Annotated in this window: 56 protein-coding genes (2 of these 56 only partly in view); 28 read left to right on the forward strand and 28 right to left on the reverse strand. The window is 72.3% G+C overall.

What is annotated here, in order from left to right; genetic code table 11:
* Positions 1-343: the beginning of a CPBP family intramembrane glutamic endopeptidase gene (locus tag ABTZ99_RS04580; protein ID WP_498771168.1), read on the reverse strand. Its footprint begins 422 nt before the window's first position; 343 of the gene's 765 nt are visible here — the first part of the coding sequence; the start codon lies at positions 341-343; its stop codon lies beyond the left edge, outside the window.
* Positions 344-367: 24 nt separating this feature from the next.
* On the reverse strand, positions 368-1,126 hold the full coding sequence (locus tag ABTZ99_RS04585; RefSeq protein WP_498771166.1) for a DUF2470 domain-containing protein: 759 nt from the start codon (positions 1,124-1,126) through the stop codon (positions 368-370).
* Positions 1,127-1,417: 291 nt separating this feature from the next.
* Between ABTZ99_RS04585 and ABTZ99_RS04590 the strand changes: the two genes are divergently transcribed.
* Entirely contained in the window at positions 1,418-1,891 is a 474-nt protein-coding gene (locus ABTZ99_RS04590; protein WP_498771164.1) for a hypothetical protein, read from the forward strand.
* Positions 1,892-1,951: 60 nt separating this feature from the next.
* Positions 1,952-2,416, forward strand: a complete 465-nt coding sequence (locus ABTZ99_RS04595) for a hypothetical protein (protein ID WP_498771162.1) — start codon at positions 1,952-1,954, stop codon at positions 2,414-2,416.
* 3 nt (positions 2,417-2,419) lie between these two features.
* Here the strand turns inward: ABTZ99_RS04595 and ABTZ99_RS04600 are convergent, their stop codons facing one another.
* The 6 genes from ABTZ99_RS04600 to ABTZ99_RS04625 form a co-directional block, all read right to left on the reverse strand.
* Entirely contained in the window at positions 2,420-3,610 is a 1,191-nt protein-coding gene (locus ABTZ99_RS04600) for a VWA domain-containing protein (protein ID WP_499608105.1), read from the reverse strand.
* 274 nt (positions 3,611-3,884) lie between these two features.
* Positions 3,885-6,131 carry a DUF5682 family protein gene (locus ABTZ99_RS04605; RefSeq protein ID WP_499608109.1) on the reverse strand — a complete coding sequence of 749 codons (2,247 nt, stop codon included), beginning with the start codon at positions 6,129-6,131 and terminating at the stop codon, positions 3,885-3,887.
* Positions 6,131-7,219 (reverse strand): ATP-binding protein, encoded by a 1,089-nt coding sequence (locus tag ABTZ99_RS04610; protein WP_498771156.1) that lies wholly within the window; start codon positions 7,217-7,219, stop codon positions 6,131-6,133. The genes ABTZ99_RS04605 and ABTZ99_RS04610 overlap by 1 nt, the downstream gene beginning before the upstream one ends.
* On the reverse strand, positions 7,216-8,643 hold the full coding sequence (locus ABTZ99_RS04615) for a DUF5691 domain-containing protein (protein WP_499608113.1): 1,428 nt from the start codon (positions 8,641-8,643) through the stop codon (positions 7,216-7,218). Before ABTZ99_RS04615 ends, ABTZ99_RS04610 begins: the two co-directional genes overlap by 4 nt.
* 286 nt (positions 8,644-8,929) lie before the next feature.
* A complete protein-coding gene (locus tag ABTZ99_RS04620) occupies positions 8,930-10,228 on the reverse strand; it encodes an SWIM zinc finger family protein (protein ID WP_499608115.1) in 1,299 nt (432 codons plus the stop codon).
* Positions 10,229-10,288: 60 nt separating this feature from the next.
* A complete protein-coding gene (locus ABTZ99_RS04625; RefSeq protein ID WP_499608117.1) occupies positions 10,289-11,467 on the reverse strand; it encodes a homogentisate 1,2-dioxygenase in 1,179 nt (392 codons plus the stop codon).
* Positions 11,468-11,536: 69 nt separating this feature from the next.
* Here ABTZ99_RS04625 and ABTZ99_RS04630 point away from each other — a divergent pair, with 69 nt between their 5' ends.
* From ABTZ99_RS04630 to ABTZ99_RS04645, 4 genes are read left to right on the forward strand one after another with little or no spacing between them, the layout of a single operon-like run.
* Entirely contained in the window at positions 11,537-12,403 is an 867-nt protein-coding gene (locus ABTZ99_RS04630; RefSeq protein WP_498771148.1) for a hypothetical protein, read from the forward strand.
* Positions 12,400-13,572 (forward strand): fumarylacetoacetate hydrolase family protein, encoded by a 1,173-nt coding sequence (locus ABTZ99_RS04635; RefSeq protein ID WP_498771146.1) that lies wholly within the window; start codon positions 12,400-12,402, stop codon positions 13,570-13,572. The genes ABTZ99_RS04630 and ABTZ99_RS04635 overlap by 4 nt, the downstream gene beginning before the upstream one ends.
* A gap of 3 nt (positions 13,573-13,575) precedes the next feature.
* On the forward strand, positions 13,576-14,244 hold the full coding sequence (locus tag ABTZ99_RS04640) for an IclR family transcriptional regulator (RefSeq protein WP_498771144.1): 669 nt from the start codon (positions 13,576-13,578) through the stop codon (positions 14,242-14,244).
* Positions 14,245-14,291: 47 nt separating this feature from the next.
* Positions 14,292-14,888: a Uma2 family endonuclease gene (locus tag ABTZ99_RS04645; RefSeq protein ID WP_499608121.1), complete on the forward strand. Its 597-nt coding sequence runs from the start codon at positions 14,292-14,294 to the stop codon at positions 14,886-14,888.
* Positions 14,889-15,253: 365 nt separating this feature from the next.
* Here ABTZ99_RS04645 and ABTZ99_RS04650 read toward each other — a convergent pair whose 3' ends face one another.
* Complete coding sequence (locus ABTZ99_RS04650) at positions 15,254-15,853, reverse strand: TMEM165/GDT1 family protein (protein WP_499608123.1); 600 nt, start codon at positions 15,851-15,853, stop codon at positions 15,254-15,256.
* A 442-nt stretch (positions 15,854-16,295) separates the two neighbouring features.
* Here ABTZ99_RS04650 and ABTZ99_RS04655 point away from each other — a divergent pair, with 442 nt between their 5' ends.
* From ABTZ99_RS04655 to ABTZ99_RS04670, 4 genes are read left to right on the forward strand one after another with little or no spacing between them, the layout of a single operon-like run.
* Positions 16,296-17,774: a cytochrome ubiquinol oxidase subunit I gene (locus tag ABTZ99_RS04655; RefSeq protein ID WP_498771138.1), complete on the forward strand. Its 1,479-nt coding sequence runs from the start codon at positions 16,296-16,298 to the stop codon at positions 17,772-17,774.
* An 11-nt stretch (positions 17,775-17,785) separates the two neighbouring features.
* The gene (gene cydB, locus ABTZ99_RS04660; RefSeq protein ID WP_498771136.1) at positions 17,786-18,802 is read left to right on the forward strand and encodes a cytochrome d ubiquinol oxidase subunit II; all 1,017 of its coding nucleotides are present in this window, start codon (positions 17,786-17,788) and stop codon (positions 18,800-18,802) included.
* Entirely contained in the window at positions 18,799-21,909 is a 3,111-nt protein-coding gene (gene cydD, locus ABTZ99_RS04665; RefSeq protein ID WP_499608126.1) for a thiol reductant ABC exporter subunit CydD, read from the forward strand. The genes cydB and cydD overlap by 4 nt, the downstream gene beginning before the upstream one ends.
* On the forward strand, positions 21,906-23,024 hold the full coding sequence (locus ABTZ99_RS04670; RefSeq protein ID WP_498771132.1) for a GAF domain-containing sensor histidine kinase: 1,119 nt from the start codon (positions 21,906-21,908) through the stop codon (positions 23,022-23,024). Before cydD ends, ABTZ99_RS04670 begins: the two co-directional genes overlap by 4 nt.
* Here ABTZ99_RS04670 and ABTZ99_RS04675 read toward each other — a convergent pair.
* On the reverse strand, positions 23,016-23,645 hold the full coding sequence (locus tag ABTZ99_RS04675; RefSeq protein WP_498771130.1) for a response regulator: 630 nt from the start codon (positions 23,643-23,645) through the stop codon (positions 23,016-23,018). The genes ABTZ99_RS04670 and ABTZ99_RS04675 overlap by 9 nt on opposite strands.
* 60 nt (positions 23,646-23,705) lie before the next feature.
* Here ABTZ99_RS04675 and ABTZ99_RS04680 point away from each other — a divergent pair, with 60 nt between their 5' ends.
* Positions 23,706-24,188 carry a GNAT family N-acetyltransferase gene (locus tag ABTZ99_RS04680; protein ID WP_498771128.1) on the forward strand — a complete coding sequence of 161 codons (483 nt, stop codon included), beginning with the start codon at positions 23,706-23,708 and terminating at the stop codon, positions 24,186-24,188.
* A gap of 50 nt (positions 24,189-24,238) precedes the next feature.
* On the opposite strand, the gene ABTZ99_RS04685 is transcribed toward ABTZ99_RS04680, so the two are convergent.
* Entirely contained in the window at positions 24,239-24,841 is a 603-nt protein-coding gene (locus ABTZ99_RS04685; RefSeq protein WP_498771126.1) for a macro domain-containing protein, read from the reverse strand.
* 114 nt (positions 24,842-24,955) lie between these two features.
* Between ABTZ99_RS04685 and pheA the strand changes: the two genes are divergently transcribed.
* A complete protein-coding gene (pheA, locus tag ABTZ99_RS04690) occupies positions 24,956-25,849 on the forward strand; it encodes a prephenate dehydratase (RefSeq protein ID WP_499608131.1) in 894 nt (297 codons plus the stop codon).
* On the forward strand, positions 25,846-26,460 hold the full coding sequence (locus ABTZ99_RS04695) for a histidine phosphatase family protein (protein ID WP_498771122.1): 615 nt from the start codon (positions 25,846-25,848) through the stop codon (positions 26,458-26,460). Before pheA ends, ABTZ99_RS04695 begins: the two co-directional genes overlap by 4 nt.
* On the opposite strand, the gene ABTZ99_RS04700 is transcribed toward ABTZ99_RS04695, so the two are convergent.
* Entirely contained in the window at positions 26,461-27,546 is a 1,086-nt protein-coding gene (locus ABTZ99_RS04700; RefSeq protein WP_499608134.1) for a GNAT family N-acetyltransferase, read from the reverse strand. It lies immediately after the preceding gene.
* Positions 27,547-27,601: 55 nt separating this feature from the next.
* On the opposite strand from ABTZ99_RS04700, the gene ABTZ99_RS04705 reads away from it, so the two are divergent.
* Positions 27,602-28,051 (forward strand): MarR family winged helix-turn-helix transcriptional regulator, encoded by a 450-nt coding sequence (locus ABTZ99_RS04705; protein ID WP_498771118.1) that lies wholly within the window; start codon positions 27,602-27,604, stop codon positions 28,049-28,051.
* A 15-nt stretch (positions 28,052-28,066) separates the two neighbouring features.
* Here ABTZ99_RS04705 and ABTZ99_RS04710 read toward each other — a convergent pair whose 3' ends face one another.
* Positions 28,067-28,417: a metallopeptidase family protein gene (locus ABTZ99_RS04710; RefSeq protein ID WP_230569370.1), complete on the reverse strand. Its 351-nt coding sequence runs from the start codon at positions 28,415-28,417 to the stop codon at positions 28,067-28,069.
* Positions 28,418-28,421: 4 nt separating this feature from the next.
* Positions 28,422-29,486 (reverse strand): septum formation family protein, encoded by a 1,065-nt coding sequence (locus ABTZ99_RS04715; protein WP_499608137.1) that lies wholly within the window; start codon positions 29,484-29,486, stop codon positions 28,422-28,424.
* A gap of 120 nt (positions 29,487-29,606) precedes the next feature.
* Here ABTZ99_RS04715 and ABTZ99_RS04720 point away from each other — a divergent pair, with 120 nt between their 5' ends.
* From ABTZ99_RS04720 to ABTZ99_RS04730, 3 genes are all read left to right on the forward strand, one after another.
* Complete coding sequence (locus ABTZ99_RS04720) at positions 29,607-30,296, forward strand: hypothetical protein (RefSeq protein WP_498771114.1); 690 nt, start codon at positions 29,607-29,609, stop codon at positions 30,294-30,296.
* The gene (locus tag ABTZ99_RS04725; protein WP_498771112.1) at positions 30,297-31,460 is read left to right on the forward strand and encodes a glutathionylspermidine synthase family protein; all 1,164 of its coding nucleotides are present in this window, start codon (positions 30,297-30,299) and stop codon (positions 31,458-31,460) included.
* 121 nt (positions 31,461-31,581) lie between these two features.
* Positions 31,582-32,034: a DUF350 domain-containing protein gene (locus tag ABTZ99_RS04730; RefSeq protein ID WP_230569367.1), complete on the forward strand. Its 453-nt coding sequence runs from the start codon at positions 31,582-31,584 to the stop codon at positions 32,032-32,034.
* Positions 32,035-32,156: 122 nt separating this feature from the next.
* Here ABTZ99_RS04730 and ABTZ99_RS04735 read toward each other — a convergent pair whose 3' ends face one another.
* The gene (locus ABTZ99_RS04735) at positions 32,157-32,771 is read right to left on the reverse strand and encodes a DUF6891 domain-containing protein (protein ID WP_498771110.1); all 615 of its coding nucleotides are present in this window, start codon (positions 32,769-32,771) and stop codon (positions 32,157-32,159) included.
* Between the two features lie 94 nt (positions 32,772-32,865).
* On the opposite strand from ABTZ99_RS04735, the gene serS reads away from it, so the two are divergent.
* Positions 32,866-34,116, forward strand: a complete 1,251-nt coding sequence (gene serS / locus ABTZ99_RS04740; RefSeq protein ID WP_499608142.1) for a serine--tRNA ligase — start codon at positions 32,866-32,868, stop codon at positions 34,114-34,116.
* An 83-nt stretch (positions 34,117-34,199) separates the two neighbouring features.
* Here serS and ABTZ99_RS04745 read toward each other — a convergent pair whose 3' ends face one another.
* Positions 34,200-34,964 carry a hypothetical protein gene (locus ABTZ99_RS04745; RefSeq protein WP_499608144.1) on the reverse strand — a complete coding sequence of 255 codons (765 nt, stop codon included), beginning with the start codon at positions 34,962-34,964 and terminating at the stop codon, positions 34,200-34,202.
* Positions 34,965-35,061: 97 nt separating this feature from the next.
* Here ABTZ99_RS04745 and ABTZ99_RS04750 point away from each other — a divergent pair, with 97 nt between their 5' ends.
* Positions 35,062-35,910 carry a helix-turn-helix domain-containing protein gene (locus tag ABTZ99_RS04750; protein WP_498771104.1) on the forward strand — a complete coding sequence of 283 codons (849 nt, stop codon included), beginning with the start codon at positions 35,062-35,064 and terminating at the stop codon, positions 35,908-35,910.
* A gap of 80 nt (positions 35,911-35,990) precedes the next feature.
* Positions 35,991-36,101: a DUF397 domain-containing protein gene (locus tag ABTZ99_RS04755; RefSeq protein WP_498771102.1), complete on the forward strand. Its 111-nt coding sequence runs from the start codon at positions 35,991-35,993 to the stop codon at positions 36,099-36,101.
* On the opposite strand, the gene lhgD is transcribed toward ABTZ99_RS04755, so the two are convergent.
* Positions 36,088-37,275 (reverse strand): L-2-hydroxyglutarate dehydrogenase, encoded by a 1,188-nt coding sequence (gene lhgD, locus ABTZ99_RS04760; protein WP_499608148.1) that lies wholly within the window; start codon positions 37,273-37,275, stop codon positions 36,088-36,090. The two genes, ABTZ99_RS04755 and lhgD, sit on opposite strands and share 14 nt — an antisense overlap.
* Positions 37,276-37,286: 11 nt before the next feature.
* On the reverse strand, positions 37,287-38,162 hold the full coding sequence (locus ABTZ99_RS04765) for an LLM class flavin-dependent oxidoreductase (protein WP_498771098.1): 876 nt from the start codon (positions 38,160-38,162) through the stop codon (positions 37,287-37,289).
* A gap of 33 nt (positions 38,163-38,195) precedes the next feature.
* Between ABTZ99_RS04765 and ABTZ99_RS04770 the strand changes: the two genes are divergently transcribed.
* Both ABTZ99_RS04770 and ABTZ99_RS04775 read left to right on the forward strand, forming a co-directional pair.
* Positions 38,196-39,014: an HAD family hydrolase gene (locus ABTZ99_RS04770; RefSeq protein ID WP_498771096.1), complete on the forward strand. Its 819-nt coding sequence runs from the start codon at positions 38,196-38,198 to the stop codon at positions 39,012-39,014.
* 76 nt (positions 39,015-39,090) lie between these two features.
* Positions 39,091-40,032 carry an NAD-dependent epimerase/dehydratase family protein gene (locus ABTZ99_RS04775; RefSeq protein ID WP_498771094.1) on the forward strand — a complete coding sequence of 314 codons (942 nt, stop codon included), beginning with the start codon at positions 39,091-39,093 and terminating at the stop codon, positions 40,030-40,032.
* 82 nt (positions 40,033-40,114) lie between these two features.
* Here the strand turns inward: ABTZ99_RS04775 and ABTZ99_RS04780 are convergent, their stop codons facing one another.
* From ABTZ99_RS04780 to ABTZ99_RS04795, 4 genes are read right to left on the reverse strand one after another with little or no spacing between them, the layout of a single operon-like run.
* Positions 40,115-40,510, reverse strand: coding sequence for a DUF2304 domain-containing protein (locus ABTZ99_RS04780; protein WP_498771093.1), 396 nt, complete (start codon positions 40,508-40,510; stop codon positions 40,115-40,117).
* Between the two features lies 1 nt (position 40,511).
* Complete coding sequence (gene ppgS / locus ABTZ99_RS04785) at positions 40,512-41,201, reverse strand: polyprenyl-phospho-N-acetylgalactosaminyl synthase PpgS (protein ID WP_230569355.1); 690 nt, start codon at positions 41,199-41,201, stop codon at positions 40,512-40,514.
* Positions 41,202-41,245: 44 nt separating this feature from the next.
* Positions 41,246-42,388 (reverse strand): glycosyltransferase family 4 protein, encoded by a 1,143-nt coding sequence (locus tag ABTZ99_RS04790; RefSeq protein WP_499608153.1) that lies wholly within the window; start codon positions 42,386-42,388, stop codon positions 41,246-41,248.
* Positions 42,389-42,398: 10 nt separating this feature from the next.
* Positions 42,399-43,643, reverse strand: a complete 1,245-nt coding sequence (locus tag ABTZ99_RS04795; protein ID WP_499608155.1) for an MATE family efflux transporter — start codon at positions 43,641-43,643, stop codon at positions 42,399-42,401.
* Between the two features lie 2 nt (positions 43,644-43,645).
* Here ABTZ99_RS04795 and ABTZ99_RS04800 point away from each other — a divergent pair, with 2 nt between their 5' ends.
* From ABTZ99_RS04800 to ABTZ99_RS04820, 5 genes are all read left to right on the forward strand, one after another.
* Entirely contained in the window at positions 43,646-44,494 is an 849-nt protein-coding gene (locus ABTZ99_RS04800) for a glycosyltransferase family 2 protein (RefSeq protein WP_499608284.1), read from the forward strand.
* 76 nt (positions 44,495-44,570) lie between these two features.
* Positions 44,571-46,514, forward strand: coding sequence for a DUF6541 family protein (locus tag ABTZ99_RS04805; protein WP_499608157.1), 1,944 nt, complete (start codon positions 44,571-44,573; stop codon positions 46,512-46,514).
* A gap of 34 nt (positions 46,515-46,548) precedes the next feature.
* Positions 46,549-47,784 (forward strand): UDP-galactopyranose mutase, encoded by a 1,236-nt coding sequence (gene glf, locus ABTZ99_RS04810; RefSeq protein WP_498771083.1) that lies wholly within the window; start codon positions 46,549-46,551, stop codon positions 47,782-47,784.
* 7 nt (positions 47,785-47,791) lie between these two features.
* Complete coding sequence (locus ABTZ99_RS04815; RefSeq protein WP_498771081.1) at positions 47,792-49,663, forward strand: glycosyltransferase; 1,872 nt, start codon at positions 47,792-47,794, stop codon at positions 49,661-49,663.
* An 85-nt stretch (positions 49,664-49,748) separates the two neighbouring features.
* Positions 49,749-51,605, forward strand: coding sequence for a glycosyltransferase (locus ABTZ99_RS04820; protein ID WP_499608161.1), 1,857 nt, complete (start codon positions 49,749-49,751; stop codon positions 51,603-51,605).
* A 70-nt stretch (positions 51,606-51,675) separates the two neighbouring features.
* Here ABTZ99_RS04820 and ABTZ99_RS04825 read toward each other — a convergent pair whose 3' ends face one another.
* Positions 51,676-52,197 (reverse strand): MarR family winged helix-turn-helix transcriptional regulator, encoded by a 522-nt coding sequence (locus tag ABTZ99_RS04825; protein WP_499608163.1) that lies wholly within the window; start codon positions 52,195-52,197, stop codon positions 51,676-51,678.
* Between the two features lie 112 nt (positions 52,198-52,309).
* Here ABTZ99_RS04825 and ABTZ99_RS04830 point away from each other — a divergent pair, with 112 nt between their 5' ends.
* On the forward strand, positions 52,310-53,248 hold the full coding sequence (locus tag ABTZ99_RS04830; protein ID WP_499608166.1) for an NADP-dependent oxidoreductase: 939 nt from the start codon (positions 52,310-52,312) through the stop codon (positions 53,246-53,248).
* 54 nt (positions 53,249-53,302) lie between these two features.
* Here ABTZ99_RS04830 and ABTZ99_RS04835 read toward each other — a convergent pair whose 3' ends face one another.
* From ABTZ99_RS04835 to ABTZ99_RS04855, 5 genes are all read right to left on the reverse strand, one after another.
* Positions 53,303-53,515: a hypothetical protein gene (locus tag ABTZ99_RS04835; RefSeq protein ID WP_230569345.1), complete on the reverse strand. Its 213-nt coding sequence runs from the start codon at positions 53,513-53,515 to the stop codon at positions 53,303-53,305.
* Between the two features lie 80 nt (positions 53,516-53,595).
* Positions 53,596-54,492: a galactofuranosyltransferase GlfT1 gene (gene glfT1 / locus ABTZ99_RS04840; RefSeq protein ID WP_498771073.1), complete on the reverse strand. Its 897-nt coding sequence runs from the start codon at positions 54,490-54,492 to the stop codon at positions 53,596-53,598.
* A 9-nt stretch (positions 54,493-54,501) separates the two neighbouring features.
* The gene (gene wzt / locus ABTZ99_RS04845) at positions 54,502-55,317 is read right to left on the reverse strand and encodes a galactan export ABC transporter ATP-binding subunit Wzt/RfbE (protein ID WP_230569343.1); all 816 of its coding nucleotides are present in this window, start codon (positions 55,315-55,317) and stop codon (positions 54,502-54,504) included.
* Between the two features lie 19 nt (positions 55,318-55,336).
* Entirely contained in the window at positions 55,337-56,260 is a 924-nt protein-coding gene (gene wzm / locus ABTZ99_RS04850; RefSeq protein ID WP_498771070.1) for a galactan export ABC transporter permease subunit Wzm/RfbD, read from the reverse strand.
* 59 nt (positions 56,261-56,319) lie between these two features.
* Positions 56,320-56,541, reverse strand: the 3' end of a protein-coding gene (locus ABTZ99_RS04855) for a class I SAM-dependent methyltransferase (RefSeq protein WP_499608170.1). 630 nt of this gene lie beyond the right edge of the window; 222 of the gene's 852 nt are visible here — the last part of the coding sequence; its start codon lies beyond the right edge, outside the window; the stop codon is at positions 56,320-56,322.

A 56,541-nucleotide genomic window follows, 5' to 3' on the forward strand; every position in this document is an offset into this window, starting at 1 on the left:
CCGCCAGCCCGAGGCTGCCCAGCGCGTCCGGCCCGACGCGGGTCCGGTCCAGCCCGAGCGCCTTCAGCTTGATCCCGCCCTGCCACAGCAGGTACAGGCCGAGCCCGCCCCACGCGGCCAGCTGCACGACGCCCAGCAGCTGCGCGATCAGGTCGAGCAGGTCGAACCGCGCCTGCGGGACGTTGATCGCGACCTTCTGCTCGTTCAGCGGCACGGGGTCGAGCAGGCTGTCGAGCAGCCGCACCAGGCTGCGCGCCCCGGACAACCCGAGCGTCACGGCGAAGACGAGCAGCAGTTCCAGCCGGTAGCCGCGGCGCGTCCGGGCGTCGAGGTCTTCGATCACGCCCCTACGTTAACCGCGCGGGCGTCACCGGCGTTGGGCCAGGAAAGGGCAGCCCATCAGGCGACGCAGCTCCGCGGCCAGCTCCTGCGCCGTGCCCACCGGGCGGGAGAACGCGATCCGCACGTCGTGGTCGGAGTCCGCCATCTCCACCCGCAGCCGCAGGCCGAAGCGGTCCAGGCCGAGCGGGCGCACGTGACCGCCCCTCAGCTCCTCCGGCAGGTGCTGGGAGAGCAGGCCCACCACGTCCCGGTGCGACAGCTCCAGGTGGCGCAGCCAGTGGTCCTCGTGCGCGGCGAACGGGTCCGGCTCCGCCTGCGCGAACAGCTCCGGCCGCAACGACGTGGTGCCCTCCGCGTCGGCCACCACCAGCGACGCGGGCGAGAGCCGCAGCGCCGACGCGCCGTGCCCGACGTCGAGCAGCCGCGGGTCCGGCCGCGCCTCCGCGACCTGGAGGCTCGCCTCGCGCGCCTCCCCCGGCGTGAGCGTGCGCAGCCAACCGGTGATCCACAGCAGCCCTCGGACCGGCTCGCGCAGCTGCACGGGCGCCTGGTCGGCGAGCTCCAGCATCGCGGTCACCTCGGTCCCGCGCGCGGCCTCGACCAGCGGGTGCCCGTCGGGCAGCACGATCGTCGCGTCACCGTCCGCGTGGACGTGGTGCAGCACCGGGGTGATCCGGTTCTCCGTGCCGCCGGAGGGCAGCAGGGCCGCGCGCCCACCACGGGCGGCGATCGTGCGGGCCCGCTCCGCCGGATGCGGCGCCGGCGGACGACGTGTCTCGTTCACCCGCTCACCTCCCAACTTAGGCCAGCCTAACTTGATGGGCCCCGCGGCGGTAGTCCCACGACCGGCTTACCGGCGCTCCGCCGGGCCGGAGTCGTCCAGGCAGGTTAGGGGGTCCGCCGCGGCCGTGCCGACCAGGCGCGCGGGAAGAGCGCCGCGGATCGCCCCGGTCGGCCCTCGGATCGCCCCGGTCGGCCCTCGGGTCGCCCCGGTCGGTCTGCGGTTCGGTCCGGTTGGCCGATTCGGCGGGCCGCGCGTTCGTCGTAACCTTGGCACGCCTGGCGGAGGTGGCTCGTGGTCGTGCCGAACAAGCCGTCCACCCGGGGAGCGGCCCTCGACGACCGGTGGACCCGGTACTGCATGGAGATCGCGGGCCGGCGGGCGTTCGGCTGGGTCGTGGTCGGCGCGCTCGCGTTCGTGCTCCAGCTCGCGCTGATCTTCGTGTTCACCGTGTCGTCCGCCCTGCCGCTCGTGCTGCTGCTGTTCTCCGTGCTCGTCCTCGGGTTCGGGCTGACGCGGCGGCAGGTGCTGCCCGAGGTCCTCGGCGAGCACGCGTGGGTCTACGTGCGCATCCACTGGCGCGGCGGGCTGCTCGTCGTGCACGGACCGCGGCCGCTCGTGCTGGACGTCAGCGCCGGACCCCTCGCCCGCGGGCGGATCAACCGGCACCGGCGCGCGTGGGTCGTCGCCCCCGACCGCGCCGGGAACACCGTGGTCACGTTCCGCGGCGTGCCGAAGCTGTTCCCGGCGAAGGTCGTCCGCCGGTGAGTTTGGTGATCATCTATTCGGTTACCCACCGGGGGGACTTCTGGTTTGCTGGGAGCGGTGGTGGGCGAGGCTTGGGTGGACAAGTGCCTGACCAGTGCGGATCGCCGCGCGGTCGGGTTCCTCGGGCTGGCGGTGTTCGCCTTCCTGACGCTGTGGGTCGTCTCGGAGTGGGCCGGGTCGCGCTGGGTGTTCGTGCTCACACCGCTGTGCGTGGAGCTCGCCGTGCCCGGGCTGCGGCACTTCTTCTCGCGGCGCGCCCTGCGGCGGCTGCTCGACACCTACCCCCGGCACGCCGTCTCGGTGCACTTCGTGCCGGGGCGCACCCGCGTCGGGCGGCAGACGTACCTGGAGACGGCGGGCTCCGACCGGACGTTCCTGCGGCTGGCCGAGATCCCCGAACGCGTCCGCGAGAACATCCGCCGCGGCGGCCGGGTGTGGCTGGCCGGACCCGACCCGCGCGGCCGGACCGCCGTGCTGACCAGGGGCGCGCCGTTCACGACGCTCGGCCGGATCGTCATCCGCTGAGGCTCACCGGCCCACCGGGATCCCGCTCTGCTCGGCCCACGCGGCGACGTCCTCGCGGCGCAGGGCCGTGGCCAGCAGGTCCGGGAACCGGTCCGGGGTGCACGCGAACGCCGGCGCGCCCAGCTCGGACAGCTTCGCGGCCAGCTCGTGGTCGTAGGCGGGCGTGCCGCCGTCGGACAACGCGAGCAGCACCACCACCGTCACCCCGCTCTGCACCAACTCCCGCACGCGCCGCTGCAACTCCCGCGCCACACCGCCCTCGTACAGGTCGCTGATCAGCACCATGACGGTGTCCGTCGGGCGGCGGACCAGCGACTGGCCGTAGGCGACGGCGCGGTTGATGTCCGTGCCGCCACCCAGTTGGGTGGAGAACAGCAGGTCCACCGGGTCCTTGAGCTGCTCGGTCAGGTCCACCACCTCGGTGTCGAACACGACCAGCTTCGTGTCGACGGCCTTCAACGAGGCCAGCGAGGCGCCGAGCACGGCGGAGTAGACGACCGACTCGGCCATCGAGCCGGACTGGTCGACCAGCAGGACCACGTCCCGCAGCGAGGCCTGGCGGCTGCGCCTGCTGTTGCCGACCAGGTCCTGCACGATCACCGTGCGCTGGTCGGGCTGGTAGTGGCGCAGGTTCTTGCGGATCGTGCGATTCCAGTCCACATCGGACAGCCGCGGGCGGCTGGTGCGGCGGGACCGGTCGATCGCGCCGTGCACGGCGGCCAGGAGGCGGTCGGCGAGCTTGCGCTCGATGTCCTCGACCACCTTGCGCACCACGGCGCGGGCGGTCTCGCGGGTGCGTTCGGGGATGGCGCGGGAGAGCGAGACCAGCGTGCCGACCAGGCTCACGTCCGGCTCGACGCTGGAGAGCAGTTCCGGTTCGAGGAGCAGTTGGCGCAGGCCCAGGCGTTCCACGGCGTCCTTCTGCATCACCTGGACGACCGAGCTGGGGAAGTACGTGCGGACATCGCCCAACCACCGGTGCAGGACGGGCGACGACCCACCCAACCCGGCACCGCGCTTGCCACCGGCGTCCACCGCGTCCCCACCACCGCCGTACAACCCGGTCAACGCGGAATCCCGCCGCTGGTCGTCCTCGCTGAGCGCACCGAGATCCCCGGCCGCCCCACCCAACAACAACCTCCACCGCCGCTGCCGCTCAACCGCGATATCCTGCGTCACGCGCCCACCTGCCATCCCGGCCACCCCAGGGCCCTCAGTCACACCATCGGGTGATCATCGCCCGAAAATGTACGGAAACACTGTTACCGCCCCTCGGTTAAAACATGAGGAGCCCCGACAACCACCACCCGTCCCAACCCCCCGACCCCGCCCACCCCACGACCCCGACCCACCGCCTCCCGACCCACCGCCTCCCGACCACGGGCCGCCTCACCCCGCACCCCGCCCGCCTCACCCCGCACTCCGCCCGCCACCTCCTGCCCCTGCCTCTGCCGCGTGGCCACGCGCGTCACGTGCCCGCACCCAGCAGATCGCGCACGTGGCCGGCAAGACGTGCCGCGAGCTCTTCGTCCCAGTCGCCCGCCGCCATCGCACCGCCCGCCACCGTGCCCTTGACCCGGTCGCCGAGCATCCGGCGCTCGGCCGGGCTGAAATCACCCACCGCGCGGCGCAGGAGCGGCAGCGCGGCGGCGAAATCCGCGCCCGACAGGCCGGTCAGCCACTCGTCCACGACGCCGAACAGGCGTGGATCGGCGGTGAGCAGCGCGGCCGACCCGCGCAGGAAGCCCGCCACGAACGCGGTCGCGCCGGCCGCCAGCGAGACCGCGCGGTGCAGGCGGGTGGCGACTTCGTCGGAGTCCAGGGCGCCCGTTTCCCACAGCAGGCGCGTCGCCCGGCCGGTCGGCAGGCCGTGCGCGTCGGGCATCGCGACCAGCGATTTCAGCGCGCGCTGCCACGTGTCGCGGTGCTCGTCGTCGGCGGCCAGGCGCACCGCGTCGTCCGCGCCCTCGACCGCCTTGACCGCCCGTTCCGCCGTGTCCTCGTCCACGCCTCGGCACGCGAGCGGCAGGCCGACCGCGCCGCGGGCCAGCAATCCGTGCAGCGCAACGCGAAGCAGTTCCGGGTCCGTGCCGCGCACCGAGCCGTAGCGGACGGTGGTCGCCAGGTCCGGCAGGGCGGACAGGAGTTCCAGGGCGTCGGTCGCGGCGGCGGCGCAGCGGTCCAGGGCTTGGCGGGACGCGGCGACGGCCTCCGGGATCTCGCACCCCACGGCCTGGCTCAGCGCTTCGGCGGCGTCGACCACCCGGGTGGCCGCCGCGGCACGGGCGATCAACACGGTCCGGGCGGCGGATTCGACCGTCGTGCCGTGCCGCGCGGCGACGGCCAGCGCGACCGCGAACTCCGGCCGCCAGTGCAGCTGCCAGGCCTCGGCGAACGTGCCCAGGGTCCGGGTCGTGTCCGGCGTGCCCCAAGGGACGTCGAGGACTTCCAAGCGCCGCAACAACTTCGAGCGTTCGCGATCGGTGTCCTTGCGCAGGTCGAAGCGCATCGGCTTGATCGCCGCACTGGCCGGCATCCGCAGCCGGCGTTGCCACCGCGCCAGGTCCGCGGCCAGCGGTGACGTCGGGACGTCGTCGCCCACCACGCCCAACCGCTCACCGACCACCAACTGCTCGTGCACCAAGCGGAGCGGGGTCGCGTCACCGCCGCACAACACCGCCAGCGACGCCTCCATCACCTCCGAAAGCCCCGGCGACGGCCGCCCGCGCATCGCCGCCAACGCGTCCGCCAGCCGCACCGCCTCCACCGCGCTCGCCGTCGACGCGGGCAAGTCCTCGGCCCGCAACACCGCGCACGCCTTCGCGAACCACCGCGGCACGGCGTCGCCGCGTTCGGCGCACTCCCACAAGTGCGCGTACCAACCCGGCGAAGCGACACCCGCGCCGTAACCGGACGACGCCGCCAGCCGACCGTGGCTCCACGGCACCCACGTGCCCGAGATCTTCTTGCGCGGCAAGCCCTTCAGCGCCGCGGCGTCGACCGACGCGGGCGGCAGGGTGCGCAGCGCGGGCACGTGCCACGCGCCGGCCACCACCGCGATCGGGCCCTCGACGTCCTTCAACGCCTGCCGGACGTTCTGTCGCATCGCGGCTTCCCGGCGCAACGTGCGGACGTCCACCTGGTCGGCGAACTCCTCCCGCAGCGCGCCCATCGCCTCCGCGACCGCCTCGGCCAGGTCACGCGGGTCGGTGTGGTGCTCGACCACGTCCTCCCACCAGCGTTCGGGGTCGTCGAAACCCGCCGCCTCGGCCAGCGTGCCGAGCGGGTCGAGCGCCGCCTTCGGTGCGTTCTCGGGGGAGTCAGAGGTGTCGGGAGTGTCGGGGGAGTCGGGTGTCTCGGGTGTCTCGGGTGTCTCGGGGTCGGACAGGGAGGCGGCGGCCGGCAGGTCGAAGAACCGCACCGGGACGCCGTTGGCCTGCGCCCACGTCATCGCCCGCCACTCCGGCGAGAACTCGGCGAACGGCCAGAACGCGGCCCGCGCCGGCTCCGCCTCGTCGTGCAGCAGCAACGCCACCGGCGGGGTCAGGTTCGGCACGTGCGGCAACAGGGCGTCACCCTCCGGTGGTCCCTCGATCAGGACCACCTCCGGCCGCACGGCCGCCAACGCCGCCGCGACCATGCGCGCCGAACCCGGACCGTGATGCCGGATACCGAGCAGCGTCACCCGTTCCGGCAAGGGCTGGTCGCGCGCCATCAGCCCACCGTGTCCTGGCACGCCCGGTACAGGTCACGCCACTCGGCGCGCTCCTTCACCACCGCCTCCAGGTACTCCTGCCACGCCGCCGTGTCCGACACGCGGTCCTTCACCACCGCGCCGAGCAGGCCGGACGCCAGCTCGTCGGCGGTGATCGTGCCGTCGCCGAAGTGCCCGGCCAACGCCATGCCGCTGGTCACCACCGAGATCGCCTCGGCCGTGGACAGGCTGCCGCTCGGCTTCTTCAGCTGCGTGCGTCCGTCCACAGTGGACCCGTTGCGCAGCTCGCGGAAGATCCGCACCACCCGGCGCACCTCCTCCAACGCCGGCGGCTCGGCGGGCAGCCGCAACGCCCGGCCGAGCTGGGCGGCCCGCGCCGACACGATCTCCACCTCGTCGTCCTCGGTCGCGGGCGGCGGCAGCACGACGGTGTTGAAGCGGCGGGCGAGCGCCGACGACATCTGGTTCACGCCGCGGTCGCGGTCGTTCGCGGTGGCGATCACGGTGAACCCCGGCACGGCCTGCACCTGCACGCCCAGCTCCGGGATCGGCAGCGTCTTCTCGGACAGGATCGTGATGAACGAGTCCTGCACCTCGGCGGGCATCCGGGTCAGCTCCTCGACCCGGACGACCGCGCCCTCGCGCATCCCCGTCATCACCGGGCTCGCCACCACCGCCGCCTCGGACGGCCCCTCGGCGATCAGCCGCGCGTAGTTCCAGCCGTAGCGGACCTGGTCCTCGCCCGTGCCCGCGGTGCCCTGCACGACCAGCGTCGAGTTGCCGCTCACCGCCGCCGCGATGTGCTCCGACAGCCACGACTTCGCCGTGCCCGGCACGCCGACCAGCAGCAACGCCCGGTCGGTGACCAGCGTGCCGACGGCGATCTCGACCAGCCGCCGGTCGCCGACGTACTTCGGCGTGATCACGGTGCCGTCCGCGAGCGTGCCGCCGAGCACGTAGGTGACCACCGCCTGCGGCGACATCCGCCACTGCGGCGGGCGGGGCCGGTCGTCCGCCGCCGCCAAGGCCGCGAGCTCGGCGGCGTACTGCTGTTCCGCGGCGGGCCGCAGCACGGATTCGGTGGTCACTGGCTTTCCTCCCGGTGGTTGAACGCCTCGCGCAGCTGCATGCGCAGGCGCAGGACGTCGAGTTCGACGGTGTGCTCGGGCCAGCGCTCGGTGATGCGGGCCCAGTTCGCGCCGAGCACCTCGGCGTCACCCCTGGCCAGCAGCACCGCGGGCGGCCGGCCGGCGCGCCACCTCGGGTCGCGCATCCCGGCGTAGCGGTCGAGCAGGTCCGCGGTGGCCTGCGCGCTCCACGGCCCGGGCAACTGCGAGCACGCGTGGTCGAGCAGGTCGTAGTTCCACTGCCGCGACACCTCGACGACGGTGCGCGCGGCCAGCTCGGCGGGCAGGCCGCCGAGCATCTCCAGCTGCTCCATGCCGGTCAGCGACCGGGTCGCCGCGACCGCCCACGGTCGGGCGTCGTCGGCGAGCTTGAGGTTCTGCGCCACGCCGCGCAGCAGCGAACTCGCCCACGGGCCGCGCGCGAGTTCGGCGGCGGCGCCCTCGTCGTCGGTGTTCAGCCGGCCGGTCCAGTGCTGTGGCGGCACGCTCGCCGCCGCGCCGCGCAGCCGACCCGCGACCCCCGCCTCGGAACCGTCTTTCAGCAGGTCACGGGCCTCGTCCGGCTCGGGGGACGTCTCGGCCCACAGCTCGTCGGTCTGCACGTCGAAGCCGTCCGCGGTCAGCCACAGGCCGCGGTGCAGGCGTTCGGCGGCGCGTTCGGCCAGGTCGGACGCGGGCAGGGTGCGCAGCAACCGCAACGCCTCGTCGTGCACGCCGATCGCGCGATCGTCCAGCGCGCGTTCGAGGAGCGGTTCGTCGTCCGGCCCGAGGTTCGCCTCCAGGGCGCTGATCAGCACCTGGCGGTCGGTGGCGCGGCGTTGGACCTCGAATTGCGCGGCCAGGAACGCGCGCGTGCCCGCCGGGTCCTGGTGGCGGGCGCGGCGCAGGGCGGCGAGGCGGGACGTGCCGGGCAGGTCGAGGGCCTGTTCGAGGTCGATCTCCTCCGCGACCGCGCCGGTCGCCGCCCACGCCCAGGTCGGGCGGATGGCCGCCAGCCACCGGCCGCGGGCGCCGAGGACGGCGGACACGGCGGGGCGCAGGCCGGGGTGCGCGGTGCCCAGGCCGAGCAGCGCGGGCAGCTCGCGGTGGTCGGCGACGACGCGTGCCGTCTTGGCCATGCCGCACCACTCCGTGAGCAGCACCTGGTCGTCGAGGGCCAGGATCTGGACCAGCACGGACCTCGCGGCCGGGTGGGCGCGCACGTCGTCGGACGCCGGGGCGGCCGGCAGCGGCGGGGTGTCGACGGGCGGCGGGAGCTGCGCGCCGTGTGCGGCCAGGCCCAGGGCGGCGACGCGGTCCAGCAGGGCGGTCGGCGTCGTGCCCGCGCGGTGGGCGCCGATCAGGGCCGCTTGGACGGCCTCGTCCCATTCGGCTTGGAGGGTCATGGCCGGCCGCCGATCGAGATCCAGTCCGCTGGGTCGGCCGGGTCGGCCGGATTGGCTGGGTCGGCTGAGGTGGCTGGTTCGGCTGGGGTGGTGGTGCGTCGGAGGGTTTCGTGACGGGGGTCGGTGGGACGGTGGTCGGTGGGACGGGGGCGGCTGGTCGGTCGGGGGTGGGGTTGGGGGGTCGCGGTTCCTCGTATGCAACCGAGGGTTGGTAACGGTGTTTCCGTACATTTTCGGGCGATGATCACCCGATCGTGTTCGAGGAGTGCCCGTGCTGCCTGCGTGATCATCCCACTACCTCCGGTGCTCCGCCCGGCGTGGCGACGGCGCCCAGGCGCAGTTCGCGGCCGTTCCACAGGCCCCACGCGTCGAACTCCTCGCCGCCCGTCAGCGCCAGCGCCTGGTCCAAGGCAAGGTCGCCGCGAACCTGGAGGCCGCGGCCTTCGCCGTCGACCAGGTGCCTGATGTCCGCACTGACCCGGACCGCCGCGCAGCCCAGCGGGTGGAGGCGTTGCCAAGGGTCGGCTTTCAGCTGCTCCTCCAGCCCGGCCAGCGCGGCCCGCCACGACGCCGGCGCGGGCACCGGGTCCGGTTGCCGCTCCACCAGCAACTCGCCCACGGCCACCCGGTGCGGCGGGACGCCGGGATACGGGTGCAGCACCCCCTGCACCTGCACCCCGTGCGTCAACGGCGGCACGGGGCGGGCGCCGCCACCGGCATGCCGCACGGCCACCACCCAGCCGTGCGCCCGACCCCACGCCCACTGCCGCACGGTCCGCACGAGGCCGTCGTCGCTCTCCACCTTCAACAACGGCGCCCACTGGTCCGTCCAACCCGGACCGGCGCGCACCTCCTCCTCGGCCACGGAGAACCCCAGCCGGCGGCGAATCACTGGATCAGGTGAGGACGACAGCCGCGCCAACAAATGCAGCCCGCCCAGCCGGTCCGCCGCGTCGTGCGCCCACCGCGGCCCGCCCGCCGCCACGATCCCGCGCACCTCGTCCACCGCCGACGCCAGCCCCTTGGCCTGCGCGTCCACCATCCGCGCCTGGGTCGAGTGCCACCACGCCGCGTCACGCGCGGGCAGCCCCGCCAACCCCGCGCCGGCCACGTCGCCCAGCCAGTCGGTCAACCCGGCGACGCCGGCGCGCACCGCGTTCTCCCTGGCCCTGGCCGTCTTCTCCTTGGCCTTGGCCCGCCGCTCGACCGCCTCCGGCGACTCGTCGGAGGCGGAGGAGCCCGACGAGCCCGACCCGGCGGGACCCGCGGCACGCTTGCGGCGGTTCAGCCACTCCGTCACCCAGTCGGGCGTCTCCGCCACCGGGAACGGCTCGCGCAGGTCCCGCAGCTGCAACGCCAACGCGTGCTTGCACGGGAACTTCCGCGACGGGCACGAGCACTTCGTCGCCCGGTCGCCCAGGTCGACGCACACCTGGTACGGGTTCTTGCCGCTGCCCTTGCACAGACCCCACAGGGCCGTGTCGCTGCGACCCGTCCCCTGCCACCCGGAGAACCCCGCCAGCCGGGTGGCGCTGCTCGCCACCTGGCCGTCCGGGGCCTGCTCCAGAAGCGCTTGTGCGTCCATGCCGGCAGACGTTAGAGGCACCCACCGACAGAATCGGGGCACTCGACGGCAGAAAGTCGATCAATCCAGGTCAGGACCCCGACGTGCCCAGGACCAGGCGTACTTGGGGTCCTCGGACGCCACCGCGGCCTCGCCGAGGTCGAGCGGCCGGAAGGTGTCGACCATGACCGCGGTCTCGTCGAAGTAGTCCACCCCGAGCGACGCCTCGACGGCACCCGGCTGCGGCCCGTGCGTGCAGCCCGACGGGTGCAGCGACAGCGAGCCGATGCCGATGCCGGAGCCCTTGCGCGCCTCGTAGTTGCCGCCGACGTAGAACATCAGCTCGTCCGAGTCCACGTTGGCGTGGTTGTACGGCACCGGGATCGCCAACGGGTGGTAGTCGACCTTGCGCGGCATGAACGAGCACACCACGAAGTTCGGCCCCTCGAACGTCTGGTGCACCGGCGGCGGCTGGTGCACGCGGCCCGTGATCGGCTCGAAGTCGCGGATGTTGAACACCCACGGGTACAGGCAGCCGTCCCAGCCGACGACGTCGAACGGGTGATTGGCGTAGGTGAACCGGGTGAGGCCCGCGCGGTGCCGCACGAGCACCTCGACGTCCTCGCCCTCGACCAGCAACGGCTCCGCCGGCCCGCGGACGTCGCGCTCGCAGTACGGCGAGTGCTCCAGGAACTGGCCCTTGGCCGACAGGTACCGCTTCGGCGGTCCGATGTGTCCGGTGGCCTCCAGCACCAGGATGTTCATGGGCTCCGACGGCACCACGCGGTACGTGCACGACGTCGGCAGCACCACGTAGTCGCCCTCGGCGACCGGCAGCGCGCCGTAGATCGTCTCCACCACCCCCTCGCCGGACTGCACGTACAGCAGCTCGTCGCCGGCCGCGTTGCGGTACAGCGGGCTGGGCGCGGTGGCGGTCACGAAACCGATGACCACGTCGGCGTTGCCGAACAGCGTGCGGCGGCCGGTGACCGCGTCCACCTCGGCGGACTCCCAGGTCAACGCCGGTGTCTTGAAGTGCCGCGGCTTGAGCGGGAGGTTCGGCGTCAACGCGCCGCGCGTCTCTTCGACGGTGACCGCGTCGACGATCGCGGTCGGCAGGTGGCGGTGGTAGAGCAGCGCCGAATCGGCCGAGAAGCCCTCGACCCCCATGAGCTCTTCCGCGTACAGCCCGCCCTCCGGTGTGCGGAACTGGGTGTGGCGCTTTCGGGGGATCTCACCCACCTGGCGGTAGTACGCCATGGTTCACTCCGGGCGTTCGATAGTCGGACATCTTTGTTCATTGACCGGTACGCCACTAGCGTGTCAGCCGTGTCAAGCGCCTTCGAACTCCGTGCGCCCGGTCCACGCGGCACTCCGCCCCTGCTCGCGAGGCTTGTCGACGACGCCGCACTGTTCCCGCCGGGCAACGCCTCGATGCCCGACGCGGTCCGCGGCCACCTCGACGCACGTGCCGGGGAATGGGCCGGTGCGGTCGGCCTCTTCCTGTGCCCCGCTTCGCGACTGGCCGAGCTCATCACCGAGTTGATCAAGGTCAAGCCGGTGAAGCCGGTCGCCCTCTCGCTGGTCATCGACACGGGTCTGGGAGGTGTGCCCAAGGCCGTGTCGATCGTCGAGTCCCGCAGTGAGCTCTTGGCGCTGCGGATGGTCGAGATGCCGGCCCCGTCCGACGTGGACGAGGTGTGGCTCGAACGCGTCTCCGAGTTCGTGCCCGAGGACGTCATCCGCGTCGTCGAGCCCCGGCGGGGCGGCGCCGAGTGGCTGGACGGCGTGCGCCGCGTCATCGAGCACGGCAGCTGGCCGAAGCTGCGCTGCGGCGGGGTCAGCAAGGAGAACTTCCCGAGCGTGGACGAGGTCGCCGACTTCCTGGCCGTGGTGAGCAGCGGCGGCGTGGCCTTCAAGGCGACCGCCGGCCTGCACCACGCCGTGCGGCACACGGACGCCGAGACCGGGTTCACCCACCACGGGTTCCTCAACCTGCTCGTCGCAACCGCGCGTTCGCTCTCCGGTGGCGACGTGCGCGAGGCGTTGTCCAGCACGGACGCGGTCGCGCTGGGCGAAGAGGCCAACGGGCTGTCCGACCAGGCCGCGCACGCCGTCCGGGGCGTGTTCGCCTCCTACGGGTCGTGCTCGCTGGACGAGCCGATCGCCGACCTGGAGGAGCTGGGTCTGCTGTGAGCTGGATCGAGGACCCCGCGTTCACCGCGGACGAGCCGTTCGGGCCGCAGACGCTGCCCTACGGCGTGGTGCCCGGCGGTGTCGCGGTGCGGGTGGGCGACCAGGCGTTGTTGCTGCGGGGACTGGCCCTGGGCGAGCGGCTGGAGCCCTTGGTGGCCACGGGCACGCTGGACGCCCTGCTGGCGGCCGGCCGGCCCACGTGGAGCGAACTGCGGGCGCGGCTGGTCGAGATCGTCTCGGCCACGTCGGCGCCGCGCGGCGCGGAGCTGGTCGGGCTGGACGGCGCCGTGCTGCCGTTCACCGTGGCCGACTACGTGGACTTCTACTCGTCGCGCCACCACGCGGAGAACGTCGGCCGGATCTTCCGGCCCGACGGCGAGGCCCTGCTGCCGAACTGGACGCACCTGCCCGTCGGCTACCACGGCCGGGCCGGGACGGTGGTCGTGTCCGGCACGCCGATCGTCCGGCCGCACGGGCAGCGGCGGTCGTCGTCCGGCCCGGTGTTCGGGCCGACGGGCCGGCTGGACATCGAGGCCGAGGTCGGGTTCGTCTGCGGCGGGCCGGTCGCCTCGCGGCTGACGCCGTCGCAGGCGGTCGAGCACGTGTTCGGCGTGGTGCTGGTCAACGACTGGTCCGCGCGGGACGTACAGGCGTGGGAGTACCAGCCGCTCGGGCCGTTCCTGGGCAAGTCGTTCGCCACGTCGGTCTCGGCGTGGATCACGCCGCTGGAGGCGTTCGCGGTGGCCCGGGTGTCGCCGCCGCCGCTGGGCAACGACCTGCTGCCGTACCTGGTCGAGGACCGGTCGTGGGGCCTGGACATCGACCTGGAGGTCGAGTGGAACGGCACGGTGGTGTCCAGGCCGCCGTTCCGCGAGATGTCGTGGACTTTCGCGCAACAACTCGCGCACCTGTCGGTGAACGGCGCTACCGTTCGGCCGGGCGACCTGATCGCGTCGGGCACCGTGTCCGGCCCGGCCCGCGACGAGCGCGGCTCCTTCCTGGAGCTGAGCTGGGGCGGGAAGGAGCCGGTGGTGCTCGACGACGGCGAGCGGACGTTCCTGGAGGACGGCGACACGGTGCGGATCACCGCGACGGCTCCGGGTGAAGGCGGTTCGGTCGTCGGGCTGGCCGAGGTCCTCGGCACGGTCGTCCCCGCCGACGAGAGGTAGAGCGTGGTCAGACCCGATCCCCGCGGCCGGCTGCCGGCACCCGCGTCGAAGGAGAGCTCGCTGACCCTGGAGCGGGGCCTGGCCCTGCTCCAGGCGGTGGCCGACGCCGAGTCGGAGGCGCCGTCGATCAGCGAGCTGGCGGCGGCCATCGGCGCGTCGCGGGCGGCGGTGTACCGGCTGCTGGTGCCGTTGCAGTCGCGTGGGCTGGTGCGGCGGGAGGGGTCGAAGGTGCGGCTCGGGCTCGGCGTGCTGCGGCTGGCGTCGAACGTGCTGCCGCAGTTGCGGCTGGCCGCGCAGCCCGCGCTGCGGACGCTGGCGGAGACGGTGGGCGCGACGGCGCACCTGACCGTGGCCGACGGGAGCGAGGCGCAGGCGGTGGCCGTGGTGGAGCCGTCGTGGACGGCGTACCACGTGGCCTACCGGGTCGGGTCGCGCCACCCCGTGCACCGGGGCGCGGCGGGCAAGGCCATCGGGCTGTCGCCGGAAGGGCGGCAGTGGGTCCACTCGACGGGCGAGTTGCAGCCGGGTGCGTTCGGGGTGGCGGCGCCGGTGCGGGGCGTGCCCGGATTGCGGGCCAGCGTGGGCGTGGTGGCCCTGGAGAAGCTGGACGGTGACGTGGTGGGGCCGCACGTGGTGCGGGCGGCTCAGGAGGTCGCCGACGCGTTGCGCTGACGCACAGTAGCGTCTGGGACACTCTCAGTGAGACTAAGGAGAACGAAGTGATCGCTCTGTCCGAGGACATGGAGAACTCGGCCGAGGACGTCCACTTGTTCACGGTCGCCGAATACGTCGAGCTCGGCGAAACCGAGCGCGGCTACTCCGAGCTGCAAGAGGGTCGTATCTTGATGTCGCCGAGTCCGTCGCCGAACCACAATCGCGCCTCATTGCGACTCGCGATGCAGTTCGTGGAACAACTGCCCGCCGACCTGGAAGTCATCCAGGACATCGACGTCGATCTTGAACTGTCGCCCTACGGCGACCCCGGTTTCTCGCGTCGACCGGACTTGGTGGTGGTCCAGCGCGGTGCGCCGGATCGTGTCTCCCGCGAAGGGGGATTGCTGAACGCGTCAGAGGTGGTCGTCGTGATCGAGCTCGTGTCGCCGGGGTCGAAGCGCATGGATCGGGTCATCAAGCGCGGGGAATACGCCGACGCGGGTATTCCGCACTACTGGATCGTCGACCTGGACCCGCCGATCTCCTTGGTCGCGTGTCACCTCGCCGGCGATTTCGGGTACCAGGACGCCGGTGACGTGGTGGGCGAGTTCACCACGTCGGTGCCCTTCCCGGTGACGTTGAAGCTCGACGGGCTGGTCTGACGCCCGGGGCGGACCGGTGGTCAGCGGTCGGCGCGGAGGACGCGCAGGAGGGTGGTCCGGAGGGTGCGCCGACTCCTCCTCGGACAGCTCGGCCGGCCTCGACCTCCTCGCTCGCCGCGTGGCCGAGCTTCACCGTGACGGCGATCAGCAGTCCACCGGCAGCCTGTCGTCGAACTCGCCCGTCTCCCGGCCCCGCCGGATCACCCGCGCCGGCCGCCCGGCGACCGGATCGCCGCCCGGTACACCCTGCACGTGGTCAACCTCGGCAAGCCGCTCGCCATCGACGTCCACTTCTTCGGGCGGTTCACCCCGGACGGCCGGATGCGCGAGGCCCACCTGCTCACCCGCGGCGTCGACGCGACCGCTTAGCCCACCACCGCCTGCCACAGGGCCACCAGGGCGAACGCGGCGAACACGAAGCCGCTCACCCGCTGGATCAGGTGCGTCGGGATCCGGGTGGCGATCCGGCGGCCCACCAGGACCGCGATCGCGGCGACCGTGACCAGGGCCAGGAACGCGCCGAGGCCGACGAACACCGGGCTGGCGTAGCGGGCGGACAGGGCGGCCGTGGCGAGCTGCGAGGCGTCGCCCCACTCGGCGGCGAACAGGACGCCGAACGACGTGAGTGCGGCCCTCCGGAACGTCACCCGATCGGGCCCGTTCGCGGCCGCGCCCGCCTCGTCGCCGTCCTTCGAGAAACCCTCTTTGAGCAGCAGGAACGCCCCTACGCCGAACAGCGCGGCGACCACGCCCGCGACCACCCGGTCGGGCAGGAGGGTGAGCACGCCGCCGAACGTCGCGGCCACCACGCACTGGATCGCGAACGCCGCCGTGACGCCGGCGAACACCGGCCAAGCCCGGTACCGCGTGGTGAGCACGAGGGTGGCGACCATGGTCTTGTCCGGCAGCTCGGCCAGGAAGACGATGGCGAAAGCCGTCGCCGCCGCGATGAGTTCAGGTGCCACGGGAACCTCCGACGTCCGATGTGAACCCGGACGGAGGCAGCACGACCCCGACCGGGCGTGGTGCGCTACCCGGCCGGAGGTCTCGTTCGCCCGTTCCGGAGAACGGGTGAGGGACCGGATCCGCGCGCAGGCGGATCAGTGTGTCGATCCTCTCGCCCCGGTCGTGGTGACCCGGGGGAACTACTCCCCTCTGGCGAACCCAGACTACCCCGTGCGGCCGTCCACCTCGGACGTGACGGTGCGCACGCGCCGCTGGTCCGGCTCGATCGCGATCACGGCGATGGCAGGAACGCCAGGCCCGGGGAGGACGTCGCCGGCTCGCGTCGAACCTCAACCTGGTGGCCGGCCGCAGACCAGGAGTTCGCGCACAGGACCTTGGTCCCGGGTCCCGGGGGACCGTCGTACCTGAGGCCGGCCCCCGGCCCGGACCTACGGTCGACCCGTGGACGTCCTCGACCTGGCACGGTGGCAGTTCGGCATCACCACCGTCTACCACTTCCTGATGGTGCCGCTGACCATCGGGCTCTCCCTGCTGGTGGCGGGGATGCAGACCGCGTGGGTGCGCACGGGTGACCGCAAGTACCTGGCGATGACCAAGTTCTGGGGCAAGCTGCTGCTGATCAACTTCGCCATGGGCGTGGTCACCGGCATCGTGCAGGAGTTCCAGTTCGGCATGACCTGGAGCGCCTACTCGCGCTTCGTCGGCGACGTGTTCGGCGCGCCGCTGGCGATGGAGGGCCTGGTCGCGTTCTTCGTCGAGTCGACGTTCCTCGGGCTGTGGATCTTCGGCTGGGACCGCCTGCCGAAGAAGGTCCACCTGGCCTGCGTGTGGGCGTTCTCGCTGGCCACGATCGCCTCGGCGTACTTCATCCTGGCCGCGAACTCGTGGATGCAGCACCCCGTCGGCGTGGAGCTGGTCGACGGGCGGCCGCGGCTGACGTCGATCTGGGCGGTGCTGGGCAACAACACCACGCTGGCCGCGTTCCCGCACACGATCTTCGGCGCGTTCGCCGTCGCCGGGACGTTCCTGGTCGGCGTCGCGGCGTGGCACCTGTGGCGGCGCAGCGACGACGGGCCGGTGTGGCGCGCGTCGGTCAAGTTCGGCACGTGGGTGGGCGTCGCGGCGTTCACCGGGCTCGCGATCACCGGTGACATGCAGGGCAAGCTGATGTTCGAGCAGCAGCCGATGAAGATGGCCGCCGCCGAGGCGCTGTGCCACACCGAGTCGCCCGCCGCGTTCTCGGTGTTCGCGCTCGGCGACGTGTCGCGGCCCGACTGCGAGAACGTCAAGAGCATCACGGTGCCCGCGCTGCTGTCGTTCCTGGCCCACAACGACTTCACCACCGAGGTGAAGGGCATCGAGGACCTGGTGCCGATGTACCAGGAGAAGTACGGCGCGAACTACCCGGTCGACCCGAAGCTCGGCGAGCTGTCGGGCAAGCCGATCGACTACGTGCCGAACCTGCCGGTCACGTACTGGGGCTTCCGGCTGATGATCGGCTTCGGCGGCATCGCGGTCGGCGCGGGGCTGCTGATCCTGTGGCTGACGCGCGGTGGTCGGACGCCGCGCGGCCGGTGGTTCAAGTGGCTGGCGCTGGGCAGCATCGCGACGCCGTTCCTGGCCAACAGCTTCGGCTGGATCTTCACCGAGATGGGTCGGCAGCCGTTCGTGGTGGTGCCGAACCCGAGCGGGGTGGACGGGGTGTGGATGTTCACCGCGCGGGCCGTGTCGTCGTCGACACCGGGGGAGGTGTTGACGTCGCTGGTCGCCTTGACGCTGGTCTACGGGGTGTTGGCGGGCGTCGAGGTGTTCCTGATCCGGCGGTACGTCCGCGCGGGGATCGCGGGCGTGCTGCCGGCTCGAAAGCCGGATGACGACGCCGGATCGCGTGACGACGACGTCCTGACGTTCGCTTACTGAGAGGGGGAGCCGTGGAGACGTTCTGGTTCTGCGTGATCGCCCTGCTGTGGCTGGGCTACCTGTTCCTGGAGGGCTTCGACTTCGGCGTCGGCATGCTGCTGCCCGTGCTCGGGCGCTCGGAGCGCGAACGGCGGGTGCTGATCAACACCATCGGGCCGGTGTGGGACGGCAACGAGGTGTGGCTGCTGGTGGCGGTCGGCGCCACGTTCGCCGCGTTCCCCGCCTGGTACGCGGCGCTGCTCAGCTCGGTGTACCTGCCGCTGGTGCTGTTCCTGCTGGCGCTGATCGGGCGCGGTGTCGCCTTCGAGTACCGGGGGAAGGTCGACTCGGCGCGGTGGCGGCGGGTGTGGGACGCGGTCATCGTGACCGGGTCGTGGACCGCCGCGCTCGCGGTCGGGTTGCTGCTCTCGACGACCGTGTTCGGGATGCCGCTGGACGCCGCCGGCGACCGCGTCGGCTCGCCGTTCGCCTCGATCCGGTGGGAGACGCTGCTCGGCGCGGTGGCGGTGGCCGGGTACGCGCTGGTGCACGGCGCGGTGTTCCTGTCGCTGAAGACCGAGGGCGACGTGCGGGAACGGGCGCGCGCGCTGGCGTTGAGGGTCGCGCCGGTGGCGTTGCTGCCGCTGCTGGTGCTGCTGCTGATCGTGCAGCTGCGGTTCGGCTCGGTGTGGACGTGGGGCGCGTCGATCGTGGTGGCGCTGGCGGCGCTGGGCGCGTACGGGCGGCTGGTGCTGCGGCGCGAGGGGCAGGCGTTCGCGCTGATGGGCGTCGTGGTGGCGGCGGCGGTGGCGGCGCTGTTCGGCGCGCTGCACCCGAACGTGCTGCCGTCCACCTTGGACCCGGCCTGGTCGCTGACGGTGGCGGGCGCGGCGTCGAGCCCGTACACGCTGACCGTGATGACGTGGGTCGCCGCGTTCGGCACGCCCGCGGTGCTCGTCTACCAGGGGTGGACGTACTGGGTGTTCCGCAAGCGGATCGGCACCCGGCACATCCCGGAGGCCCACGTGCCCGCCGGGACGACCCGATGAACTTCCCCGGAGCCCCTTCCGCCAAGAAGCCGGGGAAAGGCCCGCTCGGCGCGCTGCCCGCGCTCTCGCGCTCGGCGCGCCGGGCGTTGGCCTGGTGTGCGGTGCTGGCCGCGCTGACGGCCGGCGCACTGGTGTGGCAGGCGGTCGCGCTGGCGTCGGCGCTGGTGACCGGCGGGTCGTTGTGGGTGCTGGCGGGCGCGGTGGTGGCGCGGGCGGTGCTGGCGTGGGCGACCGAGACGGTGGCGGCGCGTGCGGCGGCGGGCGCGAAGGAGGAGCTGCGGGCGGCGGTGCTGGACCGGGCGCTGGGGCTCGGGCCGTCGTGGATCGTGGCGCGGGGGCCGGCGTCGTTGGCGGTGCTCGCGACCAAGGGGCTGGACGCGCTGGACGCGTACTTCACCCGGTACCTGCCGGCTCTGGTGACGACGGCCGTGGTGCCGGTGGCGGTGGGCGGTTGGATCTTCTTCACCGACCCGACGTCGGCCGTGCTGATCGCGGTGACGCTGCCGCTGATCCCCGTGTTCGCGATCCTGATCGGCCGGTTCACCTCGGCGCGGGTGGCCGCGGCGGCGACGGCGCTGGAGCGGTTGTCGGGGCGGCTGGCGGAGCTGGTGCGGGCGCTGCCGGTGCTGACCGCGTTCGGGCGCGCGGCGGCTCAGGCGTCGGCCGTGCGGGAGGTGGGCGAGCGGTACCGGCGGGCGACCATGGGGACGTTGCGGGTGGCGTTCCTGTCGGCGCTGGTGCTGGAGATCGTGGCGTCGCTGTCGGTGGCGCTGATCGCGGTCGGCATCGGGCTGCGGCTGGTGTCGGGGGAGATGACGCTGGTCACGGGCCTGGTGGTGTTGATCCTCGCGCCGGAGTGCTACCTGCCGTTGCGGGCGGCCGGTGCGGCTCACCACGCCTCGGAGGACGGGGTGGAGGCCGTGCGGCGGGTCGCGGAGATCCCCGCGCCCGCTCCGGCGAAGGACGGCTCGGTCGGCCAGGACGGCTCGGTCGGCTCGGTCGAGGGGGTGGAGGTCCGTGATCTCCGCGTCCGGCGGCGGGAGCGGTTCGCGCCCGACGGGGTCGGGTTCCGGGTGCGGCCCGGCGAGGTGCACCGGCTGGACGCGCCCAGCGGGGCGGGCAAGTCGACGCTGTTCGCCGTGCTGCTGGGGTTCGTGGAGCCGGACGGCGGGTCGGTGGCGGTCGACCGGTCGGCCATCGCCTGGGTGCCGCAGCGGCCCGCGTTCGCCGGGCGGACCGTGGCCGACGAGCTGGAGCTGACCGCGGGCCGGGTCGACCACGACGTGCTGGCGTCGGTGGCGGCCGACCACCTGGTGGCGCGGCCGATCGCGGAGCTGTCGACCGGGGAGCGGCAGCGGGTCGCGGTCGCGCGTGCGCTGACCCGGGTCCGGGACGGCGCGACGGTGCTGCTGCTGGACGAGCCGACCGCGCACCTCGACCCGGCGACGGCCGCGAAGGTGATGGCCGCCGTGCACCGGGCCGCCGAGGGTGGTGCGGCGGTCGTGCTGGCGACGCACCGGCTGGTGGGTGAGCAGGCCGAGGAGGTCGCGGCGGCCCGTGAGGTCGGCGTCGTGGACGACCGGTCGACCACCGCGCGGACGCCGCGGCCGACCCGGCGGCTGCTGGCGGGTGCGTTGCTGGGCGCGGCGGCTTCGCTGAGCGGTGTGGCGTTGACGGCGTTCGCGGCCTACCTGATCGCGAAGGCCGCGACCCAGCCGCCGATCCTGACGCTGTCGGTGCTGGTGGTGGGCGTGCGGACGTTCGCGCTGGCCAAGGGCGTGTTCCGGTACCTGGAGCGGCTGGTGTCGCACGACGCCGCGTTCCGCTACGCCGAGGCGCTGCGGGTCCGGTTGTGGCGCGGCCTCCGGCCGGGTCGGGCCGAGCTCACCCGACTGGTCGACGACGTCGACGCGGTCCGCGACCTGGTGCCGCGCGTCCTGCAGCCGCCGCTGATCGCGGTGGGCGTGTCGGCCGCCGCGGTGGCGCTGTTCGCGATCATCGAGCCGATGGCCGGCCTCGCGCTGGCCGTGGCGCTGGTCCTCGGCGGCACGCTCGCGCCGGTCGTCGCGGTGCTCGCCGAACGCCGCGCCACCGCCGTGCTCGCCAGGGGACGGCGGCACGTGTCGGAGCAGGTGCTGACCCTGCTCACCGCCGCACCCGACCTGATCGCGTTCGGCGCCGACCGCGAGGTGCGCGCCGAGCTGGCGCGCCAGGACGCCGAACTCGCCCGCCAGGCACGGCGGCAGGCCCTCGGCGCGGGCGCGGCGATCGGCATCGTGCACCTGACGACCGGGCTGGCGTCGGCGGTGTGCATCGGCCTGGTCGGCGGCGTCGACCCGCTGCTGGTGCCCGTCCTCGGGCTCGTGCCGCTCGCGTTGGCCGAGGTGTTGGGCGCGCTGCCCGCCGCCGCCCAGCACCGCGCGGCGTTGCGCGAGTCGTACGGCCGGATCGTCGACCAGTCGCCGAGCACCTCGCCGGCCCGGGTCGAGCAGGGTTCGGTCGGCGGCGCGGTCGGGCTCGAAGGCGTGACGCTGAAGTGGCCGGGCAGCGCGGAACCCGTGCTGGAGCGGGTGTCGTTCGACCTGCCGGCCGGTGCCAAGGTGGCCGTGGTGGGCCCGTCGGGCGCGGGCAAGTCGAGCCTGTTCGCGTTGCTGTTGGGGTTCCTGGAACCCGAACGCGGGCTGGTGTGGCGGCCCGACCGCGTGGCCTGGTGCCCGCAGGAGCCGATGCTGGTCTCGACCACGGTCCGCGAGAACCTGCGGCTGGGCGACCCCCGAGCGGATGACGCGCGGTTGCTCTGGGCGCTCGACGTCGCGGGCGTCCGGCTGGGCCTCGACACCGTGATCGGCCCGACCCTGCTCTCGGGCGGCGAGGCGCAGCGGGTCGCGCTGGCCCGCGCCCTGCTCCACGACGCCGACCTCGTGCTGCTGGACGAGCCGACCGCCCACCTCGACGAGCCGACCGCCGCCGCGTTGCTGGCCCGCCTGGACGACGTGCTGCGGGACAAGACCGTCATCCACATCACCCACCGGCCGGCGGAAGCGGACCGCGCCGACCTGGTGCTGGACGTCGCCGACGGGCGGATGCGGACCAGGGCCTACCGTTGACCACCGTGGACCCAGCCCGCGTGCTCGCCGCGTCGACCGAGATCACCTCGGCCGCCCTGGCCGGCGACGACCCGGACGCCGTGCTGCCGCTCGTGGTGCGCAGCGCCGTCGAGCTCGCCGGCGCGGACCTCGGCCTGGCCATGGTGACCGCGGAGGACGGCACGCTGACCGTCGAGGCGTCCTCCGGCGACGACGACCCGGTGGGCGTCGTGCTGTCGAGCCGTTCGTCGGCCGCACGGGCGGCGCGGACCGGCGTGCCCGTGGTCGCGGACGACTTCACCACCGACCCACGCACCGCGCCGTTCGTGCCCAAGGAGCTGCGGGGCTACGGGCCGTTCGCGGTCGCGCCGTTCGGCACCAAGGAGCGCCGGATCGGCGCGCTGGCGGTGTACCGGCGCAAGGGCGCGCAGCCGTTCAGCCAGGACACGGTCGAGGTGCTGGCCGCGTTCGCCGCGCAGGCGGGGCTCGCGGTCGTGCTGGCCGAGGGGTCGACCGCGCGGCAGCGGATAGCGGTCTACCAGGAACGCGAGCGCATCGCGCGCGACCTGCACGACGTGATCATCCAGCGGCTGTACGCGACCGGCGTGCAGCTCGACCTGCTCGACCGGCGGCTCAAGCTCGACGGCCGGGAGGCGCGGCGGCTGGCGGACTGCGTGGACCAGCTCGACCGGACGATGGCCGAGGTCCGCGCCACCGTCCGGGCCCTGCGCAGCGCGGACCCGGGCAAGCCCGCCGACGTCGACCTCAAGGGCTCGGTGCTGGCCGAGGCGCGCACGGCGGGCGAGCTGCTGGGGTTCGAGCCGGAGGTGCGCGTCGAGGGCGACGTCGCGGACGTGCCCGCGGACCTGGCCGACCACGCCCGCGCGGCGCTGCGGGAGGCGTTGTCGAACGTGGTGCGGCACTCGGGCGCCCGGCACGTCGGCATCGCGCTGCGCCGCACGCCCGACCGGCTCGACCTGGAGGTCGCCGACGACGGGTGCGGCGTCCCGCGCGGGGTGGCCAAGCGGGGGTTGCGGCACCTGGAGGAGCGCGCCCTGGCGGCCGGCGGCGGTTGCGAGATCACCTCGTCGCCCCGGACCGGCACCACGATCAGCTGGCACGTGCCGCTAGCGTGACCGGCGGGCCACCCAGGCGGCGGCCTGGGTGCGGCGTTCCATGCCCAGCTTCGACAGCACGGCGGTGACGTAGTTCTTCACCGTCTTCTCCGCCAGGAACAGCCGTTCGGCGATCTGGCGGTTGGTCAGGCCCTCCCCGATCAGGTCCAGCACCCGCCGTTCCTGCTCGGTCAACGCGTCCAGCACGTCCACCTCGACCGGGCGGCGCATGCGGTCCAGGACGCGGGACGTCGTCTGCGGGTCCAGCAGCGAACGGCCGGCCGCCACCTCGCGCACCGCCGTCACCAGGTCCTGCCCCCGCACCTGCTTGAGCAGGTAGCCCGACGCACCGGCCATGATCGCGCCGACGAGCGCCTCCTCGTCGTCGAACGCGGTCAGCACCAGGCACCTGGGCCCGTCCGCGAGGCCGCGCAGCCGGCGGCACAGCTCCACGCCGCCGCCGTCGGGCAGCCGCACGTCCACCACGGCGACGTCGGGCCGGGTCGCCGAAGCGCGGACCAGGGCCTCGTCCACCCCGCCCGCCTCGGCGACCACCGAGATGTCGTCCTCGTCCTCCAGCAACTCGCGCAGCCCCCTGCGCACCACCTCGTGGTCGTCTACGAGCAACACTCGCACCGGCACGAACCAACCATAGGTCGAATGCCGGTACCCACCGCGCGCGCCCGCCAAGACAGTGCAGGAATGCTCGTACGCGCGATCGAGGAAGCCGACCGGATCGTCGTCGGCAGGCTGGTGCTTGAACTGTGGGGCGCGCACACCGCGGTCGCCCACGGCCAGGTGTTCTTCCCGGCGAGCCTGCCCGGGTTCCTGGTCGAACAGCAGGAGACCGTGGTCGGGTTGCTGACCTACGCCGCCGCCGACGGACACTTGGAGATCGTCACCATCGACGCGTTGCGAAGAGGCAGGGGTGTCGGGAGCTCGTTGGTCGACGCCGCCGTCCGCCGGGCCCGCCAGCTCGGCTGCTCCAGGGTCAGGCTCACCACGACCAACGACAACCTCGACGCCCTGCGCTTCTACCAGCGCCGCGGCTTCCGGCTCACCGCCCTGCGCGCCGACGCGGTGCGCGAAGCCCGTCGCCTCAAGCCGGAGATCCCCAGCGTCGGGGACTACGGCATCCCCATCACCGACGAGCTGGACCTGGAACGTTGGGTCGCGCCGCGCTAGTTGTCCACAGGTCCCGGGCGAACTGTCCACAGGTTGTGCACAACTGGCGGCTACCTGCTGGGCAGTGGGCTGAACACCTCGTCCCACGCCGCCGCGACCTGCCGGGCGCACGTAGCGGGCGCGACTCCGCCTACGCCCGTGCCCAGGCCGGGCATGGCGATCGTGCGGACGACCTCGCGCACCGGGCGGCCGTCGTCCAACCGGCCGCCCAGCCACAACCGCAGCACGGCGCGCGCGGCCAGGTACGGGTGCACGGTGTCCTCGGGCAGCAGCTCACCGGGCTGCCGCATGGTCGGCGCGCTGATCAGCCACTCGGGCTCGGGCTCGCCGGTCGGCACGACCAGCGCCTCGCCCACCGGCAGCTCGCCGCCGTGCAGGCCGAGCACGGCACTGCGGACATTGCCCTCCACCAGCGGGAACGCCCGCGCGTAGACCGCGTCGATGCCCCCGCGCATCCAGCCGGAGGAGTTGGCGGGGCTCACCACGGCCTCGGCGACGATGTCGAGCACCGAGCCCCGGTGCACCTCGACGCCGCTGCGGCCCTCGGCCACCGCGAGCCAGGCGCGGGCGAGCGGTTCGTCGACGGCGCACAACACCAGACGGGGAACTGCTACCGGAGCGTTGATCTCACCCTCCGTATCGGCGGCGGACACGTCACCAGCATTCCAGGAGAACGGGTTGCGGCGGAACGGGGGCGGGCACCCACCAGGCGGGTGATCCTCGCCTCAACAACGGTCACCGGACGTGGTCCTCGTATCGTTGCGGCCGTGCTCGCCTACTTCGGACCGCAGGGAACGTTCACCGAGCAGGCCGCACGCGGCTTCGCCTCTCCGCAGCAGGAGCTCGTGCCGTTCGACACGGTGCCCGCCGCCCTGGCCGCCACCCGGCGCGGGGAGACCGCGTCGGCGTGCGTGCCGGTGGAGAACTCCGTCGAGGGCGCGGTGCCGGCGACGATGGACGCGCTGACCGAGGGCGAGCCGCTGGTCGCGGTCGCCGAGGCCGTGCTCCCGGTGCGGTTCAGCGTGCTGGTGCGGCCCGGCGGCGAGCCCGTGCGCACGGTCGCGAGCCACCCGCACGCGCTGGCCCAGGTGCGGCACTGGCTCGCCGAGCACCTGCCGCAGGCCCAGGCGGTCGCCACGACGTCCACCGCCGCCGCGGCGCGGGCCGTGCTCAACCGCGAGTTCGACGCCGCCGTGAGCGCTCCGGTGGCCGTGCGGCACTACCCGCTGGAGGTGCTGGCCACCGACGTGGCCGACGTGCGGGACGCGAAGACCCGGTTCCTGCTCCTCCGCCCGCCCGGCGAGCTGCCCGAGCCGACCGGCCACGACCGCACGTCCGTCGTCTGCACGGCGGCCGACCGGATCGGCGCGCTGTCGGAGCTGCTGACCGAGCTGGCGCTGCGCGGCATCAACCTGACCCGCATCGAGTCGCGGCCGACCAAGGGCAGGCTCGGCGAGTACCGGTTCTACATCGACTTCGACGGCCACGTGGTCGAGCCGAGGGTGGGCGACGCGCTGGCGGCGCTGCACCGGCACTGCCCGCAGACCCGGTTCCTGGGCTCGTACCCGAAGGCCGAGCCGGGCGGTGTGGTGGCGGGCAACGAGGAGTTCGTGGCGGCGGCCGAGTGGGTCGACGCGGTCCGGAGGGGGCACGGCGCGTGAGGTTGATCCTGGTCAGACACGGCGAGACGGCGTCGAACGTGAAGATGGCGCTGGACTCGCTGCCACCCGGTCCGCCGCTGACCGACGCGGGCCGGGCCCAGGCCGCCGCGCTGGCCGAGCAGCTGGCCGCCGAGCCCGTGGCGGCCGTGTACGCCAGCACGGCGGTGCGCGCGCAGCAGACCGCGGCGCCCGTGGCGGCGGCGCACGGCCTGGACGTCGAGGTCGTGGACGGCGTGCAGGAGATCTTCTGCGGCGACCTCGAAGGGCGGCACGACCGCGAGGCGTTCGAGGTCTTCATCGCCACGGTGAAGCAGTGGGCCGAGGGCGAGCTGGACGTGCCGCTGCCCGGCGGCGAGAGCGGTCGCCAGGCCCTGGACCGCTACCTGGCCGCGGTCGACGGGATCGCCGCCAAGCACCGCGACGGCGACACGGTGGTGCTGGTCAGCCACGGCGCGGTGCTGCGGATGGGCGCGCTCGCCCTGGCCCGCAACGTGGGCCCCGCGCTGGCCGAGGCGGGCCTGCTGCCCAACACCGGCCGGGTCGTGCTGGAACGCGGCGGCGACGGCTGGCGCTGCACGTCGTGGACCGGGGTGGACGTGGTCGGGGACTGATCAGCGCCGCGCGCCCGCCGGGACCGGCTTGGTCAACGGGACGACGCCGTCCTGGACGGCGCCGCGCCGGTACCCCGAGCGCTCGTAGAGGGCGACGTTGCGGTGGCTCCGGGCGCCGGTGTGCAGCCGCGCGGTGCGCACCCCGGCCGGCGCCTGCTCCTCGGCGAAGCGGAGCAGCCAGGCGCCGAGCCCCCGGCCCGCGAGGTCGGGCGCGACCATCAGGCGCCCGATGTCCCACGTGTCGCCGTCGCGGCGGGCGCGGACGGCACCCACCAGCCGGCCGTCGAGGCGCGCGCACCACACCGCCCAGTCGGCCGTCCAGGCGCGGACGTCGTCGACCGCCTCGTGCAGCGGCGCGAGGTCCCAGTCCTGGTTGGCGACGGCCTCCTGGACCCAGCAGCAGCGCTGCAGGACGACGAGCTCCGCCGCGTCGGCGGCGTCGGCGGGCCGCAGGCGCACCCCCGGCACCGGCGGCGGGACGGCCGGGGCGACCGCGTCGCCGTCCGGCCGGTACAGCGGGCGCAGGACGTGGGCCAGGCGGACCAGCTCGCGGAACGCGTGGCGCGCGGCCTCGTCCCTGGACGGGTCGTCGAGCAGTCGCCCGTCGTCGCCGAAGTGGTCGCCGATGCGCAGGGCGACGGTGGCCCCGGTGGGCATCATGCGCAGGGTGGTGGCGACCTGCTTGGCCATGTGGACGCCGCGCGTGCCCGCCGAGGTGTGGCCGTAGCCGACGAAGGACACCGGCTTGTACGCCCACTCCTCGGACAGGTGGTCCAGGGCGTTCTTCAGGGCGGCCGGCATCCCGTGGTTGTGCTCGGGGGTGACGATCGCGAACGCGTCGGCGTCGGCGACGAGCCGGCTCCACGCCCGCGTGTGCTCGTGGTGGTAGATGCCGGAGGAGGGGTGTTCGGGCTCGTCCAGGAGGGGCAGCCCGATCCGCGCGAGGTCGGCGATGGCGGTCTCGGCGGCGCCGTCGACCGCGACGTCGTGGTTGACCCGGGTGAACCACTCGCCGACGGCACGGCCGAGCCGACCGGGTCGGGTGCCGGCGATGACCACCAGGACGCGGACGGGTTTCTTTGACATGTCAACGAGGCTAGCCCCGGTTTCGTTGACATGTCAAAGGTGGCAGGATGGGGCGATGCCCGAGGTGCCGTGGTTGACGCCGGACGAAGAGCGGGCGTGGCGGGCGTTCCGGCGCCTGCTCACCGTGCTGCCCGCGCGCACCGCTCGCGACCTCGCCGCGCTCGGCCTCTCCTCGACCGACTACGAGGTGCTCAGCACGCTGTCGGAGAAGCCGGACCGGCGTTGGGGGCTGCGCGACCTCGCCGCGAAGATGCAGTGGTCGCGCAGCCGGCTCTCGCACCACGCGGCCCGGATGGAAGCCCGCGGGCTGCTCGAACGCACCGAGGACGTCAACGACGGCCGCGGCAGCATCTACCACCTCACCGACGAGGGCTTCGCCGCGCTGGAGCAGGCCGCGCCGGGGCACGTGCGGTCGGTGCGGGACCGGTTCATCGACCACCTGTCCGCCGACGAGCTGACGACCCTGGAGACCATCGCCAACCGGATCGCGGACCTGCCCGACTGATCAGGCTGGGCGCGTCTAGCCCCAGCCCAGCTCGTGCAGCTTGGCGTCGTCGATGCCGAAGTGGTGCGCGATCTCGTGGACCACGGTGACCACGACCTCCTCCACCACGTCGTCCTCGGTGCGGCAGATGTCCAGGATCGCCTCGCGGTAGATGGAGATCCGGTCCGGCAGGACGCCGCCGTAGTCGGTGGTCCGGCTGGTCAGCGCGATGCCGTGGTAGAGGCCGAGCAGGCTCGGCACGTCCGCGTTGCGGTCCTCGACCAGCACCACGACGTTGCTCATCGCCGCCGCGAAGTCCGGCGGGATGAGGTCGAGGGCCTCGCCGACCAGCTCCTCGAACCGCTGACGGGTCATCTCCACCGGCATGTCGTCACCTCGACGTCGTCGTGGTCGTGGCTGTCGTCGTCTCGTCCGACTTCGGCGGCTTGGAGCCCGACGAGGGCGGCGCGGCGGAGCTGGAGTTGGACTGCGAGTGCAGCGGCGCGCCGGTCGGCTCGTCCTGCTGCACGGCGGTCGTCTGCGGCGGGTTGGACGTGGTCAGCGGCGGCGCGTTCGGGTTGCGGACGCTGCCCTCCCACGCGATCAGGACGTTGTCCACGGGCTGCGCGCCGACCTTGCAGTTCGCCAGCCGGGAGCCGGCGGCCCAGCTCTCCGGCGCCCGCGTGTCCCACGTGACGATGAGGCCGCGGGCCTTGAGGTCGGCGCCGCCGGTGTACTCGGCGGTGAGCCTGCCGCACTCGCCGAACAGCACGTCGTCCTGCTGCTCGGCCGGCGGGAACTCGCCGGGCGGCAGGGGCACCACGCCGGTGATCTCGAACGTGTGCGGCTTCGCGCAGTCGATCGGGTCGCCGACCGACCCGGTGGCGGTGATGCCGAGGCACACGCCCGGGTCGTAGACGTCGGACTGGTCCTGGGTGCGCGCCGTGCCGTAGGACGGGAGCAGCCCGCCCGCCGGACCGGCCACCTGCAGGCCGCAGCGCAGCGTCCGCTGCCCCTCGCCCCACAGCCGCTCGCCCGGGTTCAGCGGACCGACCGTGTACTTGCCGAACGGGTCCAACTTGCCGCCGAGGTAGTCCAGCGACGTCTTCGCGCACTGCTCCTGGCTGATCAACTGCCACTGCTCGTCGTCCGGGAACGGCGCCTGAGGCCCGTGAGCGGCGGAGATGTCCGCCACACCGGTAACCTCGAACAGGTGCTGGGCCGCGCAGTCGACCTTCTCGACGTCCGAGAGGTCCGGCTTGGTCCAGTTCAGGCAATCACCCGCCTGAGCAGCCATGACGGGGTTGACCTTGGTCGTGGCCGGGCTGCCGAGGCCGCCCGCGCCCACCGGCCAGCCCGTGAGCGTGCTCAGGGCGAGCAGCACGAACGCGCCAGCCGACGCGCCGAGCATGACCAAGTGGTCACCTCGACGAAACCAGCGCGTGGTGGCGGACATCTACTCCATGATGCCTGTGTAGGCCGTGCAACCGTTCGGGCGGGTGGAGAGTGTTGCTTTTGGGACACTCGTCACCCATTCGGCGGCCGATCTCTGTACCGTCCCCGCCGGGAGTGGCTGATGACTGAGAACGACAACACCGGTAGCGCCGCGACGCCCGGCCAGGGTGGGCCGAGCGGACCGGACCGATCGAGCGGACCGGCGACGCCGGGGCCGGGGAGCGGTGGCGCGTCGCCGCCGCCGTACGTGCCCCCGACGCCGCAGGGCGCGCCGCAAGGACCGCCGTCGGGTGGTCGTGGCCAGATCCGCAACCAGGAGGCGGGCCAGACCAAGCCCCGGCCGCCGACACTGGCCGAGCAGCGCGCCCGCGCTGCGGCGATCGAGCAGCAGCGCGAGCAGCAGCTCGCCGTCGAGGCCGAGGAGGCGCGGCGCAAGAAGCTGCGCAAGCGGCTGCTCATCGGCGGTGGCGTGGCCGTCGGCGTGGCCGGCGTGGTGGCCATCTGGTACGCCGCGTCCAGCCCCGACGACGTGGTCGCGCAGTGCGTCAAGGACGACGTGGTGGTCGAGGACCAGTACTGCGACGAGAGCTACGCCCGGTCGCACGGCGGCTACGTCAGCGGTGGGTTCATCTACATCGGCGGCAGCTCGTACCGGTACAACTACGGCGCGCCGAGCACCCCCGTCGGCCAGAAGATCAGCGGCGGCACCTACACCATGCCCAAGGGCGCGAACATCAGCACCAAGTCGGGCACGGTCGTGCAGCGCGGTGGGTTCGGCGTGTCCGGCGGCAGCAAGAGCGGGGGCAGCTGAGTGCGTCGGGAGACCTCCGCGCCCCGGCCGAACTGGCAGCGCACCGTCTCCGAGCAGGGGCTGGTGTTCGGGGCGCCGGCGCGGGCCGCGGACGGCAGCCCGCGCCCGTACTGGGACGAGTCGGCGCACTACGTCTTCGACATGAGCGACGTGCTGTCGCTGGAAGCCGACGTCGAGCTGCTGCACAACATGTGCCTCGAAGCCGTCGACAACGTGGTGGTCACCGAGCGCTACCGCGACTTCGGCATCAACGAGTGGCTGTGGCCCGCGATCGCCGAGTCGTGGAAGCGCCGCGACCCGCACGTCTACGGGCGGTTCGACCTGCGCTACGACGGCAGCGGGCCGGCCAAGCTGCTGGAGTACAACGCCGACACGCCCACGTCGCTGCTGGAGGCGTCGGTCGTCCAGTGGAACTGGAAGACCGACGTCCACCCCGAGGACGACCAGTGGAACTCGATCCACGAGAAGCTGGTCGAGCGCTGGGCCGAGATCGGCGGTCGGCTGCCGTCCAACGAGCTGCACTTCACCTGGTCGGGTGCCGATCCCTCGGGTGAGGACCACGTCACCGTGGCCTACCTGCAGGAGACCGCGGCCGAGGCGGGCATGGACACCGTCGGCCTGGCGATCGAGGAGATCGGCTGGGACTCGCTGCTGAAGCGGTTCGTCGACCTCGAAGACGCGCCGATGGGCACGGTCGTGAAGCTCTACCCGTGGGAGTGGGTGGTCGACGAGCAGTTCGGCCGCTACGCCGTGGAGAGCCTGCCCGGCACCCTGTGGGTCGAGCCGCTGTGGAAGATGCTGCTGTCCAACAAGGCGCTGCTGGCCGTGCTGTGGGAGATGTACCCGGGCCACCCGAACCTGCTGCCCGCGTTCCTGGACGACCCCGGCCTGCTCACCGAGTACGTGCGCAAGCCGAGGCTGGGCCGGGAGGGGCAGAACATCCAGATCGTCGCCCCCGGCTACGAGACCCAGACCGGCGGGGTCTACGGCAAGGAGGGCTTCGTCTACCAGCTCTTCGACCCGCTGCCCGAGTTCGACGGCTACCGGCCGGCGCTCGGCGCGTGGGTCGTCGGCGACGCCTCGGCGGGCCTCGGCATCCGGGAGACCGTCGGCCTGGTCACCGACGACGGCGCGGCGTTCGTGCCGCACAGGATCGTCGAATGAGACCCTCCCCGTAACGCGTGACCGCACCACGCCCGTCCTCACCACACCCGTCCTCACCACACCCGTCGTCACCGGCTCCTTCACCGGCGGCACAACCGATCAACCTGCACATGGAGGGTCTGTGATTCCCCCACTCGCGTTGGACCCCGGCTTCGGGTCCGCCATCGGCACCGGCGTCGGTGCGATCGCGCTGTACGCGATCGTCGGCCTCATCCTGATGGTCGTCGGCTTCTACGCCATCGACTGGACCACCCCGGGCAAGCTGAGCGCCCTGGTCCGCGGTGGCGCCCCGAACGCGGTCATCGTCACCTCCGCCGGTCTGGTGAGCATGGCGCTGATCGTCGTCGTGGCGATCTACAGCGCGGCGGGCAAGCTGGACGAGGGGCTGCTCTCGGCCCTGATCTTCGGCTTCGTCGGCATCATCGTGCAGGTCCTGGCGGTGCGGCTGCTGGAATGGGTGACCAGGTTGGACATCGGCTCGCTGATCGAGTCGGACCGCTTCGCGCCGGCCAGCGTCGTCGTGGCTTCGGCGCACGTCGCCCTCGGTCTCGTGGTCGCCGTCGCGATCTCGTAGCTCGCACGGCGAAGGGGGCGTGCCCGCTGGTCGGGCACGCCCCCTTCGCGCTGCCTGGGCCGTGCTGCCGGGTCGCACTGCCGGGTCGGGCCGCCGAGCCCGTACCGCCCGGGATGTGCTGGTCAAGCCACTGGCAGCCGCTTCCGCCAGTCCATCGGCCCCACCTTGATCCGGGTGCGCGCCGACCCGTTCCACTCGACGGGCAGGCCGCTCGCCGCCAGCGCCGCGACCACCTCGCGCGCCACGGCCTCGTCGGCCGCCGCGTGGTCGGTGGACCCGTGGCCCGCGGGCTCGCCGAACGAGCCGTAGGCGAGCCACACCCCGTCGCCCGCCACCGCGCTCTCGGTGTCCTGCCGGTGGAAGAACACGTACCCGCGCGCGTCGTCGCCCGCCTCGTCGCCGATCTCGGCGTGCCCGCACGTCTGGCAGCACGTGAAGTCGGCGCGCGCCACGATCCCGTCGCGGTCGAGCGCGTCGAACACGGCGAACAACCGGTCCACGTCCGTGCTCTCCGGCCACGCCTCCTGCTCCGCGGACCGCTCCCGCCACACCCGCTCCACCACCGCCCGCGCGACCGCCGGTGTGATCGGGTGCTCGTCGGCCACGTAGTCGAGCACCTGCTCCACCGTGTCGTCCAACGAGGTCATGCCCGCGTGCACCAGGGTGCGCGCGTAGTTCTCGGCCAGTTCCGGCGCCTCGGTGGGCAGGCCGGCGTCGTCGTCCGTTCGTTCAACCACGCGCGCATCCTGCCCGAGGGGTCCGACAGCGGCGTCCGGCAGCGGGGCGCGACGTCGTGCAAACCGTTTCCGGCCGGGTACTACCCTTCCTGGTGTGATTGACCTCAAGGCACTGCGCGAGAACCCGGAAGCCGTCCGCGCGTCGCAACGCGCGCGTGGCGAGGACGAGACCGTGGTCGACGCGCTGCTGTCCGCCGACGAGCGCCGCCGGGCCGCCATCGCCCGCGCCGACGCGCTGCGCGGCGAGCAGAAGACGTTCGGCAAGCAGGTCGGCCGGGCCAAGGGCGAGGAGCGCGACGCGCTGCTGGCCAAGGGCAAGGAGCTGGCCGCCGAGGTCAAGGCCGCCGAGGCGGAGCAGTCCGCCGCCGAGGCGGAGCTGAACGAACTGCACCGCGCCGTGCCGAACGTGGTCCACCCCGACGCGCCCGAGGGCGGCGAGGACGACTACGTCGTGCTCAAGCACGTCGGCGAGCCGCGCGAGTTCGACTTCCAGCCGCTCGACCACCTGGACCTGGGCGTCCGGCTCGGCGCGATCGACATGGAACGCGGCGCGAAGGTGTCCGGCTCGCGCTTCTACTTCCTGACCGGCGTGGGCGCGCAGCTGGAGCTGGCGCTGCTGAACATGGCCGTCGCCCAGGCCACCGCGGCCGGGTTCAAGCTGATGATCACGCCGACGCTGGTGCGCCCGGAGATCATGGCCGGCACCGGGTTCCTCGGTGCGCACGCGAGCGAGATCTACCGCCTCGAAGCCGACGACCTGTACCTCGTCGGCACGTCGGAGGTGCCGCTCGCGGGGTACCACGCGGACGAGATCCTGGACGGCCCGAAGCGGTACGCGGGCTGGTCGTCGTGCTACCGGCGCGAAGCCGGCTCGTACGGCAAGGACACCCGCGGGATCATCCGCGTGCACCAGTTCAACAAGGTCGAGATGTTCTCCTACGTCAAGCCGGAGGACGCCGAGGCCGAGCACGCCAGGCTGCTGGCGTGGGAAGAGGAGATGCTGGCCAAGATCGAGGTCCCCTACCGGGTCATCGACACGGCCGCGGGTGATCTGGGCACGTCGGCCGCGCGCAAGTTCGACTGCGAGGCGTGGATCCCGACCCAGCAGGCGTACCGGGAACTGACGTCGACCTCGAACTGCACCACGTTCCAGGCCCGTCGGCTCAACGTGCGCTACCGCGACGAGAACGGCAAGCCGCAGATCGCCGCCACGCTCAACGGCACGCTGGCCACCACGCGGTGGATCGTCGCGATCCTGGAGAACCACCAGCAGGCCGACGGCTCGGTCGTCGTCCCGCAGGCGCTGCGCCCGTTCGTCGGCCTGGACGTGCTCAAGCCCTCCTGACCGACGTCTCGTGGTCGACCACGATCCGGTGGGCATCGCGATCAGACCAAGCTGATCAGACCCCGCTGATCAGACCCCGCTGATCAGACCCAGCTGAGCTGCCCGAACTCCGCACCGAGGGGCACCGACTCCGGCAGGTCGTCGCCGGAGTCGAGTGCCTCCAGCAGGCGCAGCACGTCCACGGCCGCGTCGTCGTCCCCGAGGTCGCCCAACGCGGCTTCCAGCAGCACCCGGGCCTCCGTCGGGCGCTCCTCGGCCCAGCGGACGCACGCCAGCAGCACCCAGCACCCGGCCCGCGCCAACCGCACGGCCGCGTCGTCGGCCTGCTCGCGGTACAGCGACACGGCACGGGTCAGCCGCCGGCCCGCGAGCGCGAGGTCGCCCTCCTCGATCGCCAGCACGCCCAGCTCACGCAACGCCCACGCCACGCCCGCCCGGTCGCCGTGGTCGTACTGCCACTCCACCACCTCGGCCAGGCACGCGGCGACGCCGCCCTCCTCGCCGAGCGCCCGCCGGACGCTCGCCAACACGTCCAGCGCGCCCACGTGCGCCGTGAGCGATTCGGGCGTCGGCTCCGCCTGGCACCGCGCCCGCCGGACACCCACCTCCCGCTTGGCCAACTCCTCGGCCGCCGGCAGCAGACCCCGCTCCGCGCTGCTCAACGCCGCCGCCCGCAGCACCTCGGCCGCCGAGTCGGACAGCGGGAACCGGTCCGCCAACTCCACGCTCGTCTCCCGCAGCCCGGCCACGTCCGGCGCCTCCGCCCACAGGTGCAGGAGCAAGGTCGCCGCGTCCTCCACCGCGCCCTTCGTCATGCACGCCCGGATGCCCTTCATCACCTTATCCATGGCGACACAGTAGTCTTCGCAATGCCCAAAACTCCTCTTCCCAAAAGGGTGATGTTGTGGTGAACGTTCGGCTACGCAGTGTCGCTAAGGTGGGCCAATGGCAGTAGGGACCACGCGCGGCAAGCGCAAGCTCGGCGCGCTCATGGAGGAGTACCGCGAGAAGTCCGGCCTCAAGGCCGACGTGATCATCAAGGAGGTCCGGACGTCCCGCTCGACGTGGAGCCGGATGATCGCGGGCGAGGCCAGGCCGAGGTGGGCCCTGTTCTTCGCCATCCTCTCCGTGATGAAGGTCAGCGACGAAGAGCGCGAGCGTGCAATGGCGCTGTGGGAGATCGCCGACGACGAGGCGGTCCCCATCGAACACGCAGCTTCGCTGCCCAAGAGCTACCTGCGCTTCCGTCGCGACGAGACGGAAGCGGTGGTGGAGCGGGCCATAGACGTGGTGCTGGTCCCCGGTCTGCTTCAGACCAGCGACTACGCCTCAGCGGTGGCGGTGGGGAACAGGTTCCTGCTGCCAGGGGAGAACTGGGAAGAGCGGGCCGCGCCGGAACGCCTGGACCGGCAGGGCCTGCTGCGCCGAGAACCGAACCCGCTCATCCTGCACGCGCTCATCGACGAAGCGGCATTGCGCCGGGAGATCGGCGGACCCGCCACCATGGCTGATCAGTGGGACTACCTGCTGGAAGCGGCGCGACTGCCCAATGTGAACATCCAGGTCATCCCGAATGGTGCTGGTGCCTACGGCGCCCTCTCTGGGACACTGATCATCTACGACTTCCCCGCTGATGACCTGGGCTCGGCCTATGTGGACAGTCTCGCCGGGCTGAGCCCGGTGGAGGATGCGGAAGGGGTCGCGCGGCTGCGGGCGGTGTGGGATGACGCGGCTGCCCACGCGCTGTCGGTCGAGGAGACTGTCGACTTCATTCGAGCGGTGAGGGAAACATGAGAAAGCGACTCGTTCGGGATGGAAGGGTGTACCTCACTTCCAGTGCCAGCAACACCGCGAGTGCCTGTGTCGGGGTGTCGGTGGAGGTGGCTCGCGCCGGGGTCCTGGACACGAAGAACCCCGGCGGGGACGTGCTGGAGTTCAGCCGGGGCGCGTTCGCGTCCTTCCTGGGCTCGCTCAAGTCCAGCTGAGCTCGACCTGGCCGGCCACGTGCCGGCCGATCTCCAGGGCCGACGTCGCGGCGGGTGAGGGCGCGTTCAGCACGTGCACCTGCCGCGGCGCGGTGTCGATCAGGAAGTCGTCCACCAACGACCCGTCCGCGCGCATCGCCTGAGCCCGCACCCCGGCCGACGCGCGCACCAGGTCGTCCTCGCGGATCGCGGGCACCAGGCGGGCCAGGCTGCGCGCGAACCGCTTGCGCGACAAGGACCGCAGCACCTCCTCGACACCGGTCCGGCCGAACCTGCGGGCCAGCCGCCACGTGCCGGGGAAGCGGGCCACGTCGGCGAGGTCGGCCCCGGACACGTCACGCCAGCGGTAGCCCTCGCGGCGCAGCGCGAGCACCGCGTTCGGGCCCGCGTGCACGCTGCCGTCCAGCATCCGGGTCAGGTGCACGCCCAGGAACGGCAGCGCCGGGTCCGGCACCGGGTAGATCAGGCCGCGCACCAGCCGTCGGCGGTCCGGCCGCAGTTCGTAGTACTCGCCCCGGAACGGCACGATCGCCGCCGACGGCGTCACGCCCGCCAGCCGCGCCACGCGGTCGCTGTGCAGGCCCGCGCAGTTCACCAGGGCGTCCGCCCGCACCACCCCGCGCGTCGTGGCCACCTCGACGCCACCGCCGCTCAACGCCCGCCGGATCGCCAACGCGGGCGTGTGCAGCCGCAGGTCGTGCCCGTTCAGCTCGCGCACGAGAGCCGCGCACACGGCGGGGAAGTCGATGATCCCCGTGCTCTCGACCCGCAACGCGGCCACGGCCGCCACCTCGGGCTCGTACTCCCGGGCCTCGTCCACGCCGATCCGCCGGGCGGGCACCCCGTTCGCCTCGGCCCGCTCCGCCAGCGCCTCCAGCCGCGGCACCTCGTCCGGCGAGGTGGCGACGACGAGCTTGCCGCACACGTCCACCGGCACGCCGTGCTCCCGGGCGTAGGCGACGATCGAGGCGTTGCCCGCGACCGACATGCGCGCCTTCAACGACCCCGGCTTGTAGTACAGGCCCGCGTGCACCACGTTGCTGTTGTGCCCGGTCTGGTGCGCCGCCCACTGCGGCTCCTTCTCCAGCACCACCACGTCGTGACCGCGCCGGGCCAACTCCCGAGCGGTCGCCAGCCCCACGATCCCGCCACCGATCACCACGACTCGTCGCACAGCCGGGAACGCTAGCCGCCGACGAGTTCGGGCAGCACGTCGGCCGCGACCCGTTCCAGCACGGCCTCGCTGCCCGCGTACACGCCGTCGGCCCGGGGCCAGTGCACGACCAGGTCGGTGAACCCCAGCCCGCGCGCCCGGCCCGCCACCTCGCGGAAGCGCTCCACGCTGGTCAGCGAGTACACCGGGCAGGAATCGGCGTTGAGGTGGAAGTCGATCGACTCCTTGGCCCGCCCGATCCCGGCCAGCACCTCGCGGAACCGGGCCGTCATCGCGGCGACGCCGTCCCACCACTCGTCCTCGTCCTCGGTCTCCGGCCCGGTGGTGACCCAGCCCGTGCCGTACTTCGCCGCGACGGCCATCGCCCGCGGCCCGTTGGCCGCGACCACGAACGGCAGCCTCGGCCGCTGCACGCAGCCCGGCGCGCTGCGGGCGTCGCGGATCTCGTAGTAGTCGCCGCTGAACGTGGTCCGGTCCTGCGCCAGCAGCATGTCCAGCGCGGCCACGAACTCCTCGAACCGGCCCTGCCTGCTGCGCGGTGACGTGGCGCCCATCACCTCCGTGTCGTACCCCACACCGCCCGCGCCGACGCCGAGCGTGAAGCGGCCGTCGGAGAGGTCGTCGAGGGCGAGCAGCTCCCGGGAGAACGGCACCGGGTGGCGGAAGTTGGGTGACGCGACCAGCGTGCCGAGCCGGATCGTCCCGGTGGCCGCGGCGGCCGCTGCCAGCGTCGGGACCGCGCCGAACCACGGTCCGTCGACCAGCGAGCGCCAGCCCATGTGGTCGTAGGTCCAGGCGTGGTGGAAGCCGTACTCCTCGGCGGCCTTCCACTTGTGTTCGGCCATCCACCAGCGGTGTTCGGGCAGGATCACAATCCCTGTGCGCACCCGGCGACGGTAGCCGAGAGGCACGATGGGCAGGTGCAGAGACCTTCCCTTGTGGCATCCGACGTCGACGGCACCCTGCTCACGCCCCTCGGCCGGGTCAGCCCGCGCACGGCGGGCCTGATCGCCAGGGTGCTGGCGGCCGACGTCCCGTTCGTGCTGGCCACCGGCCGCCCGCCCCGCTGGGTGCCGGACGTGGCCGAGGCCGCGGGCCTGTCCGGCTACGCCGTGTGCTCCAACGGCGCGGTGCTCTACGACATCGGCGCCGACCGCGTCGTCACGGCCGAGCTGCTCACCCCCGAGCAGCTGACCGAGCTGGCCGCCGTGCTGGACGAGGCGCTGCCCGGCTGCGCCCTGGCCTCGGAGCGGGTCGGCGAGTCCGCCCGCGGCTCCACCGAGCCGGAGTTCATCGCCGACGAGCACTACCTGCACCCGTGGGGCGACGGCGCCCAGCCGCTGCCGGGGCACCAGCGGGCCCAGCTGGTCGGCAAGCCGGCGGTGAAACTGCTGGTCAGGCACCCGAACATGAGCTCGGACGAGATGGCGCGGGCCGTCGGCCCGCTGGTCGGCGACTCCGTGGCGATGACCTGGTCGACCAACGAGGGCCTGCTGGAGTTCGCGGCGCCCGGCGTGACGAAGGCGTCCGGCCTGGCCGCCGTCGCGGAACGCCTCGGCGTGCCCGCGAGCGGCGTGCTGGCGTTCGGCGACATGCCCAACGACGTGCCGATGCTCACGTGGGCGGGTCACGGCGTGGCCATGGCCAACGCCCACCAGGACGCCCGGGGGGCCGCCGACGAGGTCACCGCGGCCAACTCCGAGGACGGGGTCGCGCTGGTGCTCGAGCGGTGGTTCTAGGCTGCCCGTGACGACTCGACCCCCACACCCACCCCGATCCGCCCCACCCGGATCGGCCCACACTGGAGAGACACCCGTGCGCGCACTCGTGACCGGCGGAGCCGGCTTCATCGGTTCAACCCTGGTCGACAGGCTCCTGAGGGACGGGCACGAGGTGCACGTCGTCGACGACCTCAGCCGGGGCAAGCGGACGGCCCCGGCCGACCCCGCCCACGCTGACCGCTACTCGTTCTCGCGGGTCGACATCACCTCGCCGGAGCTGACCGACGTGGTGTCCTCGTTCGGCCCCGAGGTGGTGTTCCACCTGGCCGCGCAGATCGACGTGCGCGTGTCCGTGGCCGACCCGCTGCTCGACGCCAACAAGAACGTGCTCGGCACGGTGAACCTGGCCGAGGCCGCCCGTCGCGCGGGCGTGCGCAAGGTGCTGTTCGCCTCGTCCGGCGGCTCGATCTACGGCACGCCCGAGGTGCTGCCGGTCGCCGAGTCGACCCCGATCAACCCCAAGTCGCCCTACGCGGCGTCCAAGGTGTCCGGCGAGGTGTACCTGAACACCTACCGGCAGCTGTACGGCCTGGAGTGCACGCACCTGGCGCTGGCCAACGTCTACGGGCCGCGGCAGGACCCGCACGGCGAGGCGGGCGTGGTGGCCATCTTCGCGTCCGCGCTGCTCGCGGGCCGTCCCACGAAGGTGTTCGGCGACGGCGGCAACACCCGGGACTACGTGTTCGTGGAGGACGTCGTGTCGGCGTTCGTCGCGGCCTCCGGCGAGGCGGGCGGCGGCCGGCGCTACAACATCGGCACCGCGCACCAGGTGTCCGACCGCGAGCTGCACACCCTCGTCGCGCAGGCGGCGGGCGTGGCCGACGACCCGGAGTTCGCGCCGGCCCGGCTCGGCGACCTGCGCGCGTCGGCCATCGACCCGTCGCTCGCGCGGGCCGAGCTGGGCTGGAAGCCCGAGGTGGACATCGCCACCGGCGTGCGGCTGACCGTGGACTACTTCCGCGCGCTGGAGAGCTGAACCGAGCGGAACAGGCGGACGGGCCGGTCCTCCCGGGAGGGGAGCGACCGGCCCGTCCGCGTTCGTCCGGGGTTCGTCCGGGTCAGGAGGTGTGGGCCGGGTCCTCGACGCGCTCGACGGCCTCGACGACCGGCGCGTCCTGGGGCGGCTCGGGGGCCTCCGCGTTGCGCAGCGCGATGGCGCGGGCCAGCCGCGCGTAGCGCAGCTCCAGCTCCTTGAACCGCAGGTAGGTGTTGATGGTCTGGAAGCCGAAGGCCACGACCAGGGCGTAGAGCAGCAGGTCGGTGCCGCGGCCGACGCCGACGAGCTCGGCGACCTTCGACACCTCGACCGGCCTGATGACGGCGACGACCGCCAGCACCAGGAACAGCAGGAAGCCGATCTTGACGCCGGCCGCGGTCTTGGTCGTGCCGTGGTTCTTGAGGAAGAACACCAGCAGCACGATGACCGCGGCGATGAGCAGGAACTGGATCAGCATGTCAGCGCCTGGACCCCGTCTTGAGAGCCGAGTCGAACAGGATGTTCACACCGTTGATGAGCGACTGGCCCTTGGACATCGAGTACTCGGTGTAGAGGATCTCGACCTGTTCCTCGGTGACCCGCCACCCGCGCTGCGAGATCATGTCGACGATCTGCGACGCGTGGCCCATGCCGTTCAGCGTGATGCGGAGCTCGTCCGCCACCTTCTTGTTGAACACCCGCAGCCCGTTGTGCGCGTCCGACAGCTTCAGCTTGCGCAGCTTGGGGCTGACCGCCACCACGGTCTTGAGCACCACGCGCTTGATCAGCGGGATGTGCGAGTCGTCGCCCTTGAACCGGGTGCCGACGATGATGTCGACCGGCTCGGCGCGGAGCCGGTCCAGCATCCGCACCACGTCCGCGACCTGGTGCTGGCCGTCGGCGTCGAACGTCACGAAGTACTCCGCGCCCGGTTGTTCGCGGGCGTACTCGACGCCCGTCTGGATCGCCGCGCCCTGGCCGAGGTTGACCGGGTGCTGCACCAGGTGGGCGCCCGTGCCGCGGATCGCGTCCGCTGAGCCGTCCCGGCTACCGTCGTCGACGCACACGATGTTCGGGAACGTCTGGAGCGCGTTGCGCACCACGTCCGCGATCACCTGTGCTTCGTTGTAGACGGGCACGACCAGCCATACGTCAGACTGGTCCGCCACGGCGGCCTCCCTGGCGAGTGAGTCGGATGGGTTTCGCAGACAGGCTAGCGCGCGGACCGGTCCCCGCCGCCGCCGACCAGCATTGCGGCGAACTCGGCGATGGTCCGGTCCCACGAGAAGCGCTCGCGGGTGATCTCGCCGAGCTTGGCCGCGCGCGCCTCGCGCTCCGGGTCGGTGACGGCCGTCTCCAGGGCGACGGCGAGCGCGGCGGGGTCGCGCGCGGGCACGAGCCAGCCGGTCACGCCGTTGTCCACGATCTCGGCCGTGCCGCCCACGTCGGTGGCCACGACCGTGCAGCCCATGGCCGCCGCCTCCAGCACGGTGGTCGGCAGGCCCTCGGTCCAGCTCGGGTTGACGAACAGCGAGGCGGCGGACATCTCGCGCAGCGCCGTGTCGTGGTCGACCTCGCCGAGGAACCGCACGTGCTCCTCCAGGCCGAGCCGCGCCACCTGGGCCCGCAGGTCGGCCGCGGCCGGGCCGTCCCCGCACAGGCGCAGCTTCAGCGGCACGCCCCGGCGGTGCAGGGTGGCGGTGGCGGTGAGCAGGTCGGCCACGCCCTTGCCGTTGATGAGCCTGCCCACGTAGCAGGCCACCGGGCCGTCGGCCTCGTCCGGACGGCGGGCCACCACGCCGTCGGGCAGCTCGATGCCCCGGTAGAGCACCTTCGCCTCGCGCTTGGCCAGGTCGCGGACGAACCGCGCGGCCGACTGCGACACGGCCACCACGGCGTCCGCCCAGCGCAGCACGGGCTGGCTGGTGAGCGTGTCGACGGTGGCCGCGACGAACCGGACGAACCAGCCGCCGCTCTGCACCGGGCTCGACCCGTGCTCGACGTGCAGCCGGCGCAGCCCCGCCCGCTTGGCGAACAGCGACGCCCACAGGTGCGGCCAGTAGAACCGGGTGTGGGTCATCAGCACGGCGTCCGGCCCGCACAGCTCGCGCAGCTTCCGGGTGAAACCGGGGTAGGGCACCGGGTAGTGGGAGATGACCTCGCGGCCCGGCCAGCGCACGACCGTCCACCGGTCGCCCAGCCGTTCCACTCCCGCCGGGGCGCCGACCGCCGAGGTGAACACGGTGATCCGCAGGTCCGGATCGGCTTCGAGCATGCGCCGGTGGAGCTCGTGCGCGTACGCCTCCACCCCGCCCTTGTGAGGCGGGTAGTAGACGGGCATGTCGACCAAGTGCACGGCCACGAATCTAGGCCCTTTCCCGATGCCCGAGCAGGCCGGCCCAGGCCAGTGCGGCGGCGGTCAGCCACGCCAGCGCCATGCCGAACGCGACGCCCATCACGCCGAGCAGGAGGCCGAGGCCCGCCACGAGGGCGATCTCGGTGACGAACTGGACGGTGCGCACCCGCGGTCCGAGCCAGGCCCGGCCGCTCGCCTTGCCCGCGACCAGCGCCGTCTGCGCCGTGGCCAGCAGGAACGCGTACGCCAGGAGCACCAGCACGATCGGCCGCAGGCCTTCCCACGGCGTGCCGAGCGCGGCGGTGAGCAGGTCGGCGGGCGCGACCAGGGCCAGGCCCGCGAAGACGAGGCTGACGACCGCCGCCAGCCCGGAGACCAGCATCGGCGCGCGCACGACCTCGCGCGCCGACCGGCCCGCCAGGTGCGCCAGCAGGGCGTTGCTGATCCCGATGAACAGCACGGTGAGCGCGGTCACCGGCACCAGCGCCTTGCGCAGCAGGCCGAGCCCGTCGAGGCCGACCACCCACGCGGTCACGCCGAACGTGGCCCAGGTGCCCGCGGTCAGGTACACGGCGTCGATGAGGAACCCCGGTAGCAACGACCGCCGGTCGCGCAGCCAGCCGCGCACCGCGCCGACCGCGAACGGGCCGCCGGTCAGCCACGCGCACACCGCCGCCACGGGCACCGCGCTCAGCGCCCACAGCAAGTACGTGGACGAGGTGTCCAGTTCGCCCACGAGCAGGGCCACGCCGATCGCGCCCAGGAACAGCACGAGCCAGGAGGCGTCCAGCGCCAGCGCCCGCAACGGCCGCTGCCGGGCGTAGGAGACGTACCGGCCGTGGTCGAGCACCGCGGTGAACGGCGAGGCCAGCGCCTGGACCAGCAGCAACGTCCGGGCGGGCCCGTCGGACAGCAGCCCGACGACCAGGCACCCGAGTCCGATCGCGAGGCCGAGCAGCAACGACGTCGCCGCCGCGCCGCGCACACCCCGCGCGTCGCCGGACGCGACGACCTTCGACACCAGCAACGGCTCCGCGGCGACCGCGCGACCCAGGTACCACTGGCCGATCTGCACGATCGCGACCAGCGAGAACACGCCGTACTCGGCGTCGGTCGACAACGGCGCGGCGATCAGCTGCACGGCGAACGTGATGGCGCTGAAGACCAGCTGGTCGAGGGTGACGGCCGACTGGCGCACCGCCGTGCCGGCCACTGCGCGCAGACCGTCGAGCCGTGATCTGTTCGCCGCCGTCACGGGTGTCCTCTTCTTGGGGGTGCCAGAGCGGGCCTTACTGTACGGCGTTGTCCGATCCATCCCCGCAGCAGGAGAACCCCATGCCATCGCCGGTGTCCGTGGTGATCCCGTGCGCGCCCCGGGCGGACTTCCTCGCCGAGACGTTGCGCTCGGTCGCCGAGCAGACCCACCAGGACTGGGAAGTGGTGCTGGTCCTCGACGGCGAGTGCGAGCAGAACCGGGCCGCCGCGCGCACGCTGCCCGACGACCGGGTGCAGGTGCACCTGACGCCCGCGCCGCGCAGCGGGCCCGCCGTCGGCCGCAACATCGGGCTCGACGCGGCCAAGCACGACCTCGTGGCCTTCCTCGACGCCGACGACCTGTGCCTGCCGCAACGCCTCGCGCACCAGGTCGCCGTGCTCGAACAGCGGCCAGGCCTGGGGCTGGTCGGCGCGTGGGCCCGGCAGATCGACCCGTCCGGGCAGGTCGTGGGCGAGATGCACTCGGCCATCGGGCCCGAGGTCGCGCGCACCATGCTGCTCTACAACTGCCTCATCACCTCCACGATCGTGGTCCGCAAGGAGCTCGCGGCGCGCGTCGGCGGCTTCGACCCGCGCCTGGTGCGGCTGGAGGACTACGACCTGTGGCTGCGCGTCATGGCGCTGGCGGACGGCGACGTGCTGCCCGAGGAGCTGGTCGGCTACCGCGTGCACCCCGGCCAGTACAGCCGCGGCGCGCTCATGGGCTCCCACACGAAGCTGCTGCGGCGGTCCAAGCAGGCGCTGGCGAAGCGGATCGGGGTCAGCGGGCTCGGCGTCGCCGCCCGGCACGCCGCGTGGCTCGGCGTGCAAGTGGCCCACCGCCGCTGGTGAGGCCCGCGCGGGTAGTCTGCGGTCGCGGCGGGACGGGGGCCCCGCTCCTACACCAAGTGATCGGGTTGCTGACGCGATGAGTGCTGCACTGCTGGTGCTGTTGCTGCTGTGGGTGCCTGGCCTGTTGTTCGGCGCGGCCGTCCGGTTGCGGGGGTGGACGCTCGCCGCGGCGGCGCCGGCGCTGACCTACGGCCTGGTCGCGGTCGGCGGCCTGCTGCTGGGCGAGCTCGGGTTCTCCTGGACGCTGCTCACGTTCGGCGCGTGGACGCTCGCCGCGTCGGCCGTGCTGTTCGCCGTCACCACGCTGGTGCAGCGCCGGTGGCCCGCCCGGGTGGACGACGACGAGCCGCGCGTGTCGCGCCGGGGCCACCTGGTGGTCGGCGCGGGCGTGGCCGTCGGCCTCGCGGTCGGCGCGGTCACGTTCCTGCGCGGCATCGGCAGCCTGAACCGCCTCGCCCAGGACTGGGACGCGCCGCACCACGGCAACCTCGTGCGCTGGCTCGCCGAGCACCAGACGTCGCTGGTGTCCTCGGCGGGCGCGATCGGCAACCAGCCGGAGAACGCGGACTACTTCTACCCGGCCACCTACCACCAGCTGCTGGCGCTGCTGCTTGACCAGTTCGGCGTCACGCTGCCGCAGCTGCTCAACTCCGGCGCGCTGAGCACCGTGCTGGTGTGGCCGGTCGGCATCGCCGCCATGGGCCTGGCCTGGAAGCTGCCCGCCCGGATGGTCGCGCCCGCCGCCGCCGTGTCCACCTGGTTCTCGCCGTTCCCGTACGACTCGCTGTGGCGCGGTCCGCTGTGGCCCTACGTCGCCGGCATCGCCCTGCTGCCCGCCGTGCTCGCCCTGGTCACGTACCTGGTCCGGCCGCGCGGCATCACCGGGCCGGTCGCCATCGCGGTGTCGGTGGCGGCGCTGGTCGGCCTGCAGCCGAGCCTGGCGTTCATCCTCGCCGGCCTGCTCGGCGTGATCTTCGTGGCGTGCGTGTTCCGGCTCGTGCCGATCGACTGGAAGCGCGCGTGGCCGGGCCTGGTCGCGCTGGGCGTGCTGGGCCTGGCGGTGGCCGTGCCGCTGATCCTGCCGTCCATGCGCTCGGCCGAGGGCGTGGCCGCGATGGTGTGGCCGTCGGAGGCCACGCCTGCGGGCGCGTTCGGGCAAATGCTCACGTTCTCCGGCGTGGTCGACTTCCCGCAGTGGTGGATCGGCCTGCCCGCGCTGTTCGGCATGGTGGTCATGGCCAAGCGGCGGCTCATGGTGTGGATGGTCGGCGTGTGGCTGGCGTTCGGCGGGCTGTACGCCGTCACCGTCTCGCTGGAGGGCGCCGTCATCCAGCGGCTGACCGGCTACTTCTACAACGACCACTGGCGGCTCGCGGTCATGCTGCCGCTGCCCGGCTCCATCGGGTTCGGCGTGGCCGTGGTCGCGTTCGGCACGTGGGTGGTCGCCCGCTACCGGGACCGGGTGCCCGCGCTCGGCCGCTCGCCGTGGGCGCCGGTGGTCGTCAGCGCGGTGTTCTTCCTGCTCATCGGCCTGGTCAGCGGCGCGTACGTCGGGCGCAACAGCGCCCGGCTGGCCGGGAACTACCAGAACGGGCCCACCGTCAGCGACGGCGAGCTGGAGGCCTACCGGTGGCTGGCCGAGCGCGTCCGGCCCGGCGAGCGGGTGATGAACGACGTGTTCGACGGCAGCGGCTGGCTGTACGCGATGGCGAAGGTCGAACCGGTCGAGTGGACGTTCTACGGCACGCCCGCGGGCACGCCGAGCAACTTCCTGACCAAGCACCTCAACGAGCTCGACGAGAACCCCGAGGTGCGCGAGGCCCTGACCGAGCTGAGGGTCCGGTACGTGATCGTCGGCCGGGGTTTCGTGCGCAAGGAGAACCGGATCGCGCCCGGGTTCGTCGGCCTCGACCGCACGGCGGGCTTCAACGAGGTGTTCCGCAACTCCGATTCGGTGATTTACGAAATCGAAGGCCAGGAGGACGTGCTCGAAGGAGCCGCGGCGGCGGCCGGCCGATGAGCGTATCGACCGATCGGTGCCCCACTTTCACCCCATGGGGTGTGGACGGTCGCGTCCGGTCACTGCCGTACCCTCGACTGCTGTGAGCTTCGCTGGATTTGACCTGATCGTCGTCGGTTCCGGGTTCTTCGGCCTGACGGTCGCCGAACGCACCGCATCACAGCTCGACAAGCGCGTGCTCGTGTTGGAACGCCGCGCGCACATCGGTGGCAACGCCTATTCCGAGCCGGAGCCCGAGACGGGCATCGAGGTGCACCGGTACGGCGCGCACCTGTTCCACACGTCCAACAAGCGCGTGTGGGACTACGTCAACCAGTTCACCGAGTTCACCGGGTACCAGCACCGGGTGTTCGCGATGCACGCCGGCCAGGCCTACCAGTTCCCGATGGGCCTCGGCCTCATCTCACAGTTCGTCGGCCGCTACCTGAGCCCCGAGGAAGCCCGCGCGTGGGTCGCGGAGCACGCCGCCGAGATCGACTCCAAGGACGCGAAGAACCTGGAGGAGAAGGCGATCTCGCTCATCGGTCGCCCGCTCTACGAGGCGTTCGTGCGCGACTACACGGCCAAGCAGTGGCAGACCGACCCGAAGGAGCTGCCCGCGGCGGTCATCAGCCGCCTGCCGGTGCGCTACACCTTCGACAACCGCTACTTCAACGACACCTACGAGGGCCTGCCCGTCGACGGGTACACCGCGTGGCTGGAGCGGATGGCCGACCACCCGAACATCGAGGTGCGGCTCGACACCGACTTCTTCGACGTCCGGGACGAGATCCCGGCCGGCACGCCCGTGGTCTACACCGGCCCGCTCGACCGCTACTTCGACTACAGCGAGGGCTGGCTCGGCTGGCGCACGCTGGACTTCGAGCAGGAAGTCCTGCCGGTCGGCGACTTCCAGGGCACGCCGGTGATGAACTACAACGACGCCGAGGTGCCCTACACCCGGATCCACGAGTTCCGGCACTTCCACCCCGAGCGCGAGTACCCGTCGGACAAGACGGTCATCGTGCGCGAGTTCTCCCGCGCGGCCGAGAAGGAAGACGAGCCGTACTACCCGATCAACACCGCCGAGGACCGCGCCAAGCTGGAGCGCTACCGCGAGCTCGCGCGCACCGAGGCCGCCGAGCGTAACGTCGTCTTCGGTGGTCGACTGGGCACCTACAAGTACCTGGACATGCACATGGCGATCGGTTCCGCGCTGAGCGTGTTCGACAACAAGATCGCCCCGCACCTGGCCTCCGGTCGGGCGCTGGACGGTTCGCTGGAGGACTGATTCGGTTATGTCGGGCAACTCCACCCTCGTCGAGCACGAGGCACCGGAGAAACTGCTGGCGCAGCGCGGCCTCTTCGCCGGGCCGTCGCAGATCGTCTCGGAGGACCTCTACGCCGAGATCTCCCAGGGCATCGCCGACCGCGAGCGGCACCGCATGGTCGTGCACCCGCACGCCACCGTGTCGATGAACACCTACTTCGGCCGGTTCCCGGCCACCTACTGGCAGCGGTGGTGCGTCAGCGCCGAGGTGGAGCTGAGCCTGACCCTGACCGGTTCCGGCACGGTCTCGGTCGTGGCCTCCGACGCGGAGGGCGAGTCCCGGACCATCGTCGCCGAGCAGGTCTCGGGCGCGCAGGGCCAGGTCGTGACGCTGACGGCCAAGATCGACAAGTTCACCGACGGCGGCGCGCTGTGGTTCGACGTCGTCACCGGTGAGCACGAGCTGGTCGTCGAGCACGCCCGGTGGACGGTCGCGCCGCCCAAGCGGGTCCGGCCGACCGCGGTCGTGATCTGCACGTTCAACCGGGTCGAGGACTGCCTCAACACCATGGCGGCCCTCGCGTCCGACTCCGAGCCGCTGAGCCTGGTCGACGCGATCTACGTGGTGGACCAGGGCAGCGACCCGGTCGAGTCGCGGCCCCGGTTCGCCGAGGTCGCCGCCGCGCTCGGCGACAAGCTGCGCTACATCCGCCAGCCCAACCTCGGCGGCGCCGGCGGCTTCACCCGCGGCCTGTACCAGGTCATGGAGGTCGACCACGCCGAGCACGCCAACGTGCTCTTCATGGACGACGACGTGCTGTGCGAGCCGGAGATCGTGGTCCGCACGACCGCGTTCGCCAACCGCACCGCGCAGCCGGTCATCGTCGGCGGCCAGATGCTCTACCTGCTGCACCCGAACCACCTGCACGTGGGCGCGGAGTACGCCAACCTCGACACGCTGGCCCCGGGCCAGGTCGTGGACGGCGCCCTGCACGACGCCGACCTCACCGGGTACGACGAGGAGACCGGCAAGCGCAACGTGCAGGACCGCCGGGTCGACGCGGGCTACAACGGCTGGTGGTCGTGCCTGATCCCGTCGGAGATCGTCAAGGCGGTCGGCTACCCGCTGCCGCTGTTCTTCCAGTGGGACGACATCGAGTACGGCTACCGCGCGCGGGCCCACGGGTTCGCCACGGTCACGCTGCCCGGCGCGGGCGTGTGGCACGCCGACTTCCACTGGAAGGACTGGGACGACTGGCACCGGTACTTCAACCTGCGCAACGCCCTGATCACCTCGGCGCTGCACAGCCAGTTCGACCCGAAGCGGATCTGCCGGTCGATGGCGGCCCAGCTCGCCACCTACCTCGTCGGCATGCAGTACGGCCTGGCGGCGACCCAGCTCAAGGCCATCGAGGACTTCCTCAAGGGCCCCGAGATGCTGCGCGACGGCGGCGTCCAGGCGGCGGCGGACATCCGCAAGCTGCGCGCCGAGTACCCCGAGACGGTCAAGCACCCGGCGTCGGAGGTGCCCGGCATCTCCTCCGGCGACCTGCCGCTGATCACGGCGCCGCCCGCGCCGCGGCTGTTCGCGCCGGTGCTGGCCAAGCGCGTGGTCAACCAGCTGCTCGGCCGCAGCGTGCACGACGTCGGCGCGGTCGCCGCGGGCGACTCGGCGTGGTGGCACGTGTCGCTGTTCAACACCGCCGTGGTCACCGACGCGTCCCAGGAGGGCGTGCGGGTCCGGCGGCGCGACCGCGAGCTGGCCATCCGGCTCGGCAAGCAGGGCACCAAGCTGCTCAAGGAGCTCTACCAGCGTGCTCCCGAGATGCAGCGCGCCTACCGCGACGCGATGGGCGAGCTCACCAGCCGCGAGAACTGGCGGCGGTTGTACGACCTGTGACCGGTGAGGCGGGGCGGCCCTGAGCGGTCGCCCCGCTTCGCTTCTCCCACGTCTTTCTCACGCGCTTCTCACCGGGGGACCTTCAGTGGACGCAGTGCACCGGATCATCCTGCCGAGGGACGACGACCCGCTCGACGTCCGGCCGATGTACCTGGACGAGCCGGAGAACGTGCACTGCCAGGTCGACTCACGGCGCGGGCTGACCGTGCCCGAGCACGCCAAGGTGTCGTTCGCGACGTACTTCAACGCGTTCCCGGCCAGCTACTGGAAGCGGTGGACGGTCGTCGACGAGGTCGTGCTGCGGATGCGCGTGCGCGGCTCCGGCCGGATCGACGTGTACCGGTCCAAGCCCAGCGGCGACGTCGTGCACCTCGAAGGCTCGTTCGTGCGGGACGCGGCGGACTGGACGTCGCTGGAGTTCCCGGTGTCGCTGCGGCCGTTCGAGGACGGCGGGCTGATCTGGTTCGACGCGTTCACGCACGAGGCGTCGCTGGAGATCCAGGACGCCGAGTGGGCCGTGCGGTCGCCGTTGCCGGCGAAGAAGGTCGCGGTCAGCATCACCACCATGCGCCCGCACGACGCGGTGGAGGCGTTGCGGGCGCTGGGCAGCGACCCGGCCGTGCTCGACGTCGTGAGCAACGTGTTCGTGGCCGACCAGGGCGCGGTGAAGGTGCGCTCGGTGGCGGGCTTCGCGGAGGCGGAGGCCGGGCTCGGCGGCCGGCTGGAGGTCATCGAGCAGGACAACCTCGGCGGCGCGGGCGGGTTCACCCGGGGCATGTTCGAGGCGGTCGAGCACACCGACGCCGACCAGATCATGCTGATGGACGACGACATCCGGCTGGAGCCGGAGGCCGTGCTGCGGTCCAACGCGTTCGCGCGCGCGGCGGCGTCGCCGGTCATCGTCGGCAGCCACATGCTGAACCTGCAGGCCAGGACCCGGCTCCACAGCACGGCGGAGATCGTCGACCTCGGCACGTGCTTCTGGCGGGCCGCGCCGGGCGCGGTCACCGACCACGACTTCGCCACCTCGTCGCTGCGCGAGACGCCCGAGCTGCACCCCAGGGTCGACGCCACCTACAACGGCTGGTGGATGTGCCTGTTCCCGCGCGAGGTGGTGGAGCGGACCGGCTACCCGCTGCCGCTGTTCATCAAGTGGGACGACGCCGAGTACTCGTTGCGGGCGCTGGAGCACGGCTACCCGACGGTGTCGCTGCCGGGTTCGGCGGTGTGGCACATGCCGTGGACGGACAAGAACGACTCGACCGACTGGCAGGCCTACTTCCACACCCGCAACCGCTTGGTGCTGGCCGCCTTGCACAGCCCGTACGACGTGCGGTCGGGGATCGTGAAGCACGGGTTGAAGCTGTCGCTGCGGCACCTGCTGTCCATGGAGTACTCCACCGTGGCGTTGCAGCAGAAGGCGATCGAGGACTTCCTGGACGGTCCGGCCGGCCTGTTCGACTCGCTGCGCACGGCGCTGCCGATGGTGCGCGCGATGCGCGAGGAGTACAGCGACGCCCGACGGCTGGAGTCGGCCCGCGAGTTCCCGCCGCCCACGTTCGACATGGTGCGGGCCGAGGCGTTGCTGAGGCCGTCCAAGGGCAAGGCGACCATCGCGGTGCGCGCGGCCAAGTCCGTCCTGCACAACCTGCGCCCGCCCCAGGCGTCCGCCGGCGACCGCCCGCAGCTCAACGTGCCCGCGCTGAACGCCCGCTGGTTCCTGCTCGGCAACCTGGACAGCGCTACGGTGTCCACCGCGGACGGCACCGGCGTCGCGTTCTACAAGCGCGACCCCGACCAGTTCCGCACCCTGATGGCGCGTGCCGCCCGCAACTACCGGCGTCTGGGCAGGGAGTGGCCGCGGCTGCGCCGCCTGTATCGCGACGCCCTGCCGGAGCTGACCTCGGCCGAGCAGTGGCGCAAGGCGTTCGAGAACCGCTGACCGCACTCCCGCACGCGGTCGGGTCGGGCGCGCTGTCGTCGATCAGGGTGGTCGAGGCGAGCGCGGCGCGCTACGGAGCTTGATCGGTTCCAGTCGTCTTCTTGCGCCGCCGCGGTTCCGCCGACCGCGGCGGCGTCCGACGCATGTGGTCGCGCGCGCGGGCCAGGACATCGGCGAGCGCCTCGACGTCGGAGCGGGACAGCGGGGCGAACAGCAGGTCGTCGAGGACGGCGACGTGACCGGGGAAGATCCCCGCGAGCACAGCACGTCCTTCCTCGGTGATGGTGACGGTGACGCTGCGCTCGTCATCGGCGGACGGCGTCCGGGTCACGAGGCCCCGCTTCTCCAGCGTCTGCGCCTGATAGGTCAGTCCGCTGCGGCTGTAGACGACACCGTCGGCCAGATCGGTCATCCGCCGACTGCCCGTCGGTGAGTCGCCGAGCGTGGCCAGGAGCTGGAACTGCACGTAGCTGAGATCGCCGGCATCCCGCAACTGCTGCTCGACGGCGTGCTTCAGCAGGCTGCTCGCCTCGATGAGGGCGAAGTACGCGCCCAGCTGCGTGGCGTCCAGGCGGGGCGGCGGGGCGGTCATGGGTCGAGCCTATCAGTGCTTCCAACTCGAAGCACTTGCTTCGAAATCGAAGCAGTGTTACGGTCGTTCCAGTTGCTTCGACTTCGAAGCACATCACCGGAGGGTCGACATCATGAAGGCAGTGCGGTTCCACGAAACGGGCGGCCCGGAAGTCCTGCGCTACGAAGACGTCGACCAGCCGGTCCCCGGCGCGGGCCAGGTCCGCATCCGGGTCGCGGGGTCGGCCTACAACCCGGCCGACGGCGGCATCCGCGAGGGCTTCCTGCCGATCCCGGTCACGCTGCCGCACGTTCCGGGGTACGACGTCTCCGGCAGGATCGACGCGCTCGGCGACGGCGTGGAAGGTTTCGCCGTGGGCGAGGACGTCATCGGGCTCATCCCCATGACCGCCGACGGCTCGGCCGCGGAGTACGTCGTCGCCCCCGCAGAGGTGCTGGTGAAGGCTCCCGCCACCATCCCGCCGGCGGACGCCGCGGGGCTGCCGTCGGTCGGGCTCACCGCCTCGCAGGCGCTCTTCGAGGCAGGCGGGCTCACGGCCGGCCAGCGCGTGCTGATCAACGGTGCCGGCGGCCCCGTGGGCGGGTACGCGGTGCAGTTGGCCAAGCGCGCGGGTGCCTACGTCATCGCCACCGCGAGCCCGCGCAGCAGCGAGGCCGTCAAGGCGGCCGGCGCGGACGAGATCATCGACCACACGGCCACCTCGGTGCTCGACGCGGTGGCCGAACCCGTCGACGTGCTGCTCAACCTGGCCCCGATCACCCCCGACGGGTTCACGGCCCTGGTCGTACTGGTCCGCGACGGCGGAGTGGTCGTCTCCACGACACCGACCGTCCCGACGCCCGGTGACGAGGAGCGGAACGTGCGCGCGGCCACGATCTTCGTCCACCCTGACGCGGACGTGCTCTCGGGCCTCGTCGACCTCGTCGACCGCGGTGAGCTCCACGTCGAGATCGCCCGGCGCGTGCCGCTGAGCGAGCTGCCCGCGATCCACCGGCAGGCCGCCGCGGGGGAGGTTCGCGGCAAGGTCGTGGCCGTCCCGCCCGCCGCCTGACGATCCGGAGGTCGCCGTCATGCCCCGAGCCTCGTCGGCGGGGCCTGGCGGCGACTACTCGAAGTGCGCGGCTACGACGTGGCTGAAGTTGACCACGAACTCCTTGTCGTCGGCGGTCCGGATGGACTGGGTGTGGCCGTTGCGCACGACCTGGATCAACCTCGACCCGAGATCCTCGGCGGTCTCCGCGGAAACTTTGATCGAGATCGGGTTCGGGTTCGCGGCCAAGTGCAGGACCAGTGCCGTCTTACGCGCTTCAGAAGTCATGGCGCCACCCCACCACCGGCCACCTGACCAGGCAAGACGGGTTCGCCGTCAGCGATTCCGCGCCGAGCTGAACCGGGCTCTCACTTGCGGAAGAAGCGCTCCCGCTGGCCCAGGCGCACGAGCTTCAACCACTCCAGGAACGCCTTCGGGTCGCGGCGCACGCCGATGAAGTACAGCCCGAACCGGAACGCCTCCAGCAGCCCCAGCTTCCGCATACCGGGCTGCGCCAGCAGGTAACCCCGGTTCCGGTAGGTGTAGTAGCGCTTGACCTCGTTCTCGGGGTCCTGCGCGTGGAACCGGCCGCCGAGCATCGGCTTGAACTCGTCCGACCCGTCGGGGTGCAGGTAGGCGACCTTCAGCGACGTGCCGAACGGCAGGCCGGTGCGCACCAGCCGCCGGTGGATCTCCACCTCGTCGCCCCGGAAGAACAGCCGGTAGTCCGGCACGCCGATGACGTCCACCGTGGACGCCTTGAACAGCGCCCCGTTGAACAGCGACGCGATGCCCGGCAGGAAGTCGGTGCCCAGCTCGGCCGCGTGCCGCTTCCACGTCAACCCGCGCCGCAGCGGGAACGCGAGCTTCTCCGGCCGCTCGATGTTCGTCACCACCGGGGAGATCGCGGCCAGCTTGCGCCGCCGGGCCTCCTCCAGCAGCACGGCGAGCACGGTCTCGTCGGCGGGCCGCCCGTCGTCGTCGGCGAGCCACAGCCAGTCCGCGCCCAGCGACAGCGCGTGCAGCATCCCCAGCGCGAACCCGCCCGCGCCGCCCAGGTTGCGGTGCGAGGCCAGGTAGGTGGTCGGGATCGGGCACTGCGCGACCAGGTCGTCCACCGGCTGGTCGGGCCCGTTGTCGACGACCACCAGGTGGTCGAGCGGCCGGGTCTGCGACGCCAGCACCTTCAACGAGTCGGCCAGCAGCTCGCGCCGGTGCCGGGTCACCACGACACCGACGACGGAGCCCTCCGGCAGTGCGCCCACGACGCTCACCTACTCGCCACCGTTCCCGCTCAGCACCCGCGGCTGACCGATCCGCTCCAGCGTCTCCGGGGCCATGTTCTCGAACGGGTCACGTCCCTTGTAGGAGGTGAGCACGTCCCGCAGCGACCCCTGCATCTTGACACTGCCTTCGTCCATCCAGATCGCCGTGGTGCAGAACTCGGCGAGGAAGTCGTCGGAGTGGTTCGCGAACACCAGGATGCCCGACCGCTTCACCAGGTCGTTCATCCGGTCCCGCGCCTTGGCCATGAACGCCGCGTCGACGGCGCCGATGCCCTCGTCCAGGATCAGGATCTCCGGGTCGATCGACGTCACGATGCCCAGCGCCAGCCGCACCCGCATGCCCGTCGAGTAGGTGCGCAGCGGCATCTGCAGGTAGTCGCCGAGCTCGGTGAACTCGGTGATGTCGTCGACCCGCTTCTCCATCTCCTTGCGGCTCATGCCGAGGAACAGACCGCGGATCATGATGTTCTCGTACCCGGAGATCTCCGGGTCCATGCCGACGCCGAGGTCGAACACGGGCGCGACCTTGCCGACGACGCGCGAGCTGCCCCGCGTGGGCTCGTAGATGCCCGCGAGCAGCCGCAGCAGCGTCGACTTGCCGGCGCCGTTGTGGCCGACGAGGCCCACCCGGTCACCGTGGCGCAGCGAGATGTTGATGTCGTGCAGGGCTTCGATGATCGGGACGCGGCCCTCGGAGCCGATCTTGCCGCCGACCTTGCCCAGCGCGAGCTTCTTCAGCGACCTCGACTTGGCGTCGAAGATCGGGAAGTCGACCGAGGCGTTCCAGACGTCGATGCTGACCATGATGTGTTTGCGGCCTCACTCAGACCCAGTAGGAGACGCGGGCACGGTAGTTCCGCATCGCGATCAGCGCCAGTCCCCAGCCCACGACGGTGAACGCGCCGACGACCACCCAGTGGTGCCAGTCCTGCACGTGGCCGAGCATGGGGGCGCGGACGATCTCCACGTAGTGGTAGATGGGGTTCAGCTCGGCGATCAGCATGCGCCACCCGCCGTCGTCGCCCGCTTCGGCGTTGGTGACCTTGTTGAGCACGCCGACGTGCCACACGATCGGCGTCATGAAGAAGATCAGGTTGATGAAGCTGCTGATCACCGGCGGGATGTCGCGGAAGCGGGTGCTGATGATGCCGAACAGCAGCGCGACCCACACCGCGTTGACCACGACGAGGGCGAGGCCGGGGATGGCCAGCAGCACCGTCCACGACAGGCCGGGCTGGACGACCTTGTCGCCTTCCATCTGGTAGCTCTCGGTCAGCGTCGGGAAGAAGATCGCGACGACGACCAGGTACACGACCAGGTTGTGGAAGAGGAACAGCGTCTGGCGCCACACCATGCGCAGCACGTGCACCGTGATGGGCGCGGGCAGGTGCTTGATCAGGCCCTCGTTGGCGATGAAGACCTCGGTGCCCTCGGTGACCACGCCGAGGACGAAGTGCCAGATGATGAACCCCGCCGTGACGTACGGCAGGAACGTGCCCAGCTCCTGGTTGAACAGCTGGGAGTAGAGCAGGCCGAGCGCGAGCGCCGTCGTGCCCATGGAGATCGTGATCCACAGCGGGCCGATGACCGACCGGCGGTACCGCTGCTTGATGTCCTGCCACCCCAGGTGGCCCCACAGCTCCCGCTGCCGCCAGGCGTCGCGCACGTCGCCGAACGCGCGCGCGAAGGTGCGCGAGTTGGGTGCCAGGGGAGCGGGGGGTCGCTCGACCGTACTGGTGGGTTGCACGAGTAAGGAGACTACCGGCGACGGGGTGGTGACCCTGTCGCCGGGCTGTCACGGTGCGGTCACCCCTGCTGCGGAGCCCCCGGCACCCCGGTCACCTTCATGATCACCTGTTCGTGATCGTACGTGTACCCGCAGTAGTCGAACTCGATCCCGGTGCGCGCGACGTACTCGGTCCACGCCTTGTGCTCGTGGTCCCGCCAGCCCGGGTAGTTGAAGTACTCGTCGAAGACGATCACGCTGCCGGGCACCAGCCGGGGGCCGACGAGGTCCAGCACGGTCCT

This window comes from Actinosynnema sp. NPDC002837 (assembly GCF_040295345.1).
In the GTDB taxonomy this organism is placed as follows: Bacteria; Actinomycetota; Actinomycetes; order Mycobacteriales; family Pseudonocardiaceae; genus Actinosynnema.

Bases quoted from the DNA above. Each gene is read 5' to 3' on its own strand.
- wzt (WP_230569343.1), bottom strand. From the start codon at position 55,317: ATGGTCAGCATCGACGTCTGGAACGCCTCGGTCGACTTCCCGATCTTC.
- ABTZ99_RS04825 (WP_499608163.1), bottom strand. From the start codon at position 52,197: ATGACCGCCCCGCCGCCCCGCCTGGACGCCACGCAGCTGGGCGCGTAC.
- ABTZ99_RS04710 (WP_230569370.1), bottom strand. From the start codon at position 28,417: ATGCCGGTGGAGATGACCCGTCAGCGGTTCGAGGAGCTGGTCGGCGAG.
- ABTZ99_RS04615 (WP_499608113.1), bottom strand. From the start codon at position 8,643: ATGACCCTCCAAGCCGAATGGGACGAGGCCGTCCAAGCGGCCCTGATC.
- ABTZ99_RS04815 (WP_498771081.1), top strand. From the start codon at position 47,792: ATGTCGGGCAACTCCACCCTCGTCGAGCACGAGGCACCGGAGAAACTG.
- ABTZ99_RS04680 (WP_498771128.1), top strand. From the start codon at position 23,706: ATGCTCGTACGCGCGATCGAGGAAGCCGACCGGATCGTCGTCGGCAGG.
- ABTZ99_RS04835 (WP_230569345.1), bottom strand. From the start codon at position 53,515: ATGACTTCTGAAGCGCGTAAGACGGCACTGGTCCTGCACTTGGCCGCG.
- glf (WP_498771083.1), top strand. From the start codon at position 46,549: ATGGGGTGTGGACGGTCGCGTCCGGTCACTGCCGTACCCTCGACTGCT.
- ABTZ99_RS04750 (WP_498771104.1), top strand. From the start codon at position 35,062: ATGGCAGTAGGGACCACGCGCGGCAAGCGCAAGCTCGGCGCGCTCATG.
- ABTZ99_RS04605 (WP_499608109.1), bottom strand. From the start codon at position 6,131: ATGGCGCGCGACCAGCCCTTGCCGGAACGGGTGACGCTGCTCGGTATC.
- ABTZ99_RS04600 (WP_499608105.1), bottom strand. From the start codon at position 3,610: ATGGCAGGTGGGCGCGTGACGCAGGATATCGCGGTTGAGCGGCAGCGG.
- ABTZ99_RS04720 (WP_498771114.1), top strand. From the start codon at position 29,607: ATGACTGAGAACGACAACACCGGTAGCGCCGCGACGCCCGGCCAGGGT.
- ABTZ99_RS04715 (WP_499608137.1), bottom strand. From the start codon at position 29,486: ATGTCCGCCACCACGCGCTGGTTTCGTCGAGGTGACCACTTGGTCATG.
- ABTZ99_RS04705 (WP_498771118.1), top strand. From the start codon at position 27,602: ATGCCCGAGGTGCCGTGGTTGACGCCGGACGAAGAGCGGGCGTGGCGG.
- ABTZ99_RS04805 (WP_499608157.1), top strand. From the start codon at position 44,571: ATGAGTGCTGCACTGCTGGTGCTGTTGCTGCTGTGGGTGCCTGGCCTG.
- ABTZ99_RS04830 (WP_499608166.1), top strand. From the start codon at position 52,310: ATGAAGGCAGTGCGGTTCCACGAAACGGGCGGCCCGGAAGTCCTGCGC.
- ABTZ99_RS04780 (WP_498771093.1), bottom strand. From the start codon at position 40,510: ATGCTGATCCAGTTCCTGCTCATCGCCGCGGTCATCGTGCTGCTGGTG.
- ABTZ99_RS04625 (WP_499608117.1), bottom strand. From the start codon at position 11,467: ATGGCGTACTACCGCCAGGTGGGTGAGATCCCCCGAAAGCGCCACACC.
- ABTZ99_RS04700 (WP_499608134.1), bottom strand. From the start codon at position 27,546: ATGTCAAAGAAACCCGTCCGCGTCCTGGTGGTCATCGCCGGCACCCGA.
- ABTZ99_RS04620 (WP_499608115.1), bottom strand. From the start codon at position 10,228: ATGGACGCACAAGCGCTTCTGGAGCAGGCCCCGGACGGCCAGGTGGCG.
- cydD (WP_499608126.1), top strand. From the start codon at position 18,799: ATGAACTTCCCCGGAGCCCCTTCCGCCAAGAAGCCGGGGAAAGGCCCG.
- ABTZ99_RS04745 (WP_499608144.1), bottom strand. From the start codon at position 34,964: ATGGATAAGGTGATGAAGGGCATCCGGGCGTGCATGACGAAGGGCGCG.